Here is a 47,449-nt window from a genome sequence, read left to right as displayed (position 1 = left end):
CGTGAAGATTTCATGGCCGAACCGGGTCTGAACCGCGTGATCCGCGCGGGCCATGAGATGTTCAGCCTGCAAACCTACTTCACCGCGGGCGGAAAGAAGTGCGCGCGTGAACCAACCCTGTCGGTGCGACTGTGCCTCAGGCGGCTGGTAAGATCCACTCCGACTTCGAGAAAGGCTTCATTCGTGCGCAGACTATCGCGTTTGAAGACTTTATCACCTACAAGGGTGAGCAAGGTGCGAAAGAAGCAGGCAAGATGCGTGCGGAAGGGAAAGATTACATCGTTAAAGATGGCGACGTGATGAACTTCTTGTTTAACGTTTGATTTTTTTATTGCGTGGCTAAAACACATTGTTTAAGAGTTCTGTTTTCATGCTGGGTTCAAAAGGAATGATATCGGCAGTCACAAGCTTTAACGCCTGAAAAAGATCCTCGCCTAAGCGCTCTTCAAAAGAGTCAAGAATCTCATATTTAGCGAGAATGACACTGCCGTTTCTTGGGATCCGTCTTCCGGAGGCCAGGATAATTCCCCTTTACGCACACCTTTTTAAACCACTTGTTGGAATTATTTATATAGTATCTCTTTTGCCACCGGCTATTGTTATCATTTTTTGGGCTCATTTGATATTAATACGCAGGGCCTGATCGAGACAATGCGTTACGCTTCATATCATAGGAATAAAACCAATCATGCCAGCCATTTTGTTTTACTGGATAACTACAGACAACGACCACTTCATTTGACAGGTTGAATGTTAAGTAATAAAAAGTCGCGCCTTCAGGAGGTGCAGACCAAAATAGTTTTTCGCCATGAGCATTGAAGATGGTCAAAACGGTTGGTAATGATTTTGGTTCGCTTAATGCAAAGACTAACTGGCGTGTAGGATCGACCATAGCGATATCTAAGCGAGGTATGTTTAGACTTATATTTCTTGAACAGTGAATCCATTCGAGCGCGTTGTTTTCTCTAATGAATCTTAAGTAAGCAATCATACATGTCCTAACTGCATAAAATTATCAACCCTTCTAAATATAAATTATATAAGACCCATGTTGAATGATGCTTGATATAATCGAACAATTTATTACGGGAGTGATGATATTTTTATCCCATCCAAAGATTACTCTCAGGTTGTTACCGAAAACCCTAAAATTTGGAGCCTCATCCCAAAGGCATTTTAAATCACATTTAATATAGCAGAATACTAAACATCATTACTATTAAAAACACCTATTAAATAAGATTCATAACGAGCGGGTTGTATCTCTTTATAAGTAAAGATGACAAAAATATCATGGATTCCTTTTGAACATTTTTTTTCTGATATCCTTAGTGGGCTTTCTTTGTATCTATAGCCCGGGATTAAACCATCTGATAACTTTACGCCTCGCATCTTACTTACCATTTTTGTTTTTTTGCAGTCCTCAAGCTTATCAAAACTTTTAGAGTTATATAAACCGAAACGAACGACAGCATCACAACATGGACAGGATATTTCTTTTTCGTTCCTTAAGAAGTCATCTTCAAGCCCATCATGGATAAGTTCTTTTCTTTTCTGAAAATTAATTAAAGTCATATTTTCCTCAAAAAACCATTTTCAATTAGTGCTTCGATCGCTTCGGATGTTTCGTATTGGGTTCCTCTGCCCGGTTGCCCAAACCATGGTATAGCAGGACCACTATCTACCGGCAACGGTTTTAGAACTTCATAAACCGAATATGGTTTGTTTAAAGTATTTTGTTGGAGGGCTCTCCCCTCGAAAGATGATCCCGCAGGGGATATAAACGTACCACTATCGCGGAAACCATCTGCATCGGTCCAACCACCGTAGCGGTCAACTTTTGTACCAGGTTTTAGAGTCGTTTTCGTTGCAGTAATAAATCCACGATTAGGAGGCCAGGCACCATCGCCCATAAATTTCTCTAATGCCGCCCAGTCTTGTTTCTTCCATAACGCGTAGGCCTTAGATGCTTGTGTTCTCGAAGAGAACTGACGCTTATTAGATTTTTTCTGAAACTCATTCCAGTCATTTTTACAACGACTCAACCCCCACGGATCCACCCACCCCAGCGCATTTGGCGCATACTGGTAAAGGTTAATCCCTCCCGCCAGCCCTATCGGGTCCTGCTGCGTAAATCGTCCGCAGTCCGGGTCATAATACCGGAACAGATTGTAGTGCAGCCCTGTCTCACGGTCCAGGTATTGCCCCTGCATACGCAGGTTCTGGGAATATCCTGATACCTGCGTCTCGCTTTCCCGCAGCAGTTTGCCCCAGGCGCTGTTCACGCCTTCCCAGCGCACCTGCCCTTCGATATCCGTCATCCGCTCCGGCGTGCCGTTGGGCTGGCAGTGGAACCAGAAGATTTCCGGGGCATCAACGCCGTCAATACGCGCCAGCGGATCGTAGCTGTCCTGATCGCTGTAGACGTAGGTCAGCGGCACATCACCGTGCACTTCCTGCAACAGCCGGAACCCTTCCCATACAAACCGGGTGGTGACTGGCTTGCCGGTCGGCTGCCCAAACAGCATCTGGCGGCGCGTTTTGCTGATGCGGCGCCCGAGCGGGTCATAGCGGAAGCTGACCTGCGTCTGCGGCCTGTTGCGGTCCCGCGGCTGGCTGATGACCTCCGTCAGGTGGTGCTCGCCGTCATAGCGGTAGTGCCAGCGGGTCTGGCCGTTATCCTTCTCCACGGTACGACCGTGGATGTCATAGCGCCAGCGAATGCCGTTGAGCTGCGTCAGGCGGTTGTGCGTGACCTTCTCAGCAGACTCTTCAAGCGATAAAGGTTCTGTAGTGGTAGCGTTTTGGAACGCGGTTGAATCCGATATCGCTGAAATGAACGACGCCGATCGTGAAGATTTCATGGCCGAGCAGGATCTGAACCGCGTGATCCGCGCGGGCCATGAGATGCTCAGCCTGCAAACCTACTTCACCGCGGGCGTAAAAGAAGTGCGTGGACCATCCCTGTGGGTGTGGGTGCGACTGCGCCTCAGGCGGCCGATAAAATCCACACCGATTTCGAGATAGGCTTTATTCGTACACAGACTATCGTGTTTGAAGACTTTATCACCTACAAGGGAGAGCAAGGCGCGAAAGAAACAGGCAAGATGCGTGCGGAAGGCAAAGATTACATCGTTAAAGATGGCGATGTGATGAACTTCTTGTTTAACCTTTGAGTTGTTTTTAATGGGAAAAAAACCCGCTTGGGCGTGGATTTTTTTTTACATGGTAAAGAGAATGATGTCGGCAGTCGCAAATTTTAACGTCTGAAAAGGGTGCTGGTGTAAACGCTCTGCTGGTCAGGCAAGTCTCTCACCTTTAGCAGGTATACCCCCTTTGCGTACGCCAGTTTCAGGCACTCTTGTCGCTGTAATTTTAATGTTAAATGTGAATTTAGTACGAAGGTCCTGATCTAGACAACGCGTTACGCTTCATATCCCAAGAATAAAACCAATTATGCCAGCCATTTAGTATTACTGTAAAATTACATACATCAACCACTTCCTTTGACTGGTTTAATGTTAAGTAATAGAAAATAGCACCTTCAGGAGATGCAGACCAAAATAGTTTTTCACCCTGAGCGTTGAAGATGGTCAAAACGGTTGGTAACGGCTTTGTCTCGCTTAATACAAACACAAATTGGCGTATTGAATCGACCATTGCATTGTCTAAAAATGGTTTGCCGAAAATATATTTTATCATTTAGCGATCAAAACGCTTCTATGATCAGTTTCATTTTTTATCCAGAAAATTTCATCTTGAGGTAACGATCCATTACTGCAAAAATCAACAAGTTCACCTTGCCAACCATCAGGAACATATTCTTGATAATACATAGTCTCAACATATTCCGAATATAATCTTTTATTATCAAAGTCTATAAATAAATCCGGCATAAGTTCATATATATCCCACCAAATTGTTTTTTGCGAAAGCCTTTTATAAAACTTCTCAGCAATGTCATCCTTATCGTATGAATAGCCATCTTTAATTAAATCATCAATGAATATCTGCGCGTTTTCTTCATTTACAACTGGTATGTCATATCTTTCCTTATGGGTATTCTGTAGGTTTATTTTCACCCCACTTTTCACAAAATCCTCTACCCATTTTACTCTGTCTAAGACCCACATTTCCTTGAACGCAACGAACCAATAAAATCTTCCTTCATACTTAACTATCACAAGGAGTTCGTCATCTTTATTGATATTCATATAGTAACCTATCTTACATTCCCGGAGCCTGGAATCGCTACTTCTTCAAGCCATTCTGCCCATATTGATGGTAATTCATACGACCTACCTGGCGTAGTCGGATCCACGCGTAATGTTTGATTTTTTTATAGAGTAACGAACTTATCCCTTTTGCGCAGATAAAACTCTAGATATTTTTTAGGTCTATCCTGAAACGCACGCTCTTTGCCGTAGTTATAAGCATCGTTAAAATATTTATACGCTTCCTCGAATTGATTGTACTCCTAAAAGACCATGCCGTGATCGATTAAGGATGCCGTTACTATACCCGATCCACTGGTCCGCATTGTCGTCTTCCCCCATTTCTTTGCCTCAGCATAGTAGTGAGAACAAAATAAACACTATACATGCAGGCAGAAAACCGGTTTGGCTCCCATTCGAACTTTCGCTCAGGGAGAGCTTGCCAGTTTTTTTGGTATTGCTCTAAAGTCACGGCATATTTTTTATCATCGTGAAACTTCAACAAAGGAGATAATTTCAGATTCAATTTTAGGGTTTGCAAGGCCTTTCATGGAACAATGTTTCTTGATTGGGAATTCTGGCATTGTTCATACGCAAGCCTTGTTGGAGTCTGCTGCGCTACCCTATAATTCTCCATTTATACTAAATTTTAATCTTTCCATTCTATGTATATACCGCAATCAAAGGATCTTTCATTTGATTGCACTGTTAGCTCACCCCATTCAAAGTTCCATGTAACTCCATAAGGGGGGGGACTTATCTTTACCATTTTCTCTTTGGAAAGTTTATTTTGAATCCAGTCTGTCAGTCTTCTTTCTTCATCTTTAAGGTTTTTTAACGATGCTCTAAGTTCCCAATCTTTAAGTGTTTGATAGAAGTCCCCATCTTTACTTGTAAGAAAAAGAGATGAATTAAATGAAAAAACAGCTGGTCTAAACTCCACAATAAAGTTCTGCCCTTCCCATTCAATATCATCTTTCGCAAAATAAAATTTACCTATCCTAGTGAATTCAGAATGGGCTTTGTAAAATTCAGAAGAAGTAAAATTTTCAAAAGAACTAAGTTCAATCGAGTAGCCATCAATTTTAATGCTTCCATCTTTAAAATTTAATGTCATTTTTTTCATATATCTATCACCTTGCCAGGAATTAATTTACTACGTGCTTCTTCAGGTATATAGAATTGCATCCCTCCACCTTTTCCGTATTGCGGATTCGCATTAGCACGACCACTAGCAACAAATATATCCTCAGAAACATAATATGCCCTAACCTTTGTTCGCAATGGGAAATCTGGATTAAGTTTCACCTGTAACGCTTCATGATATCCTAATGAATCACCTTTATATTGCCTAACTGTAGGATGAGTTACGGTATATGAAGGTAACTGATCACCATTTGGATGTAATGCATAAAGGACTGTTCCTTTTTTAAGCGTTCTGTTCGAGTAACTATCGATTCCTTTATAGTCTTTATTATGAGGGCCTTGCCATTGAGTCGCTTCTTTAGAAGGATCCTTACATTTTCGGCTCAACCCCCACGGATCCACCCACCCCAGCGCGTTCGGCGCATACTGGTAAAGGTTTATCCCTCCCGCCAGCCCTATCGGGTCCTGCTGCGTAAACCTTCCGCAGTCCGGGTCATAATACCGGAACAGATTGTAGTGCAGCCCTGTCTCACGATCCAGGTATTGCCCCTGCATACGCAGGTTCTGAGAATATCCTGATACCTGCGTCTCGCTTTCCCGCAGCAGCTTGCCCCAGGCGCTGCTCACCCCTTCCCAGCGTACCTGCCCTTCGATATCCGTCATCCGCTCCGGCGTGCCGTTGGGCTGGCAGTGGAACCAGAAGATCTCCGGGGCATCAACGCCGTCAATACGTGCCAGCGGATCGTAGCTGTCCTGATCGCTATAGACGTAGGTCAGCGGCACATCCCCGTGCACCTCCTGCAACAGCCGGAACCCTTCCCAGACAAACCGGGTGGTGACTGGGTTACCGGTTGGCTGTCCGCCCACCATCTGGCGACGCGTTTTGCTGATGCGTCGTCCGAGTGGGTCATAGCGGAAGCTGACCTGCGTCTGCGGCCTGTTGCGGTCCCGCGGCTGGCTGATGACCTCCGTCAGGCGGTGCTCGCCGTCGTAGCGGTAGTGCCAGCGGGTCTGGCCGTTATCCTTCTCCACGGTGCGACCATGGATGTCATAGCGCCAGCGAATGCCATTCAGCTGCGTCAGGCGGTTGTGCGTGACCTTCTCAGCAGAGCCTTCGAGCGGGTTACCGGCTGCATCCCAGCGCCACTGCTCCTGGCCGGGCAGCGTGCCGTCCTGAACCAGCAGACGTCCGGCGCTGTCATACTGCCAGCGGTACCAGCTGAACGGGTTATCGTCACGCTCTTCGCGGACCAGGTTATTGCGATAGTCGTAATCCCAGCGGCGGGACCAGCGGCGCGGCGACGGGCGCTGGGCATTGCCGGTAAAGACGTCCCGGCGATGCAGTCGGCCAAGGCGGTCATATTCGCTGCGTGTGGTTAGCAGCCCCTGCGTACGGCTGGTTTCACGGTGAAGTTCGTCGCGGGTAAAGTCGGAGACCGAAAGCTTATCAAGCGCGATGCTGAGCAGATGCCCGCTGCCGTAGTAGAACTGTTTCAGCTCCCGGCCATCGGGCAGCGTGACGGAGGTGCGGTTACCCAGCGCGTCATACTCCCACGCCAGCTCCCCGTGTTCGCCCGTTTCGCGCGTGACGCGCCCGAGCGCGTCATACTCAAACACAAGCTCCTGCTCGGCCTCGGCGCTCCAGGCATCGGCTGAAAGCGCGGGATGCAGCCCAATCCGGCTCAGAAGGCCGGACGGGGTGTAGTGGTAGCGGGTCTGCCCCTCCGGCGTGGTGCGGGCGACCAGCTGGCCGCTCGCGCTCCAGGCGAAGGCATGGGTAATGGCCTCCGGATGTCCGGCGGCAAAGGTGCGCGCTATCGTACGCCCGCAGGCATCGTAGCGATACTGCGAGGCCACGCCATCCAGCCCCACCTCTTCCAGCAGCAGCGAGTCTGCGCCCCAGCGGAACTGATACGCTTCGCCGTTTTCGTTTTCCAGGGCAATCAGACGCCCGCGGCTGTCCCAGCGGCGGCGCACCTCTTCACCCTGCGTATTACGGGTGGCGGTTAAGCGCCCTGCCTCGTCGTATCTGAACTCGCTCTCTTTCCCGTCGGCGCCCGCATGCTTCACCGGCAGGCCACGTTCGTTCCATTTGAGCGACTCGGTCCAGCCTTCTGGTCGGTCGAGCTGCACCGGACGCCCCGCGGCGTCGTAGCGGTAACGCGTCTCTTCGCCGTCGGCGCTTATCTCAGCCACCAGCCAGCCCAGCGGATGATAACGGTATTGTGTCACTCGGCCCGAACAGTCCGTCGCACGCACCATCTGCCCGGCCTCGTTGTACTCCTGGTAACGGCTGTTCCCGGCGGCATCGACTTCTTCCACAACCTGACCAAACTCGTCCCGACGCAGCAGCGTGGTCTGCCCCATCGGATCCACCACGCGTTTCAGTCCGTGATGTTCGTCATACAGGAACCGGGTGGCGCTACCGTCGGCTTCGATGATGGACGCCGGAAGCGCACGGTGCTCCAGCCAGGTGGTGGTGCGGGTATTGCCGTCGGCGTCGATCTCCTGCACCCGGTTGCCCATCTCGTCATAGACGAAGGTAACGGCATTACCCAGCGGATCGATGCGACGCGTGAGGAGTTCGTTGTCATCCCACTCGTAGCGCCAGTTCTCACCGCGCTCGTCAACGTAGCGAACAATCAGGTTTTGCGCGTTCCAGTAATGCTTTCGCGTCTGACCGTCGTAGTGATCGACGGTCGTCAGCCCGGCGGCTAAATCGTAGCTAAAGCGACAGCCGTCGCCGGTGCTGGTGCGGTTTTCCACCACGCGCCAGTGGTCGAATTTTTGCCAGCGGTATTCGCTCTCCAGCCCGCCCGGCAGACGGTGCCAGACCATCAGGCCATCATCGTTATAACGGTATTCACGGGTAACCACGCCGGAGGCATCCGTTGCGCTGGCCAGCTGGCCGCGCGCGTCATACCCCCACTGCATCAGCGGCCATGTCTGGTTGCCGTCAAAATGGCTGGCAGCGGTAACGCGCTGCGGGAAACGTTCATCGTCATAGCGCAGGGTGACATCGATCGCCCGCGGCTCATCGTGCAGACCGACCAGCCGCCCGTGCTCATCCCATTCAGTCAGCAGCGCGTTGCCGTATTCGTCGCTGAGGGAGGCCAGGCGCAGGATGGAGGGGTTAGCGCGGGTCGGTTTATACAGACGCCACACCGCGCCGTCATCGTCGGCTATCGCCACGTCGCCGCTCTCATTGCGGCGGATGATAATGCCTTCGCTGATGCTGTAAAACGCGCGGTTGACCGGCGGCAGCTCGAAGCTCAGCTCGCGCCCGGTTTCATCGAACCAGGTGGCGTTGTTTTCTTCCAGCGTCAGATAGCTGTCAAAGGTGGTAGCCCAGCCCAGACCAAACAGCCCTTCGCGGGTGGTCAGGCTGTTGTAGCTGCGCTGCCAGCGCAGTGGAAAGCGCCCCGGCAGCGAGAAATCGAGTTCGTCGTCGTCATTCAGCACCTTCACGCCGGTAGCGGCATGAACCGGGTGCGAGGAGCCGAACACGGCGTTGACGGCCATATCAGCCAGCATCCCGCCACCGGCAGCAGCCAGCGCGCAGGGCATGTTTTTCAGGATCTTGCCTGGCCGCCCGCGCAGCAGGGAGAGCGCAATCATCCCCAGCGCCAGACCCGGCGTTTTGCCGCTTTTGATGTCGCGGACCGTGAGCGTGTCGCCGCCGATGATCACGTTCGGGGATACGTCGTCGGAAACGGTGCCCTCGCAGGTGGTGCGATCTTTTGCGCGCACCGCAGGCTGTCCGTTGATGAAGACGCTTTTCGAGCCTTCCGCCAGATACTGTGGCCCGGAGTGTTTATCACACGCCACCTTGTCTTCTTCCAGCGGCGAGGTCCCCGCGGCGGCAGAGGCGACGCTGGGCTGCCACATCTCGCTGCCGAACTGTCCGGCAGCGGAGAGCAGCATACCCGCATAGTCGGCAAAGCTGCCCGGCGACTGCGGCTCAGGGGACGGGGTATCGGCAGGCGTTAACGTCCCGGCGGCGCGTGCAGCGGGAAGTTTATTTGTCAGAACATTGCTCGAACCGGTGGTGATTTTGCCCGCGGGCGACGGCGGGAAAAGCGCGTTACCCAGCCCTTCAGCGGCGTTGCTGATATCGTCGGTGATCCCGGCGACGTTCGCCAGAACCCCGCCGATAATGCCGCTCAACAGACAGCTGGATCCAATTGCCGCCACGCCTGCTGCTGCGGCCCCGGCTCCCAGCAGTGGGGCCGCGACGGTCGCTGCCGCGCCCACCGCCGCGCCAATCACCGCATAGGCAGCGCCTTCCGCCACAATGCTGGTAATATCAGCAAAAATGCTGGAGTGAATAATCTCGTCGCCCTTACGGGCCGCGTTGTTATCGCTCATGCCTTACACATTCCGGTTGTCGTTTAGCGTCAGACTCTGCTTCAGTGCGCTCCAGCGCGCCTCGTCCTCTTCCGTAAAGGCTTTTAAGGCCGAGAGGGTAAAAATCATCAGTACCGGTTTGCCTGGCGTCTGCACGGCCAGCTGTTTTTGCCACAGGCGCTGGCCGTTACGGTCAAAGGTGGTCTCAACTTCAACCCCATCAATGTTGCCGGCAGACCCGGCTTTTACGTGCTGAAATTCGCTCTGGGCGATCTCACCCATCTGAGGACGCAGCACGTCCCACTGGCGGTGAAACTCTTGTTCGTAGTCGCTGCCATCCGGGATAACGCCGCGGCTGACCACCACGGACAGCCCGCTTTCGTCATCGCGAATGATGTTCATGCTGTTGTCCTGCCAGGCGGCAGGAAAAAGGGTAAAGGAACCTTCCTGGAGGGTGTATTTCATCGGTGAACTCGCGTCTAAAATTGCTAAAGGGTTTTACGTGCCGCCACGGACAACCCGGCGGCAGACAGAAAGCGGTTACTCTTCCGGGGGCGTAAATTTCTCCTGCACCGCCGCATCAATATCCCCTTTATGCCCTGACCCCGGCGCCGTTGTGCCCGGTTGGGTGCCCGACGTATTCAGGTGCAGCTTGCCGCCCGTGGTGATATAGCCGTCCCCTTCAACGAAGAAGTTGAACTCTTTGCCGATCAGGTTAATTTTGCCGTTAGCGTTAAGCTCAATAGCGCTCTCGCCCGAGACCAGCCGCAGCTTCGTCCCGGAAGCAATAACATACTGCTCTACCGCCGCATCCAGCTTGCCTTTACCCGTCAGGATCTCGGTTCCGCCTTTCACGGCCTGGATCTGATTAGCCTCCACGCGATGCAGCTCATTTTTCTTCACGTAATGGCTGCGCGCGCCGCCAACGCTGTGCGTTTCATCATTCTTGACGCTGGTGTCCATGTTGCGCTCAGCCTGGATCCACACCTGCTCTGCACCCGCCTTGTCCTCAAAGCGCAGGGCGTTGGCGTTGTCCACTGAACCGTCTTTCGTGCGGCTCATAAAGCCCATCTGCGTCGCGGCAGCCGGCAGCGCCCACGGCGGCATGCTTGCTTCGTTATAGACACGACCAGTGATAATCGGACGGTCCGGGTCGCCGTTGATAAAGTCCACCACCACCTCATCGCCGACGCGCGGGATTTGCACCCCGCCGTAGCCCTGGCCCGCCCAGGCGCTCGACACGCGCACCCAGCAGGAGCTGGTGTCATCGCCCTTCGCCAGACGGTCCCAGTGGAACTTCACCTTCACGCGGCCATATTTGTCCGTCCAGATACTCTCCCCCTGCGGTCCCACGACTTTCGCCGTCTGCGGGCCGTAGGTGCGCGGCCACGCCGTGCTCTGCGCCGGACGGTAGGACACCGACGCCGGGATAACGGTGAAATCGGTGCGGTGAATGGTTTCCCCCTCACCGCTCGCGTAGCGGTTCTCCTCGAAGTGGTAACCCGCCGCCGTCACCAGATACTCGCCGTTGTCACTGAAGAACGGCGCGTTGGTCAGGGTAAAGATGTGGCCCGGCGCAATGCCCGCCGCCGTGGCGGTGGCCTGAATCTGCTGATGCTCAACCTGCCAGCGCTCCTGACGGATGCGGGCGTAGAACTCCGCATGGCCTGTCTCCACAAAGCGGCCCGGCCAGTCGTACACGTCGATGCTGCCCGGTTTCGGTGACGCCGGGTTCTGCTGCGCCTGGAACAGCCACGCGTTCGGCTTGCGGAAGTCATAGTCGTCGAGGCTGTAAATTCCCGGCGTGACGCTGTCCTCCAGCGCCCACTGGCTGATGCCCTCTTCATCCGTACTGCCGCCGGACGGCGTCTGATGGTAAGGAATGACCTCATAGCCGCTGAACGGCTGGTGCTGTGTCGCGGCGTCGGTCAGTACCAGGGTATGCTTGTCGGCCTCGTGGCTGAAGTAGTACGCAATCCCCTCCAGCTCCATCAGGCGGCTGATGAAGTCCAGGCTCGATTCCTGATACTGCACGCAGTAGTCCCACACCCGGTAGCTGCCGGTAAGTTTGTCTTCGAGGTTAACCTGATGCTCACCCAGCAGGGTTTTGACAATCTGCGGTACCGTCTGGCCCTGGAAGATACGTAGGTTACGGTCGCGCTTCATCGGCCACAGGTCCGGCTCCACCGTCAGCTGGTACACCGCGTAGCGGGTGCCCGTCAGCTCCACGGCGCTCACCGCCACGCGCGTCACCTTGCCGTTGATATAGCGGGGGGTGAGCAGGTTCTGCGTGGGGATGGTCACCGTGACCGGCTGGCCCAGCAGCTTGCTGCGGTCAATGCGCGCGTCCGTACCAAGCAGGGTCAGCGTCAGCGCGAACGACTCGGACATCGCCTCACGGCCGGAGAGTTTCCAGAAGAGCAGCCCCTCAACCGGGAGCTGGACGGTAATTCGGTTGAGCATAATCTTTATTCCGTAATGGTTTATGCTGGGAACGTTTATGAACGTAAAGCTAATTTCGACGAGGTGGTTTTGGATTGATGCAATGCTGGGTTGATTTGTCTGGAGGTACGAACTTTCGTATTTATAAATCCAAAGAGTGCAGGCTTATGGAAACTCCGGAAAAAACCTTATCTCTGGCTTTTATGACAGTTGTGCAATCACTTAACCGGCGCAGGTGGCCACACGCCCCCTTTCTGAATAAGTTTCTCTTTTATTTCATTTAACTTCTCGTATTGCTCGCTGCCTCTATCAAGTCCACTCAGCGCGTCCGCAAGCGCATTGCTCATTGACCAGCCATTTTTAGCCTTAACTGACGGGTCCGCTCCACGATCGAGCAGTAACAAGACATGATCGTAAGCCTGGTTATCCAGCGCATCAAACACCAGCGTTTTACCCAGTGAATTGGTTGCATTGACGTCTGCTCCGCTATCGAGCATGGCTTCCAGCGTCTCTGTATTTTTCGCTTTTAGCGACTGGAAGATGATGGGTTCGTGGAAGACCTTATCTTTCACATTGGGCGAAAGGCCACCGTCCAGCATAGCGTTGATCCAGTCTGCGCTGTCCCCCTTCAGGGCAAATTCGGCAGGGCTGCTTTTTCCCTGCGGTCGAGGCTGGAGCGGATCTGCGCCGGCCTTAACAAGCAACGTAATCACCTTTAAATGGGGCGATGTTTTTTTATCATTAATCGCGTTGCCGATGGCCCAAAAAAGCAGGGTCATATCCTGCTTTCCCGGTTTATTAAGATCGCTGTCTGGTGCAAGCGTCTTCACCGCGTCGACATCACCTTCTTCAATCGCTTTCGCCAGTTCAAGCTGCTGACCGCTGAAGTAGTCCTGTGGATTAAGGTCCATATCCTGCTTACACCCCTGAATCATGAATAAAAAACATAACGCGACAAAAGCCATCAACCGTTTTTTCACAATCGACTCCCGATTATCGAAATATCCTCGTCCTTCTGTTGCTCTATGCAATCAATCGCCTGATTAATCCCGTGGCGGTCCAGCGCGCTTCCGGTTCCACCGGGAAGATCGTGGGGTATTCCGGCAGCATTAGGGCTCAGCGCAGAGATTTCCTCTTTGAGGATCCACGAAGGGACATGCCCTTTCATCGTTTTCAGATCCTCCCAGGGGTTAACTTCCTGAATCTTCGTCAGCAGTTCACCTTCAACCCGATACGCCTGGATATTATCCGTACTGCCTAATATCTTACCGCCGTATTTTTCTACGGTTCCGGCATTCAGGCCGGCGGCGTTGAACGTCCACCCCGCTTTCCCGCTGCCCATAGAGGTTGCAGAGGCGAGGCCACCGCCAAGGGAATGACCGGCAATATCAATATTCTGGCCTGACCTTGCCAGCTCCTTACCGATACTCACGGCCTTTTTATAATAATCTGAAGCCATACCCATGCCCTGTGAGAAGTTATTCGACCAGTCAGCCCCGTTTACCACCGGCGCCAGCTCCCCTTTGGTCAGTAAAGAGGAGACATTATCAGACAGAGAGGCGAAACCAGGCTCGCGCGATCCCCTGAATACCAGTGTGGGGTTCATATCTGTACCAAACACTTCCGGCTTCGGTTGATAGACGCGCGCCAGAAAATTGGGGGACGTATCATCGTCAAAGAGCATTGATTTGTTCAGCCCGAACTTTCCTAACAGCGCATCGTCATTACTGATATCCGTCCACCCCTCCGGCACGCCCGGTGTGGTTTCCAGCGGGTTCACGGTCTTATAAATATTTTCCGCAAGCTTCGCTTTTTCCACCGCGATATTATTCGCCGCCAGACGCTTCGCGGCGATCTGGGCATCCGGATAAAGGCTATTGCTCCCCTTCGCAATCAGATCTTTACGCGCCTGCCAGCGCTCTGCTTTGGTCATCTTCTGAAGCTGCCCGGCATAGGTTTTACCGTCCTTGCCCGGAGTAGGTTCATCCGGCACCTGTGCCGTTTTAGATTTCACCACCTGTTTTGGCAGTACCGTTGGCGCAGGGCGAGATCCGTACGTTCTCACCATGGTTTCGTAGCGGTCGACAATCGTACTCACCGGATACCAGCCCAGGCCGACCAGCGAGGCAGCCTGGAGTTGCCCTTTGGCATTGATGTAAAAAATTTCCGTTACTGATGACCAGTCACGAAAACTTTCGTCAATGGCAACCACTCTGCCCATCTCTAAATCTTGCGCGATCAGCGTGCGGGTATCGCGCCCGGACTGATAAGGATTCGCACCGGTGATCGTGCGCAGCAGATCGTAGCGCGTGAAGAGCGAGCGCAGCGAATGGTCGGGAACCGACATAATCCACTGTCCGGCAACGGACGGACGGATTATTTTCGCAAACAACGCTGGCGAGACGTTCTCGTGGAACAGATAGACAAACTTGATGTTATACATTCGCTCCGTCCTGTTACCCGCAGGCTTACGGATTCACCAGCCAGGTGCCTGGCTTCGCAATATCCAGCGTCTGGGTACGCGTTCTTCCATTGCCTTCCAGTTCAATGCGGGTCTCGCCCGCAGGCAATTTCAGCGATGCGTAACCGTTATTGCCCGGACGCAGCGCTTTAGACTCGCCGTTCACCTTCAGCGTCTCGCCATCAAGCATGCGGATGTAGACCAGCGCGACCGGGCTGGCGTCGACAGGCGGCGCACTCTGCTGCGCCGTAGAAGGTGACGCTACCGGCTCGCTCACGTCTGCGGTTGCCGGTCTGGTTTCCGCCTGGGCGGAGGTCTCAGTCGGAGGGCTCACGGCAGGCGTTTGCGCCGTCTGCTCTGGCGTTTCCTGACTGCCGCCGCCGAACAGCATCGCACCGGCAACCACCCCAACCAGCACGCCCGCGGCTACCAGCCCCGGAAGCTTGTAACGTCGCCAGTCCAGCGCGGAAGCAGATGTCTCCTCTTCCACCGGCACCAGCATCGTGCCGGTCTTCTTCGCGGTCAGCACCTCGTCGATACCGGCGACGGGCATCTCGATCAGCGCCGCAAACTCCTCAATGGATTGCGGACGGTCTTCCATATGCAGCGCCAGCGCCTTGTCGATGGCCTGTAGCAGCGGGATGGAATAGCCCTGCGGCATCAGCTCCACCAGCGGTTTGCAGGTGTCCTGAATCGAACGCACCACGCTGACCGGCGGCGGAGAGCCTACGATAAGGGTGCGCAATACGGCGCCGAGCGCGTAGATATCCGTCCACGGCCCCTGCTCGCTTTCATTGTCGTCGGTATACTGCTCGATAGGCGCGAAGCCCGGACGCAGCATGGTTTCCGTCTCATCCGAGAGATTACCGATGGTGCGGCGCGCCGATCCGAAATCGAGCAGCACCGGCAGGCCGTTATCCTGAATCTGGATGTTATCCAGCGAGATGTCGCGGTGCAGATACCCCTCGTCGTGGATCGTTTTGATGGCGCCGAAGAGCATTGGCAGCATGCGGCGGATCCACGCCTCGTTAATCAGCTCCGGTTTCTCTTCGCGCAGACGCGACAGCGTGGTACCGCTGTAAAACAGCGTTCCCATATAGGCCGTGTCGTTTTGCACCCAGAAACGCAGTACGTGCAGCAGGTTCGGGTGGTTAAAGCGCGCCAGCAGGCGGGCTTCCTGGATGAAGCTGTTCAGGCCGGCAGAAAACGCTTTGCCAAAGCGCTCGCTGCGCAGCACCAGCGTCATATCCTCGCCGCGCACGGCGAGGGAGGAAGGCATAAATTCTTTGATAGCGATAGTGCGTTCGAGCTGGTGATCCCAGGCGCGATAGACGATGCCGAATCCGCCGCCGCCAATCACCTCTTTTATCTCAAACTCATTGAAACGGTACCCGACCGGGAGCGCGTTTGGGACAGTCCGATTGTTATCATTATCCGTCATCTTTTACAGTTCTCTTGATGATTATTACGCGGCAAACTGACAGTGAAACTCGCCCTGCTCGCAGGTGACATGCAGACGTCGGTACTGCTCGTCGCTGCGGCTGGCGGTAAGTAAAATCTGGCTCATCTGAGGCAGCAACGTATTGGTCAGAATCGCATCCACCATACGCCCGCCCGACTCAACCTCGGTACAGCGCTGAACAATCTGTTCGACCACGCTGTCGTCAAATTCAGAAATAATGTTGTGATTCTCTTCCAGACGACGCTGAATGCGCCTGAGCTGAAGACGCACAATCTGCCCCAGCATCTCGTCGCTCAGCGGGTAATACGGCACCACCAGCAGGCGGCCCAGCAGCGCAGGCGGGAACACCTCCAGCAGCGGCTGGCGCAGGGCGCCGCTTAACGCGTCAGGCTCCGGCATCAGTTCCGGGTCGGCGCACATGGCTGCGATCAGGTCGGTGCCGACGTTAGAGGTCAGAATAATAATGGTGTTACGGAAATCAATGTGACGCCCTTCGCCGTCCTCCATCCAGCCCTTGTCGAAGACCTGGAAGAAGATCTCGTGCACGTCCGGGTGCGCTTTTTCAATTTCATCCAGCAGCACCACGCTGTAGGGACGGCGGCGCACGGCCTCGGTTAAGACGCCGCCTTCACCATAGCCCACATAGCCCGGAGGCGCACCTTTTAACGTCGAAACGGTGTGCGCTTCCTGGAATTCACTCATGTTGATGGTAATGACGTTCTGCTCGCCGCCGTAAAAGGACTCCGCCAGCGCCAGCGCGGTTTCGGTTTTACCCACGCCGGATGGCCCGCAGAGCATGAATACGCCGACCGGTTTGTTCGGATCGTCAAGCTTCGCCCGCGAGGTTTTTACCCGACGGGCAATCAGATCCAGACCGTGACGCTGACCAATAACCCGCTGGTTCAGCGTGTCGGCCAGATTCAGCACCGCGTCGATCTCATTTTTCACCATCCGGCCCAGCGGGATCCCGGTCCAGTCTGAGACCACCGCAGCCACCACGTTCTCATCCACCGCAGCAAACAGCAGCGGTTCGTCACCCTGTAGGGTCTTCAGCGCCTGCTGCTGTTCTGCCAGCTGGCCGCACAGTTCAGCCGTATCCTCATCACCCGCCGCAAACAGCGCGGCACGCAGACGGATAATCTCCTGCACCCGCGTGCGCTCTTCTTCCCAGCGACGAGCCAGGGCTTCGCGCTGGGTTTCGAACGCGTCACGTTCGGCGGTTAAGGCCGCCACACGCGCCGGATCGCCCGCCCCCACGCGCGCTTCGCGTTCAGCAATCTCCAGCTCCACGTCCAGGGCCGCCAGGTGACGCAGACAATCTTCCAGCTGGGCAGGCGGCGCGCTCTGGCTGACGGCCACGCGCGCGCAGGCGGTGTCCAGCAGCGCCACCGCTTTATCCGGCAGCTGACGCGCAGGAATATAGCGATGCGACAGTTTCACCGCCGCGCTGACCGCTTCGTCGAGAAGTAAAACCTGATGATGAGTTTCCAGCGGCGACACGGTGCTGCGCAACATCAGCACGGCTTTGGCTTCGTCCGGCTCGTGAACCTGTACGGTCTGGAAACGGCGGGTCAGCGCCGGATCTTTCTCAATGTATTTTTTGTATTCCGCCCAGGTGGTCGCGCCGATGGTGCGCAGTTGCCCGCGTGCCAGGGCAGGTTTGAGCAGGTTAGCGGCATCGCCGGTGCCCTGCTGACCGCCAGCGCCAATCAGGGTGTGGATCTCATCGATAAACAGAATAATTGGCGTGGCGCTGGACTGCACCTCGTTAATCAGCGCCTGGAGGCGCGCCTCAAATTCCCCTTTCATGCCCGCGCCGGCCTGAAGCATGCCGATATCCAGCAGCCACAGCTGAACGTTTTGCAGCGGCTCCGGCACGTCGCCGTCAGCGATACGCAGCGCCAGCCCTTCCACCACCGCCGTTTTCCCGACGCCGGCTTCCCCGGTCAGCAGGGGGTTGTTCTGGCGACGACGCATCAGAATATCAACCATCTGGCGGATCTCTTCATCGCGCCCCACCACCGGGTCGATTTTCCCTTCCCGGGCGCGCGCCGTCAGATCCTGACCATACTGCGACAGCGTGCCCTGCGCAGCCGGTACTGCCCCGGCAGGCGCGTCCGCAGCGGCGGCGGCCTGCTGGCTCTCTTTGCTGCTGGCGCAAATGGCGTCGAACTGCTCGATCAGCACCTCGACGTTAAGACGGGTGAACTGCGCCGAAATGCTTTTCAGCACATTAGCCAGATTCCACGTTTTCAGTATGCCGATCAGCAAATGGCCGCCGCGGATGCGGCTGACGCCAAACTTCAGCGAGCCGTAGACCCAGGCGCGCTCGACGGCGCTGTCGATATGCTCGGAAAGATCAGACACGGAACTCGCGCCACGCGGCAGGGCATCCAGCGCCGCCACGATATCGCGTGTCAGCTGCTGTTCATCAAGGGCGAAGTGACGGATGACCTGTTGCAGATCGCCATCCTGCTGCTGCATCAGCTGATGCAGCCAGTGCACCAGCTCAACGTACGGGTTGCCGCGCAGCTTACAGAAGGCAGTCGCGCTTTCCAGAGAGGTAAATAACAGCGTATCCAGTTTGCCGAAAAGCACGGCACGGCTAATTTCTGACATGTTAGTTTCCATTAACAATGATTCGGTATACGGAAGGATTATCGCTCTGCGCGGTACACCAGATCGCCACGCGGAACAGGCTGAGGCTGAAGGCCGAGCCAGGTGTTGTACCCTAATCGCCCGGCGCTACCGAGCGTAGCGCCCTGCACCGCATCGGCGCGCAGGATCACCCGTGTTTCCCATTCAAATTCCACCCCGGCGTACTGTCGCACCCAGTCGCGCAGCTCGGTCACCCACCCTTCGCCCGGCAGAAAACGGTTGTAGTCGTCTGCGCTCAACGGGCCAATCTCAAGCCGAAATTTATGCTGCACGTCGCGTACCGCAATGCCGAGAAAAGCGGACTCTCCCATGCGCGGCATACGCCGCCCCTCGCCCAGCTGTGCCTGCTCCCGCGTTGAGAGCGGCATCCACTGCGGGACGTTGGCCACCAGCCTGACCGGCACGTTGAAATAGTTGCGCAGGATTTTCTCCAGCCCTTCCGGGTCCCGCCCGTGTCGGGTCAGGTGCCCGGCGTGAGTAAAGCGGGCGTGCGCGCTCAGGCTGCCTTTCGACATCTGGGCAGGCTGCCCCATGCCAATCAGCGATGCCAGATACCCTTCGAAGCGCCTGTTGTCGTCGCGATCCTGTGAAACGGCAGGCTGCGCGTCCGCCCATGCGCGGTAGAACAGCAGCGTCAGGCGGTGGTGAAAGAGGTCGGCAAACGCGCTGAGGCTGTGATCCTGATGATGATGAATACGCTCGCGGGCATACTCAGTCATGTGCACCGGCAGCGGGCCGTTAGGACCAAACAGGCCGAAGCTCAGTATGGAAACGTCATGCAGTCCGTTCTCTTCCCGCTGCCGGACCTCAGCAACCGTTGACGGCGCAAAGCCCATTGAAGGCTGCTGACCAATACGCAGCGGCTCAAATTTAGGCAGCGGCGCGCGCCCCAGCGGGTAACGTTCACCGCCCTGGGCATCAATGCGTCTTAACAGCTGGAACAGATCATAGCGCCACGGCGTCTCGCGCACCCCGCGCCAGAACGCATCGGGCAGCGGCGTCAGGCGATGCACGCGCAGCGTTGCAGGGGCAACTTCACTCATACCAGCGCCCTTTTACCCATGCGCGGCGCCCAGTAGCCGATTTCACCACGCTGCTGGCTCTTGAGCGTGAACTCCGTAAAACTGTTGATGGAGACCAGGCGGGCAAAAAGGCGTTCCAGCACGCTGCCGAAAAGCCATGGGCTGGCGCCGGAAAAGGCGCGTTCGTCCACCGTCAGGGTGATGCCGATCCCGCGGGCGAACACCACCGGGCCGGGTTCAGGCACGCGGCGGTGCACCGGCTCCAGCACGCAGTGACGAACGCCATCCACCTGACGGGCAACCGGCGTCTCGGCCAGGTTGGCGTACAGCCCTAACAGCTGACGCAGCGCGGCAGCGCCCTCTTCGTTTTCGCTGTCCATCAGGCTGAGGTAGTTCATTTGCAGCTGGCTGATGAGCCGCCAGGTGCTGAACCCTTCCGCCAGCGCCGGACGCGGCGGCGTCGGGCCTTTACGCAGGGTTAACGCCTTCACCGGCATGGAGTCGGCCATAATAAACTGCCCAAGCTCCTGCTGGAGCATCAGCGGCAGGTCACGGCTGGTGCACAGCACCTCGGCGGAAATGTAGCGCAAATTCTCCTGCCACGGCGCGTGCTGCGCATCCACCAGCGAGACGAAGACCTCCGAGCCGATATAGCCCGTGCGGGTGCCATAGCGCAGCGCGTGTTCGGAGAGAACGCGCTGCTCACGGCGCAGGGAAAAATAGGCGCCGTAGTTGCCCGCGTCTCCGCTCCAGGTACTCCAGAACGGACGAAACGTCTGGTCGTCCCGCTGACCATCGGCGCTGGCATAGATTTTTTTCACGGCATAAATTTCATAATCCAGCGGGCGGATGTTATCCACCACCAGGTGGTATTCATGCTGGCTTTCGCTCAGCTTCTGCCGGGCCGCCACTTTCGGGAACAGGTTGATCACCGGCGTGCAGTGCAGCGCCAGGTGGCTGGCATCCACCACGCGCTCCAGCTGATCGTCGCTCTTGTCGAGCAGAATGAAGATATCAAACGCTTTTTCGTCTTCGCAGCGCTGGATCAGCTTGCCCAGCCCGCTCAGGCTGATGAAACGAAAACGCGCCGGGAACGCAAAGTACTCCTGCAACAGGCGATAGCCGTCGAAGTTGCGCAGATCGTCCGGGAGCAGCGCCTGGTCCGCATTAAAGCCTTCCTGACGCAGGGCGTCAGACGACAGCAGCTGGCGCTGGGGCTGCTTGCTGACCGTCTGGCAGACAATACCCGCGTGGTGCTCCATCACCAGCTCCAGCAGCTTCAGCGCCTCGATGTCCGGGCCGCTTAAGAAGAACTCCAGGCGGTCAAAGTCCAGGTGCCCGAGATGCTGCGGGCCATCGCAGGCAATGCGGATCCGTAAGGCGCTGCTGATCCCCCGCTGGCTCAGGCCGAGCTGGGCCAGCGGCAGATCGGCGGGAACGCCGCCCAGCTCGATCCGCTCAATTTTTAACGGCAGCAGGTTCACCTCGTGCGCCGTGGTATAGCTGCACGTAACGCCGGTCTTTTTCAGCGCCAGGCTGTCCATCATGGTGCCGCGCGGCACAATAAAGCCTTTGCTCAGGTCGCCGCGGCTGCTGTCGGGCTGAATTTCAGCGATCGCCATCGACGGCGTAGGCGCCAGATAATTTGGCGCAATCATCTCCAGCATACGCTGTGAAAAGCGCGGAAATTCGGCGTCCATTTTCATCTGCACGCGGGAGGTCAGGAAGGCAAAACCTTCCATCAGGCGCTCAATGTACGGGTCCGCCACTTCGATGCCGCGCATGCCGAGCCGCCCCGCCACTTTCGGGTAGCGCTCGGCGAACTCTGCGCCCATCTCGCGCAGATAGGCCAGTTCACGGTTGTAATATTCGAGCAGTTTGCTTTCCATAATTACCCCGCATCCTTCAGTTCAAAATGGCCGTTCTCAAGATCGACGTCGGTGCGAAAGAGAAATTCCAGCGGATACGGCACGCACCACAGGCGACCTTTGATTTCGATAGACAGAACGTTGTGCAGATCTAACGAGGAGGTATCGGACACGCAGCGAACCTGAAGCCCCTGCGGCAGGATCCGCGGTTCAAAGTTAATAATCGCTTCGGTGAGTTTGCGCTGAATGTCGTGCCATTCAATATCGGACATTCTTTTCCCCGCCAGCGGCGCCACGCCAAAATTCACGACGGAACGGCTCACCTGCGTCAGCCCGCTCAGATCGCTGGAGGCATCGTGGTTAATGGTGTTAAACAACCACTGTAAATCCCGCAGGACGTTACGACGCAGCGCGGCGTGGGTAATCAGATTGCTGTTGGCGGACTCGCGTTTTTTTTCCGGATCGTTATCCGTCAGGCGATCCAGCAGTGAGGGCTGCATTTTGTCGCGCGCCCCCACTTTCTCCTGCCTGCTGCGGGCCTGCCAGCCGCTGCGCAGCAGATCGCCTTCGCCAGCGGGATTACTCATCCGCACCATCCGAGGTAAATGTCACCAGGCTCAGGGTAAGCAGCGGGCTTTCGCTTTGCTCGCTCAGCCAGGCTTTCTGTCCCATGCCTTCATACAGGGCGCCGTCATCGTCCAGCGGGAGCCATTCGGTGGTGCGCCCCAGCTTAACGCTGTCTGGCACCCCGTCAGCAAACGGATAACGCGCCGGGATCTGACACACCTGCTCGGTGCCGTCCGTGAGGCGGACCAGCGCATGACGCCACACCAGATCGGTTACGCTGGCCGGAGCCTGAAAACGGATCGCGTCGATGGCGCAGAACGGCACCCAGAAATAACGGCCATTGACCAGGGTTTCACACACCGGCCCCAGACGGGCATCGCCGTCCATCAGCCATTCAAAGGTGTGGCTCTCTTCATTCTCCAGCGTGACCTGCCCGCGGCTTGCCGGGGCCTGTTCGAGTGCCGCCAGGCGCAGCGTTTGCGCTTGCCCTGCGCTTTCGGTCAGCGCCTGGGCTAACGTCGTCAGCCACGGCCACTGCGCCTCGGGCATTGCCGGTCGTACCTCTCCCGCGAACACGCGCGCACGCTGCTGTTCACCCTGAATGGCCTGCTCCAGCAGCGTTACGGTCGGTTTTGCCTGCGGCTTCAGCGCCAGCCAGCTTTTCAGCTGGGTCAGGGCGCGCGCCCAGTTGCCGCTGAGGATCAGAAACTGCACAAACGCAGCGCGCAGATCGGCATCCGCCGGACGGGCTTTGATATCGGCTTCCAGGCGAAGCAGCGCGTCGCTAATCGACTCGCCCGCCAGACGTTGATAAAGCGTATTCATAGCCCCTCCTTAATTCGCCGCGCGCCAGGCGCCCACTGCCGGATCGCGCAACTGCGGGCGCAGCGTGTCAATCAGAACAACGTTCAGCTCCGCGCCCGGTGCAACCCATGCGCTCCAGATTTTCTTCACCTCTGCGATACGCGCCTGGAGTCTGGCGTCGTCGCTGGCGATCTCACGGGTGATTTCCACCGCCACCGTGCCGTTGCTCTTCCAGCCGTTCAGGGTGCTGTCGTACGGCAGGATCATCCAGCTCTGGTCGCTGTTCTGGGTGCTGAAGACCATGCGCTCTTTGTTGACGGAGGTGATCAGCGCCTTTTCAGGATCGACCGCGTTGTTCAGCCCCATCACCGGGAAGCCGTGAATGTAGGTGACCGGAATCGCTTTCTGCGTCCCGTTACGGTTCTGCGTCACCACGGTGTGGCCGCTGAGCCAGCTGCCGTTGCCGCAGCGGGTGGTGTCGGAATCCGGAATAAACAGCGCTGGCGCGGAGGAACCGCCCTCCCAGAAGGTGCGCAGGTGGCAACCGTCCTGAAGGGTGAACTCCTGCCATGGCGTACGATCTGCCGCCACGGTGTGCGTCTCCGGATTCTGGTCAGGCGGCAGCAGCGCGCCTGAGGTGGTGGTCGTTGCCGCCGCCGTTTCCTGCTGCTTCACCACCAGCGCCCAGTCCTGCGCTTTAGCCGCTGTGCCCCGGGCAAGCGTCGTGCCTTCCGGATCGTTAAGCGTCCAGTTCAGGGTATTTAGCTTGCTGCACTGGTGCTCCAGCAGCGAGCCAAGGCGCGGCACGAAGTTTTCCAGCACCGAAACCTCTTTCTTGCCGTTCGCCACGATACGCAGCGCCACGTCCGCCTTACACCAGCTTTGCGGCGTATTGTCTTTAATGTTGTCGATCCAGATATCCAGCTTCTGCGCAGGAGACTGCACGATGCGGAAGTTTTCAGCCTGTGCGGTGGTCGCCACCGTCAGAAGAGCCAAACCCGATAGCCAAAGTTTCATATCAATCCTTGTGTGTCTAATCAGTTCCGCAGGGAAGAAATTGTGCTGCGTCAGAGAGCGTATGCAGCAAAGTGGTGTCCTGAGGGTTGCCCATCCACACCGCCACGGCGGTATAGTTATCCTGAGCATTGCCCTCCTGTTCGGCATTCTTTTGAATGATTTGGTTCATTAAGGTCAGCCACTCCTGTGGCGTATTGACCATGTGCAGCGACTGCTTCATCTGCTCTTCGCTGACGCCGTGCCAGAAACCGTCGGTGCAGAGCAGGAAGGCATCACCGTCCTCAACCTGCACGACATCGCTGTAGCTCGCTTCCGGTCCGCCATTCTCAATACCCAGCGCCAGATACAAAAGGTTGCTGTTGAGATCGTCAGTCTGATGCCCGGCATCTTTCATCTGCTGGACGAGGCTGTGATCGGTGGTGACATGCCACAGCCAGCCGCGGCGAAACAGGTACAGGCGGCTGTCTCCGGCGTGCGCCCAGTAAGCCAGACGGTAATCCCTGTCGATAAACAGGCTGACCAGCGTGGTGCCCATCCGGCGATAGTCCTGCACGGCCTGTTGTTCGCTGAGAATGGTGCGGTTCGCCGTTTGGACGTAGTCACGAATATGCTGCGCATTCAGGTGCTTGTCGCCATCAAAGCGGGAAATAATGCTGTTGCGGGCCAGCTCAGCGGCCACCTCGCCGCCCGGCAGGCCTGCGATGCCGTCACAGACGACAAAGCAGGCTGAACGTTCCCCGATGGTTTCTCCCGTCTGATCCTGGTTGCTGGCGCGCGTCCCCTGGCGGGAGAGAGAAGCCGTTGCGATATTCATTTTTCTTCCGATCCGCTTTGTGAGTCTTTGTACTGATTGACCTCCATGTCATAGGCATGGAGGAAGGCTTCGCCAAACAGGGTATGGAAGTCGTCCTCGATCTCGCCCGCCGTCTCGCCATAGCTGCGAACGAAATAATCCCACAGCGCGGCTTTACGGCTGCCCGGCAGCGCCAGGCGTGACGTCATCCCGTTCTGCTTCGCCTGCTCTTCCAGCTGTTCCGGGTTAAAGGATTGCAGCATGGCGGCGATAATGGCGCGGATACCAGAGATCATCCCTAGCTGGTGTGCCTGGAGATCGATCAGCGCATCACGCACCGATTTGGTCGGCGGCATAAAGCCCGGCATCGGCGTGCCGAACATCTGGATCAGCACCGTTTTCCCGGTCGGCAACAGTTTGAACGGGTTGTTCGCATCGTCGAGCACCATGGTCATATCGGCTTTCACCCCACGCTTGAGGATGGAGCGCGAGGAGAGCAGCGCCACGGTCCCCTGCGAGAACATGCCCAGGATCTGCCCCAGCTGACGCATATTTTCCCGGTCGAATTGCGGTACCGGCTGCATTTCGCTCAGGCCCATGCCCTCCAGCAGCGCCTCCAGCAGTTCGCCCTGAAGCACCTCGCCCCGCTCGCCGGTCTGCGCGGAGGCAGCAGGCGATGCAGCGTTTTTAACCGGATCGATACGCAGGCGGCCTTTAGGCGCCTGCGCGTTGCTGCGCGCCACGGCCTGCGGCGTTGGCATGGTGAAGCCAGCGTAATCGGGGCGCGCGGGCTCCTCTTCCGCGCGCGGCGCGTCCTGTGGTTCAGTCGGTTCCGGATCGAACAGCGGTGAGCTGGCCAGCGCATCCTCTTCCTGTGCGGCTTGCGCTTCAGGCTTTGGCTCCGGCTTATCGGCCACGATTTCATCCGGATGGGTTAACGGCGCGCCGCCCATCAGGCCGAGAGGGTCATCGTGACGCGCGGCAGGTGCGCTCGCCGACCCGCCAAACAGGGCTAACGGATCGAGTTCGTCCGACGCCTCTTCCTTTGGCTGGGCAGGTTTGCTTTCGTCCGGCTGTACCAGCGTTGAAGGGGTGACATCGTCAAAGATGCTCTCTTTTTTAAACAACGCTTCATCGCTAAACAGCGTGTCCGGATCAACGTTTTTACGTTCAAGCGACGGTTCGGCGTCGTTAAACATTGCCAACGGATCTTCGGCATTCCGCTCCGGGGCCGCAGGCTGAGAGAACGGATCGTGGGATGCGGCGGGCTGTGGTTTTGCCCGGTTGCTGGAGATGCTGTCGGAGATGGAAAACTCCTGCATCAGGCTGTCCCAGATTTCCGACGGCACGGCCGTAGGTTCAGCTTTTCCGCGAGGCGCGGCGCTGGCCGGTTTCGGTTGCGGCGCTGGTGCAGGTGTCGCCACTGGGCGCGCCTGCTGCATGCTGGCCGCCATGCGGCTTACGGGCTGGGTGTCATGAATGAGTTCGCTGACTTCAATGCGATAATCATCAATACCGAGAATATCCCCATCCTGAAGCTCAACCTGACGCCCACGCTCCAGCGGGATATCATTCAGTACCACGCGGGTAACGCTGCCGCGGTTCGTGACGCGGCATTCGCCACTGGCGTCGACGTGAACGATGGCCTGCAAACGCGAGATGGTGCGGTCATTGTCCGGCAGCACCAGATTGTTATCCGTACCGCGCCCAATGGTGCCGCCCGGGGCATAAAAATCACAGCTGCTTTGCGGCGGCTGATGACCGGGTTTCGTAGAAATAATCGTGAATCGCATGGCGTATTCCTGCTGGTATGATTAGCGCTCAAACGCTGCCGCTCTCGGGGGTGAAAACGGCGGGGTTTGGGGGTTAAGGGCTGATTAAAGCTATTTGACTACATTCAGGAAAATAATGCCGATAAGCAGCCATAGCGTAAAAAGTAAGGCCTGAGCTTTATAGCGTCGATGCAGTTTTAATATCCAGCCGATTCTCTCTTCCGGTAAAGCCTGAACGAATTTATAGGCATCGTCCTGAACATTTCTGTCTTTGGTAAATTTCATCTTCACGCCTTTGCGAAGACGAACAAACCAGATTATTTTTTGATAGTTCGCCAGCGAACCAAAAAATGATGCGTAATTTGTCACCAGATCGAGATCGTAGCCTTTTTGCCTATATTCTGAAAGAAGCTGATTATATTCGGCCTCGTGTTTTTTAAAATAACGGGAACTGATGAAGTCCATAATTACGACAAGTAAAAATAAAACAACAATCAGAAATAAAAGAATATTTTCTAAATTCACCATAGCTTATCCATGACATATTCAGTTGCTCCACCGGCAACTTCGCCACCAATGTATCCACCCGCAGCGGCGCCTACCACAGAACACGCGAGCAACCCTACACCACCTGTTGCTACGCCCAATGCAACACATACGCCAGCCCCAGCCATGGCGCCATATTTTCCGCCATAAATCCCGCCCGCAAGACTGGCGCCAAATTGACTGTACTTCTTAACGGCGACTTTGGAACAACTCTGCTCTCTACCTACTGTACAGGCATCGTAAACTTCATTGGTTGTGTTTGCGCCAGCGAAGCCGATAGCAAGCCATCCTCCCATTTTCAGAAAACGGGCAGCTTTTGAAGCATTGTCTACATATGTTGAATACCCTCGTATCGAGGCAACACCCGCAGTACTCCATTCGTGGACAATTGACCTGCTTGATAAACCTAAAGCGTGCTTGATTTCTTCATAAGGTTTCAGTTTCAGCGTTAGTCTGGACAGCTTATTTAATAAAACGTCCAGCTCAGAAAAAAGTTTTTGCCTTTCAACAAAAAACTGCAGCCCGATCAATGTGCCTTGCGTTCTGTATTGATTTTGATAAGCCAGTTCGATAGCTTTTAATTTCTTTTCTATTTCGCTAAAGTACCTTTCACCTGCATCAGCAACCACCCCGAGAGATTTATCCATAAAATTAGTTAATGCTGCGATGGTACTAAAATGCTTGTTAAAGAAATTAGCTTCATCTGTATTCAGTTCTGCCAATGCTCCATTAACCTTTTGCTTTGCATTTTGTAATTGTTTTAGCTGAACCGCATTTTCAGCACCCGGAGCATTAAGGATCAATATTTGCCCGGGTTTTAACCACCGTGTGTCCCTGTTCACTTGCATAAAATAACGTGCCGCTTCACTGTCTAGTTTATTGAACAGTAGTCTTGCCTGGAAATCTAACGTACCAGCCTGCTGAACAACACAATAACCAGGAGCAACCGTTGATTTTACGCTCATATTGACATCCCTTTGCAAACGAAATTAAGTCTCTGTAAATAATGACCGAGGAAAACTCCCCGGTCACGCGCGCAATTACGCTTCTTTGTTTTCTTTGATGTTCCAGCCAGCGCTGCTTTCAGCACCTTTACCACCGGCAGTGGTCTGCTCCCAGTACTGCTGTTTCACTTTCGCAGCCTGGAATGCATAGGTCACGCCAACGGTATCGCCGTTGTCTGCACCCGTGTACTGAACGGAAGTCACGAGAACGTCTTCCAGGGTAATGCGGGTGTATTCAACCTGCTGACCACCCGCTTTGCAGACGGACAGTTCAACTTTGGTCAGGTGTTTACCGCTTGCGCAGTGTTTCAGGATTGCTGTAGTGGATTTGTCGATCAGAGCGTTAACGTGCAGATCGTTAAAGTTCACTTTACCGGCACCGCCGCCACCGCCAACGCTCATATTACCTGGCTGGGACGCGCCCCAGGAGAAGGAGGTAATATCAGTCCAGCCGGTGTGGTTAGAATCTTTAGATTCGCCCGTAACACCCTCGACCTTCAGAAACATATCAATAGCCATAATATCTACTCTTCGTGGATGAACAATATTGCTTTCGAAAAAGCCCTTATATGGCAAACAGGAAAGCATGGGGCTGAATAAAACCGTCCATATTTTACCTCTGCCTCATATCAAACGACCCGTGTCATTTGACAGTCTTACATTCCCCCTGAACGAAAGGAAAGAATGTGAAGTCTTATACTATTGTGGATTATCCTGAATCCAGGTGCGGTCAGGATCGCCAATGATGAGCTGCGGAACCAGTTTATTCAGTTCGTCGCTATGATAAAGACGTAGACAATTTAAGGTTACGCCTTTTACATCAGGTTTGCGCTCCGAGTGGAAACCATTAATTTGGTTTTTATACTTCCCAATAATGGCGTTAACTTTGTCAGTACCGTTTTCAGCATCAAACGGTATCCATTCAATAAATGCACTCGCACTGCGGGCCGCATCAGCAGAAAATTGACTGCCTTTATCTGCCACCTGCGCAAGGCAGCGCGCCAGGACAAAATCTTTTACCACCTGCCGGTATGTTTGCTGCTGATAAAAATCAACGTAAGGGTTGTCACCGCGAGCAGAAAAAGATAAGCAAGTGAGCAAAAGAAATACGGTCTTTAGACACCTGAATATAATTATTTTAATTCCCAAAACCAGATTTCCTGACAGTACGGAAAGCAATCGGAGTTACATATAAACGAATTATTACTCAGAGGCTCGATAAGGTCGATATGACCACCGCCATACCCATCAATTTTATTGAAGAAAACAACACCTTTTCGGCCCAACATTGAGCGTGCACCAGCCTCGCGGTCTTTAAAGATTTCTGCCTTGCCAAACACATGGGATTTATAAAGCTGATCGGCAAGTAATTTTGCGCCAGGCTCGATTGTTTTTCCCTTATAGGGACCGGTCTTTATGGGTAAACGCCCTGTAAATTCAACATTGCATTTTAACAATGCCAGGCTCATTCTTACCGCACAGGTATTTTCGTATGCCGGTTGTTGCTTGATAATCGTCGAATAATCGTAGCCAATTTCTGAAAAAACCTGTTCACCCGAGGCAAAACCCGCGCGTGTGTGATTTGAAGAGTAATGCTGACGTTTAAGTTGTTCGTATAATGGTCTCATTTGTCACTCTCCTTTTTTGCACGGGCGTAATTCTTTCATGCCGTCAATGATGATTTTTGAAGCGCGCTCCTCGCCTTGCTGTTTCGATAAGTTCGCAAAACGAGAATAGAGAAACTCATGTATTGTATTTGGCAAAAAAGGCCTGCCCTTGCACCATGCAGTGCCCTCAGACGCGTCGACTACGCCGAGAAGATACATATTTGCCTTAATGCGTTCACGTTCATTCGTTTTCGACAGCCAGGCTTTAGCAAAACGCTCTGCACTCAGATCTAAATCGTACCCTGTTAACAGCGTCGGATCGCGTTGGAAGTTTGATGTGTCATCCTGAGGCAATGCTTCCGCTTGAGGGTATTTGTAATTTCCAGCGTCCGCGCTTGCGAGAGTAGAAACTGCCAGCAAACTGGTCGCGATCAAAAGTATATGTTTCACCGTCTATCCTTATTCACTGACAGAAATAAGCTAAGCTCTTCCGCTCAGATGGCCGGCCCCTTCGGGCCGGCAATCGTCATTACGCGTCCTTCGTCTTCAGCGACGGCAGTTTAGATACCAGACGCAGGGAAACGGTCAGACCTTCCAGCTGGTAGTGCGGACGCAGGAAGAACTTCGCGGCGTAGTAGCCCGGGTTGTCTTCGATTTCCTGCACCTGCACTTCCGCCGCCGCCAGTGGTTTGCGGGACTTAGTTTCCTGGGAGGAGTTAGCCGGGTCGCCGTCCACGTAGTTCATCACCCAGTCGTTCAGCCAGCGTTCCATCTCTTCGCGCTCGCGGAAGGAGCCGATTTTGTCGCGCACGATGCACTTCAGGTAGTGAGCAAAACGGCAGCAGGCGAACAGGTACGGCAGACGGGAGGCCAGGCGCGCGTTAGCGGTGGCATCCGGGTCGTGGTACTCGGCCGGTTTTTGCAGGGACTGCGCGCCGATGAAGGCGGCGAAGTCGGAGTTTTTGCGGTGAACCAGCGGCATAAAGCCGTTTTTCGCCAGTTCCGCTTCACGACGGTCGCTGATGGCGATCTCGGTCGGGCACTTCATGTCCACGCCTCCGTCATCGCTTGGGAAGGTGTGGCACGGCAGGTTTTCCACCGCCCCGCCGGATTCCACGCCGCGAATCGAGGTGCACCAGCCGTACTCTTTGAAGGAGCGGTTGATGTTGGCCGCCATCGCATAGGCAGCGTTTGCCCACGAGTAGCTGTTGTGGTTCGCCCCGTCGGTCTGCTCTTCAAAATCGAAGCTGTCGACCGGGTTGGTGCGAATGCCGTACGGCAGACGCGACAGGAACCGCGGCATCACCAGACCCAGATAGCGGGCATCTTCTGATTCACGCAGTGAACGCCAGGCAGCGTATTCGGTGTTCTGGAAGATTTTAGTCAGGTCGCGCGGGTTAGCCAGCTCCTGCCAGGACTCCATCTGCATCACGCCCGGCGCGGTGCCGGTGATGAACGGACAGTGGGCCGCAGAGCCGATGCGCGCCATCTCGCCCAGCAGCTCAACGTCCTGCGGGCTGTGGTCGAAGTAGTAGTCGCCCACGATGCAGCCAAACGGCTCGCCACCGAACTGGCCGTACTCCTGCTCGTAGATTTTTTTGAAGATCGGGCTCTGGTCCCAGCCCACGCCCTTGTAGCGCTTCAGGGTGCGGCCCAGCTCCTGCTTGGAGATGCTCATAAAACGGATCTTCAGCATCTCGTCGGTTTCGGTATTGTTCACCAGGTAGCTCAGCCCGCGCCAGGCGCTCTCCAGCTTCTGGAACTCCTCGTGGTGAATAATCTGGTTCACCTGCTGTGAAAGCTGCTCGTCAATACCGGCAATCAGGTTCTGAATGGTGCGGTAGGTATCGTTTGAGAAGGTCACGGTGTTTTCCAGCGCCTGCTGCGCCAGGGTTTTAACCGCGCTTTCTACGGCAGAGCGCGCCTGATCGGTTTTCGGGCGGAACTCTTTATTCAGCAGCGCGCTGAACTCGTCCTGGCTGAACGCCTGGCCCGCCTGCTGATCGTGTTGTTGAGTCTGGTTGCTCATCGATTATTCCTCGCTACCTTTCGCACTTTCGTCATTTTTTGGCAACTGGCTCAGGGATTTGAGCAGCGTCGGATCCTGGAGAATTTTCGCGATCAGCTCTTCCGCACCGTTTTTACCGTCCATGTAGGTCAGCAGGTTGGAGAGCTGGGTACGGGCTTCCAGCAGCTTGTTCAGCGGCTCTACTTTGCGGGCCACCGCGTCCGGCAGGAAGTCGTCCATGCTGTCGAAGGTTAGATCGACATTGAGCTTACCTTCGCCGGTCAGGGTGTTATCCACCTGGAACGCCACGCGCGGCTTCAGCGCCTTCATGCGTTCGTCGAAGTTGTCGATGTCGATTTCCAGGAACTTACGCTCGTCGACGGCTGGCAGATTTTCCACCGGCTTGCCAACCAGATCGGCCATAACGCCCATCACAAACGGCAGCTGAATTTTGCGTTCTGCGCCGTAGATCTCTACGTCGTACTCGATCTGCACGCGGGGAGCACGGTTGCGTGCGATGAATTTCTGTCCACTGTTACTCATTGCCATGATGTTCTCCATCAAAGATGCGCGGTGAAGGTGAAAAGGCAGACTCCATGCCTGTCGTCATAATGCCAGGACGCGTCATTCGCGGCGTCCAAAGATGTTTTCCAGTTGGTTAACGCCGTCTGGCGCCAGGTCGCGAATAATGTCCATAAAGTTGAGTTCAGACAGCCGCTGCACCCGTTCAATCATCAGCGGTGCGGGATGGCTGGGTTCGTACTGCGCAAAATACTGTTTCGCTTTTTCCAGCATCAGCTGGGCGTCGGCGCGGCTGGTCACCTGCACGCTGCGCCAGTCCGTCACCTGCTGAACGGGCGACGCGGCCACCGGCTGCGGCTCGGCGTGCTGTTCAGCCTGCGCGTCACGGTTCGGCAGCAGCTTGCTGATATCGGTCACCTGACAGGCGCTGGAAACCAGTCCGACGGTTTTCAACAGCTGTTCCATCTCCGGTACGCCACTTTCCCCGAGATAGCCGGTAAGCAGTTCGCGGATGGCCAGCAGGCGTTCGTTGATCACGATTACCGCTTCGGTGCCGGGCTGATCGCCCCGGGCCAGCTCATCGATCAGTCGTGGACGACCGCCCGGATAATCCGGACACTCGGTTTTACTGCCGTCAAGCAGCGCCTGGGCGTCACGGAGCGAAATCTCATCGCCGTTTGAGCGGAGCAGTGAGGCGTTACGCACCGCGACCGTCAGGTCAGATTTATCACTCAGCCCGGCGAGGGCGTTGATGCGGTAGAACGGATCGGTTTCGCCATACTCTTCCAGAAGCGGGTAAAGTTGCTCCCAGTAACGGGACAGGGCTTCCTGCACCAGCACTAGCCCGTCGGCGTAACCTGCCAGCCCGCGACGACGCGTCCAGGCATGGGTTAACGCCAGCATGACGCGAAGATCTTTGGTGCGACCCAGCAGGCTGGTGGCGAGTTTTTCCACCGTGTTCCAGTCGGCAGGCTCTGCCGGAATGATGGTGTCGCCAAACTGCTGCTCGGCTTTACCCTGACTGGCCTGACCCATGGCCTGGAAATCAGCGTCGTACTCCAGGTTTTCACCGCAGGGGTTATCGGGGCTTATCGGCGCGAGAAATTCATCGATATTCATAAGATCCCTGCTTATTCAAACATAGGCGGGTAAAGACCGTGGCGGCCCGGACGGGCGCCGCCTGCCGGATCGAACAGCAGCGTAAAGAGCTGCCCGGTGAAGTTTCCACTGTGGACGTGGGTGTACAGCGGATAGCCGTCGCAGCGGTTTGTCCACCAGTAGCTGGTCTGGCGCAGCGGATCAAAACACTCCGCCGCCTGCGGCCAGCCCAGCGTGCTCTGACCATCGTCGTCATAGCCAATCACGTCGAGAATGTCGGAACGCTTTTGCGGCTCAACCGGCTGGGGCGCCGGGATGGTCATCAGCATTTCATCCAGCTGGGTGGCAGAATAGCTGTTACGCACCGCGTGCAGCCCCAGACGGCCAAGCTGCTGGTACCAGCTTTCAGCCTGCCCGAGCAGGCGGGATGACCATTCGGCGGGGGTGAAGCTCAGTTGCAGGCATACCGGATAGTGGCGGCCTACGCTGTCACGGCCTGGCAGCAGGCAGCCCATCTGAATCATCTGGCTACCGAGCATCGGCGGGACGACAAAGTTCCACACCGGGGCTTTTGAAAACGGGCGCTCGCCGCTGCGCTGCTCTTCCTGTTGCCAGGACAGCAGGCCGACCTGGAACCAGTGCGACCACTGGCGTTGCAGGGTATCCGGAAAGCGACGCTGCAAAAAATCTCCGGCGCTGGGTAATTTGCCATACCAGCTATAACGGTTCATCGCAGGGGTATTCGTCATACGGCTGTCCTTGCGGTTATGGGCATGTGAAACGGGGAAGCTGGAACGGGTTGCGGATGCTGTTCGGGGCAAACTCCAGCGTGACCTGATGTCCGTCGACGTTGAAGGTCGCCTGACGGCTCAGGCTACCCGCGCCAGGGCTGGTGCGCGCCTTGTCGAAAAAGCGGTTGAGCGCCCAGGAACCGTTAGTTACCAGCGTTGCGGTGCTGCCATTGGTCAGACCGAGCTGCATACGCACCTGGTTCGTCCCGCCCGGCCCCGGCCAGTTCATGATCTGCACCGCCTGCGGACCGTGGCTGTAGCGCAGCAGCTGGCCGTCCACGTCCAGCGTCAGGTTCAGAATGGTGTTGTCCATCCGCACGGTGCGCACCGTGACCTTAAAGGATGGCGTGGTCGCGCCGTTGGCAAAGAAGGCATCGCGGACAGACTGCGCCTGCTGGAACGGACGCAACAGCCCTTCGCTGCCCGACAGCGTTTTACCGTCGATGCCCGGCATAAAGCGCCAGTTCGCCTGGGTGGTGTCCACCTTGTTGGTCAGGTTGTCGCGGAAAAAGGTGTCCATCAGTCCGGTGCCCGGCGCGAACATGCGGGCGAGATCGTCCGGCGTCACCTCGGTGCTGGCGCTGCGCACCAGTGGATAACGCCCGGCAATCGCCTGACGGCAGAACCCACCCACTTCCACGTTAATGCGCTTACGCACGTTCTCCAGATCGCGACGCTGGGTATCGCTGCTGGCGCCGACGGCCATATTGCTGAACATGGTTTGCAGCCCGCCCGGCAGACGTCCCGCGCTGGCTTGCAGGCGGCTGATTGCATCGCCGCCCGGCGCGGGCATACCGCTGTTTGCCGCATCCTGAACGGCGGTCAGGTAGCGATAAAGCTCGTCAACCTGCTTAAGAAAATCGTCAAAGACGATGGTCTTGCCACCCTTCTCCAGCGGCTGCGCCAGCTCAATCATCGGCGCATAGTGGTCGGTCACCAGTTGCTCAGGCGCCTGCGTCACGACCGCGCCCTGCGTCGGGGCATTGTCACCGTTGCTGAACAGCGCTTCCAGCGTGCGGGTGGCGCGGTTGCTTTGGTCTTCCGCTTTCTGCGCATCTTCCGGCGCAGGCGCAGTGCGCGACAGGGTCAGCACCTTGCTCAGGTTAAGCACCAGACGGCGCAGCGGCGAGTTGGTGCCTGAAAGCAGGCGCGCGGTGTTAATACGCTGGGAAAGATCGGCGCTGTTGTTGAGCTGAATGTCAGCGAGAAAGCGATCCCAGTTGACGATAAAGTCGCGCATGTAGAGCTGGCGCACGGCGTTGTCGATCTGCTGTTTATCTTCCTGGGCGGTGGTCGCTCCCAGTACCCAGGCGTCGTCCTCGTGCAGGGCGGTGGTCACGCTGTCGATCTGGTCGTTGAAGCTCTTCCAGTAGCCGTCCGGCGTATACAGACCCGGTACGCCTTCACTCACCGGCTTGCCGCTTTTACGGGAAAACACCAGCTCGCTCTGCGGGCCGCCGAGATCTGAAAGCGAAACCGGCTTCAGGTTTTCATCATGCTCCAGCAGACGTTTCAGGCGGCCATATACGCGTGTTGAGAGCGGCTGCTGGTTGATAAGCGCCCTTTCACGTGCCACCAGATCCTCATCCTGCGCATACGGTGAAGCCTGAATTTTTGGCTCCAGCAGCTGGGTCAGGTGCCATTCCAGCTCCTGAAGCTGCGCCTGCGTCACGTTCTGCGGCAGGTTGCGTTGCAGGTTGAGCATCACCCACGAGTGCAGGAATTTGCCGTCATAGTGCTTCGGCTGGTAGAGCATCTGATAGGCTTTCAGCGCCTCATAGCTGTACTCCACATCGCTGCCGTTGTCGTTGCGCAGCCAGGTGGTAATGTGCATCGCCACGGCGGGCAGCAGCATCTGATCCAGCGCCTTCTGGTACAGAGACTGCGAGGCATCGCTGACGTCATCCCCGCGATAAAGCCCCATGCGGCGGGAAACCGGCGGGTCGTTAACGTCGAAGGCATTGCTTTTCGGCAGATCCACCAGGCTGTTAAGCAGCGGCAGAAGCGCAAACAGATCGCGCTGGGGCTGGTTTTGCAGCGCCTTGCTCTGCTGCTCCAGCATCGGCACTTTTGCATCCACCTCTTCCAGATAGGCTTTATTTTTGGCGTAGCTGGTCAGCCACAGGCCACCCAGGATCACCAGCAGGGCCAGCAGCGCCGCGTAGCCGGACCACATCACGGCGCGGTTGCGCAGTTCCCACCAGCGGTTTTCCCCGGCGATGCCTGCTTCCTGGAAAATCACGTTTTGCAGCAGGTTTTTAATGAAGAAGCTTTGGCCCTTCGCGCCTGGGATCGGCGCCTCTTTGCTCACCGAATCCCAGCGCGTGCTTTCCCCCCCTTCAGGTAAGGAGAGCGCGCGATTCAGCTCGCCCATCACGCGGTCAAACGGCATCCCTTCCTGAGTGCCGCTGGCAAAGTAGATGCCACGCGGAGAGAATTCGGTTTCGAAGTTTGAGCGAGCAAAGACCGAGCTCAGGTAGTCAGCCAGCAGCGGACGCAGCGCGGCGAACTCCTGCGGGAAGAGATAGGCTTCCGCACGGGTTTTGGCGTCATGCTCTTTGAGCATGGTTTCCGGAAGGCCAGCATCCAGACGCTGTTGCAGCAGGGAAAATTCCTGCTGGAAGTTGCCCATCAGGTCGTAATCTGCGTGTTTGGTCTGCTCCCACGGCAGCGTAAAGCCCCAGATCTGGTCGCGCTGGGCTTTGTCGTAATCCGCAAACCAGGCGCGGAAGCCTTTAAGCAGGTCCGCTTTGGTCACCATCACATACACCGGGAAGCGAATACCCAGCTGTTCATGCAGCTCGGAGAGACGCTGGCGCAGGTTGACCGCCTGCTGGCGCGAGGCCTCAGCGGACTGCGAAAGCAGGTCGGAAATGCTGATGGTGATAATCACGCCGTTGATGGGCTGGCGACGGCGGTATTTACGCAGCAGGTTGATAAATTCCAGCCACTCTCCGGCGTCCTGAACCTGCTCGCTCTCCTGAGTGGTGTAGCGCCCCGCGGTATCCAGCAGAACTGCCTCGTTGGTAAACCACCAGTCACAGTTGCGCGTTCCGCCAATGCCGCGCAGCGCGGTTTTACCGAAGCGATCCGCCAGCGGGAATTGCAGCCCGGAGTTGGCCAGCGCGGTGGTTTTACCTGAACCTGGCGCGCCAATAATGACGTACCACGGCAGCTGATAGAGGTACTGTGTGCTGAAGCGCTGCGTCCACTGCGCGCCATGTCCCGCTTTGCTGAAGTGGGCTTTTTTCAGCATCTGGGCGGCTTCATCGAAACGCCCGGCAAGGATCTGCTCCTCGCTGTTCAGACGTTTCTGCGGATCGGCCGCCTCAGGGCTGGTGGTATTTTCGTTGAGCTTGTCCATCAGCTTACGGTTCAGCCAGGCGTTATACAGCCGCGGCAGAATGTGGCTCTGGGCCCAAATCAGGTAGACCACCGCAATGCTGATGACGCGGTTCTGCTCTGATTCAAGGGGCCGGGTATCCACGATGGACAACAGCGGGCCAATCATCCAGATGACCGCCGCGAGCGCCGTTACGCCCAGGAAGCTCCACAGAATGCGATTGGTCAGTATAGAAAGTAGAGTTGTCAGCATCCTTAGTTTCCTTGCGGCAATCCGTTCAGCTCGGCCTGGGTATTGTCAGGCGATACCAGCAGCGTAATTTCCACGCGGCGGTTACGGGCGCGATTTTCAGGCGTGGTGTTAGGCGCTACCGGGTTGATCTCACCCCGCCCTTCGGCTTTGACACGCTCAGGCTGTGAGAGGCTACCCTGGAGCTGTTTTTGCACCGAACGGGCGCGCTCAAGCGAGAGTTCATAGTTGGAGGCGAAGCGTGCGCTGCGGATCGGCACGTTGTCGCTGTACCCCACCACCAGAATTTTGCCGCTGACGTTATTCATCGCCTGGGCGATGCGGTCGATGACCGGCTCATAGCGATCGCGCACCACCGTTGAGGCCGAGGCAAAGAGTCCGTCCCCTTTCAGGATCACCACGCTGCGATCCGCCTCATCCTTAACGGCCACCAGACCGGCATCAATTTCTGGTTTCAGGAAGCCGCGCAGGTTCAGCACCGCCGGCAGCTGACGCGCAGGCTGCTGGATGGTGGTTTCCGGCAGTTGGGACTGGTAAATTTTCGCCAGCACCGGGCTAGTGTTATCACCCAGACGCCAGTTCAGCACGATATAGAACAGGCAGGCGATAAAGCCGACCAGCGCCACGCACGCCCAGAGTGGGATCATCGGCCGCCAGAGCTTGCGCAGTACGGGGCGATCTTCCGGGTGCGGCGAGAGCGGCGGCGGGTAGCTGCCGCGCACGCCACGGATCATCTGCCACAGGCGCTGTTTGATGGTTTCAAGCTGGGTCCGGCCATTGTCCAGCACGCGGTAGCGGCCTTCAAAGCCGAGCAGCAGACAGTAGTTGATCATCTCCAGCAGCAGAATGTGTTCGCGCGGATTCTGCGACAGACGCGCCAGCAGCTGGAAAAACTTCTCACCGCCCCAGGTTTCGTTATGAAACGTCACCAGCAGACCATTGCTTGACCAGACGCCGCTGCTTCCCCACGGGGTCAGCGCGGCGGCTTCGTCCAGCGCCGTGCAGAGGCAGTAGCGCGCGCCGACAATCACTTCATACGGTAAGCCCGCCTGCTGGCATCGCACTTCGAAACGGCGAATTTCGTCAATCAGGCGCTGGCGCAGCCCGACCTGATCGTCGTGGGAAACCGAATGACGGATTTGCGGAATCGCATTGAGCAGCGGATTGGCGGCCGCCACCAGCTGATTGTTCCCACTGGCTCCGGTAAACACGGCATCACTGCCGGTATCCTGTCGTTCCTGCATATTAAGCGCTCGCTTTATTATTCTGTCGGGCTACGGATGGCCCAGAACTCCATATCGAGACCCGGGAATTCCCCTGCGAGATGCAGCGCGAATGCCCCGGACTTGTCCATCTCGTGCCACAGTTCGCTGCCCCTCTCGAGCTCGAAATAGCTGTAGCCTGCATGCCACGGGATCTGCGGCGGCGCGACGGGCATTGCCCGAAGCATGATGCCCGGCAGCTGGAGCTGGACCAGATCGCGAATTTTCGACACTGGCGCAACCTTCATTTGGGCAGGGAAATGGGTTTGCAGGTGTTCGCCGGGGACATTGGCTTTTACCGCCAGCACGAAGCCAAATTCGCGGACCATGCTGGTCTCCGGCACGGTGGCGATGTTCAGCCCGTGGGAGCGTTCGTGCAGCGGCAGCTGGATGGCATGATCTTCCATGACCAGCGACAGCCCCTGACGCAGCATCAGCATCAGTTTGCTGAAGCAAACGGCGAGATCGTCATGGTCGTATACCGGCAGTATGCTCTCTGCGGTACGCTGCGGCGTCCAGGTGGCGAGCTCCGTGGCGAACGGCAGCCAGCTGCGCCAGAGCGCTTCCGGGTGAAGCAGCGGCAGCGTTTTTAAATGTGAGACGTCGCCAAGGTGGCGGTTGATCAGCGAGAGAAGCGTGAACTCAACCATCTCGGACGTATTGAAACGCCCCGGCTGGCGCAGTCGACCGCCGATCTGCTGGCTACGCTGCACCAGCAAGCCGTGCAGGTCATTGATCATGCCGTACAGCTGCGGGCTGTTATTGGCGTTCAGCATTGGCGGGATGTAGCTGTTATCCAGCCGCACGTGGTTATCGTTGCGCTTTTCGGTGACGTACGCCACGCCGATGGCGGTCCATTCTGCCGTCAGATCTTTCTCCAGCATCAGGGTCAGACGCAGGCGGCCAAACTGGACCGTCGCCTCCCCGACCGACATGGCGTTGTCGTCTTCCACCTCTTGTTCAAAGGTAATAAAACGCGCCAGAGAAGACTGCTCCTCGCTGAAAATCACCTCTTCACGGCCACCGCGACGAACCGGCAGCGCAAGCACCACCTTTTCATTGGTCAGATTATCGGGGATTTTTAGCGGAGCCGGACCGTTGCGGTCGCTGCGAACCTGGAAAAAGGTGCCGTCAGGCAGCAAACCGCTACAGTAGCTCAGGGCAATACAGCCCTGGCGAAGCATCGCTTCATCCAGCTCAAGGTCGAGAAAGCCCCAAAGATACGATCGCTGCAAGGCCCCCCACTCACGAACGTGGTTGAGGAGGTAACTTTCTGTCCGCTGAAAATGGTGGGGACGCAGGAACATGCCCTCGGTCCAGACGACCTTTTCTGCTTTCGTCATGATGATCTCTTTCCTGTTATGAAGGGCGTTACTGGCTGATGACCCGGATACCATTTACGTCAAGAAAGACGCTGGCCTGGAGTTCATCTGCGGACCATTTCCAGAACTGGTAAATCGCGTTTTCGCCGGGAACAGGCAAAGGAAGTGAGACGCGCCATTTTTTGCCGTCCAGCGCCTGGTATTCCGCCATCACGCCGATATAGCGCGCTTCCGGTGAGCTTTGTCCGCTCAGGGTTTTCGAAAGCTGGCCCGGCATCAGGAAGAACACATCGCTGTTCAGCAGATTCGCGCCAAGCGTGGCTGACGCGTTGTTCTGTAAGGAGTAGAAGTCACTGGACATGAAATCCGCATCGGATTTCAGCAGCAACACTCTGACCTTAAGCGGTGCAGAATCATTGATTTGAGGATGAGCCTGAAACTGAAGATTGTAGCGGGAGGGGTCGCTGTGTGAAGACGACGTACAACCACCGATCAGCGCGAGAATCAACGCAAAAAAAGGGAACCACATCCGATGAAAATTTTTATTATTCATAAAAATATGCTCGTGAAACCCATTTAGTTCAGGATCCAGGTACCGTTCGCGCTGTCTTTGCAGGCTTTGCTGTTGCCATCGACATCAACACAGGTGGTTTTCTTACGCGCTTTCGGGCGCAGTGCCTGTTTACGCACGGTGGCTTCGTACTGGTCAGCCTTGATCACGGCACGCATCGGCACGTAACCAATCAGCTGTTCACTCCCTTCATCGGCCAGCGCCATCCAGAAATGTTCAACCTGCCCCAGCACAACGTAAGTTTTGCCGGTCTCAAGCGTACGGATCACTTTTCCGCCGTAGTCAGGACGGCTCATCAGGGATGCCGGGTACATGGCACGGTAAGGTTCATTCACCTGAGTGAACTCCGCCGGAGGGGTAACAGCGTGACGGTGCGTCAGCGTGATGCCATTCACCTGGCTGGTCACAATCGTATCATCGGTGATCGCTGGTTTCTGCGGCGCCTTACAGCCCGCCACCGCCATAACAAACAAAAGTGATAACAATACGCGCAGTTTCATATGCTTTTCCGTAGCGATATTTAGAGGATGAAGAGAGGGGATAAAATTTGACTTAGGTGCTATTGTTAAAATAGTCGGAATATTTTCAGCAGGTAACTATTTTAAGGCATAGCTACCGCACGAACCCGACAGAAATGGGCCCAGCATGCTCCTGACATATTTTGACAAACGGTAGACAAGTTTACATGAGCTTGTCATCAATTCAATATTTCCCACCTGCTTAATGGCGTTTAATGATACGCCCAATGCATTATAGGATTAATCTCATAAAAAATGCGCACTTAGGTAAAATCGTCTTTTTCTTAGACAGATTTCAAGCATAACTCTATGAAAATTAATGGCTAAACAGGAAAAAGAGAACCACTATCATTAACGTAACCCCTTATTATCTCCACTACCATAATTAGTAGAATTTCATTTTTTCTGTGCGCTGCGGGATATATCTGGGATATTTTCATTGTTGCATTCAGAAGATAACTTTTATTGTGCACGAGCGTCCCGCATAAACAAATGGCGGCTAAGAAAATGGCAGAAATTTAATTTCGCGATCCGAAATAACCTGAGCAAAATTCCCCTTTGGGGTTATTTTTTGCACCTAAACAATTAAGCCCGGCTACATCTTTTTGCTCTCTCATCGTTCAGCGCGCTCCCTTGCAGCCCATAAACTGGGGGGGGTCAGCGGCGCTGACAGTGAACCTCACGCAAGAAGTTTTACCGTTACTACATATTTATTTTACTTCTTCCCAACATCTGCCGTTCTACTCTTTCACCCGGCACGCCTCATTTGTCTCTTCTACAATGTTCGCCTGCCGCTTGACTTATTTTGTGATAAAGGTACTTTTCAGGACATGAAGAAGATCCTGATTATCGTTCCTGATGGTGGCATGTTGTTTGAGGCCGCCGGTATCGCCGACATTCTGATGCAGGCCAACCGTCTGCACCCGGACGGCCTTGCGCAGCCCCGCTACCGCATCATTATCGCCACCACCCAGCCTCATCTGGTGATCCATGGCCAGTCCGGTTTGAACCTGCTGGCGGACTATCGCCTGCCGGAGCTGGATCCGCGCGAGCCGCTGGACACGATCATCATTACCGGCCGCGGCATGAATGAGCTGGAGAGCACCGCCGTGGTGGACTGGCTGCACCTGGCCGCGCCGCATGCGCGACGCGTCGCCTCTGTCTGCGGCGGGGCCCTGCTGCTGGCACAGGCCGGACTGCTCGATGGGCGCCGGGCAACGACCCACTGGCGGCTTCTGGAAACCCTGAAAACCCGCTATCCTGCGGTCAACGTTGAGGGCGGCCCGCTCTATGTTCAGGATGGCCCCGTCTGGACGTCCGGCGGCGTCAGCTCCGGGTTTGACCTGACGCTGGCGCTGGTGGAGGATGATTACGGCTTCACCCTCGCCCGCAATGTGGCGCAGGATATGGTGATGTACCTGCGTCGGCCTGGCGGCCAGCTACAGTTCAGCCGCTATAATCTGGAGCAGTCTGGCGCGACCGGACCAGTCAGCGAACTGCAAAGCTGGATCCTGCAAAACCTCACCGCAGATTTGTGCGTCGAAAGGCTGGCCGAACGGGTCGCCATGAGCCCGCGCAATTTCACCCGCGTGTTCACGCGTGACGTGGGCGTGCCTCCGGCCCGTTATGTCACCGAAGCGCGTCTGGCCGCCGCCCGACAGCTTCTGGAGCAGACCCAGGATCCGCTTGAGGTCATTGCCGAAAAAAGCGGGTTTGGTACCAGCATCAACCTGCGCCGCGTTTTTGAAAAGCAGCTTCATCTCACGCCGGGCGAATACCGTCAGCGCTTCCACTGCCGCAGAATGGCGTAATATGATCCTTTTTTGTCATTTACGCCATCTGACCTGACGCCTACAGTAACTCCAGACAACACAGATAAGGAGTGCATCATGGTTAAGGTCGGTATTAACGGTTTCGGCCGTATCGGACGTAATGTCCTGCGCGCGGCGCTGGGCAACCCGGATCTCCAGATTGTGGCCATTAACGATCTGACGGACAGTAAAACCCTCGCCCATCTGCTGAAATATGACTCTCTGCTCGGCACGCTGCCGGTGCCTGTGGAAGCGGCGGACGGCGCGCTACAGGTTGACGGGAAACGCATCACAGTATTCAGTGAACGCGACCCGGCAAACATTGCGTGGAAAGACGCAGGCGTTGAGGTGGTAATTGAAGCAACCGGCTTCTTCACCGAACGTGAAAAAGCGGCGGTGCATATCACGAGCGGCGGCGCAAAACGCGTCATTATTTCCGCCCCGGCTAAAAATGATGATCTGACGGTGGTGATGGGCGTGAACCACACGCTGTACGATCCGGCCCAGCATTTTGTGGTCAGCAACGGGAGTTGCACCACTAATGGTCTGGCGCCAGCGGCGCAGGTGCTGCACCAGCAGTTTGGCATTGAGCACGGGCTGATGAACACCACGCATGCCTACACCAACAGCCAGGCGCTGCATGACCAGCCGGAAAAAGATCTGCGCGGCGCGCGCGCGGCAGCATTATCGATTGTGCCTTACTCCAGCGGCGCGGCAAAAGCGCTCGGGAAAGTGATCCCCGAGCTTGACGGTAAACTCACCGGGTATTCCCTGCGCGTGCCGGTTCCGGTGGTGTCGATTGTCGATCTGACGGTGACGCTGAGCCGCAACGTGACCGCCGAAGAGGTGAATGACGCGTTCCGTCAGGCTGCCACCAGCGGGCCGTTGAAAGGCATCCTGGGCTACAGCGATGAACCGCTGGTCTCCCGTGATTATCAGGGCGACCCGCGCTCATCCATCATCGACGGGCTTTCAACGCTGGTGATTGGCGGGAATATGGTGAAAATCCTGTCGTGGTATGACAACGAATGGGGCTTCTCGAACCGTCTGGTGGATCTGGCGGTGCTGATGGATAAGAAAGGGTTGTAGCCGATCGTATTGCCGGGTGACGCTTGCGCATACCCGGCCTGCAAAATGGCCCCTCTGCCTGCTAACAGGGGGGCATCATGACACTCTTCAGAAATAATATTTAAACCGCACACGACCGCCATAACGATCGTCGTTCTTATCGCTTCCCTTTTTCGGCGACGCGTTCACCCACGAAGCGTAGGCGCCCAGGTAAATGTTAAAGTTCTTCATCTTCATTACGTTGGGAATAAGGTATGACGCATGGACAGTGTGAATATCATACTCACCCGGATCGGTGATCCAGCAATCATTCTCACACTCTGCGTCAAAGGTTGAAGTGTTAAATTCGTCGATTTCGTTATGCGCATAAATATAGCCCAGGTCATGGTGAATCCGTAACCGGTGCGGTCAGACTGATCGACCCAACGACCCGCGTCATCCCGATAGCCATAAGCATTGTTGACCAGATTGGTTTCCATGGCGACGGCCGTTGAGAACGGGCCTTCCTGCCACGAAATAACTGGCCGGACATAGGCGACGTTCTTATCATTTTCCAGTTCCGCGCCATGGTAGCGCTGGTCGACGTACAGATCGCTGCCGTCTTTGAACAGCGTATTCAGCTCGAAATACCAGTTATCCAGCGTTTTACTCATCAGGAAGTTACCGCCGCTGTCGGTACGGCCACGCCCCTCTTTCAGCATATAAATGTAACCATAGCCGTCGCTATAAAGATCGTCCGCTGTATTGCCTGAGTATTCAACAAAGGTATCCTGGTTGAGCGGGAACATATCGTAGACTTCAAAACCTCCAACTTTAATTTCCCAGTCGTTTTCTGCGCCAAAGAAATATACCGCATCATCAAGGTACATTTGCCCTGCCAAATCGCCCAGTGGTTGTACAGAAAATCCGGCAAAATGGCCGTTATCCATTTTTCGGTAACCCTCAAACCCCAGCAAAATACGACCATTAATATCCCACCGTTCTTTATCTCCCGGCGCCCAGTCGCTATTAGCACTTTACTTAACAGAAGTCAGACTGCCGGTTTTGCTGGTAGCATCCATATTAAATTCCACATCGCCATAAAATTTTATATCTCCAAAGCCCGAAAGCGTCAGCTTCGGTGGTGCGTCTTTATTGACGGGCTTTTCTGACTGGACGACCACGGGAGCAGCCTGCTGACTGGCCGCCTGCTGTTGTTTCAACGCCTCGATTTGCGCCTCCAGTTGCGCCAGTTTTTCATCTACGCTCGTCGCGCTTTGTGCCGCAAAAAGAGAGCCAGAACAGAGTGCCCCCACGAGGACAACCATTTTTTTAATTGCATAGAATCCATCCTGAAATAAAAGTGAATACCCGAAGTGATGGGCCACTCTATTTCGTCTAAATGTTTTTCGGCAGGCTATTATGTTTTTTTGTTATGTCGGTTATGTTTTTTACTTTGTGTGACCTTCACGGAAAGTTATTCGCGGAATGTAATAAAGAAACACAACCCCATTCACAGAATTAAAAAAGGTTGCAACCCATAAATCTGGTCAATATTCATAGTGTGCCCTGACAGGATATTTAATTAAAATCATTCCCCAAAAAACATTCCCCGAGTAAATAGTTTTCGGCGCGCTTCTCACGTCCGGGCGCGGCGGTAAATTGTCTGGTAATGCGCAAAATGGGATATCTAACACGCGAAGCGGGCAATATTCGTCTAAGGTTTTCAGGTGATTGACGACAGCGGTGACGCTGCCCAGCGACGAATGGAGATGAACCGATGATAAAAACTCGAATGCTACGCCCTGGCTTGTTACACCTTACGTTGGCAGGCGCCCTACTCGGTGTTACCGCATTTGGTTATGCTGAAGACCAGCCAACGAGCCAGCAAAGCTCACCTGATATTCTCCTTGGCCCCCTCTTTAATGAAGTACAGAGCGCCAAACTGTTCCCGGATCAGAAAACCTTCGCGGATGCCGTTCCCAAAAGCGACCCGCTAACCATCCTGGCGGATTACCGGATGCAGCATACCCAGTCCGGTTTTGACCTGCGCCACTTCGTAGAGATGAACTTTATCCTGCCGAAGGAAGGTGAGAAATACGTTCCCCCTGAAGGCCAGAGCCTGCGCGAACACATTGACGATCTGTGGCCTGTACTGACCCGCACCACTGACAAAGCGAACAAATGGGACTCCCTCCTGCCCCTGCCAAAGCCCTATGTCGTGCCGGGAGGACGCTTCCGCGAAGTCTATTACTGGGACAGCTATTTCACCATGCTGGGGCTGGCCGAGAGCGGCCACTGGGATAAGATCGGCGACATGGTGGACAACTTCGCTTACGAGCTTGATACCTGGGGCCATATCCCTAACGGTAACCGCAGCTACTACCTGAGCCGCTCTCAGCCGCCTTTCTTCTCGCTGATGGTGGAATTGCTGGCCACGCATGACAGCGACGCGTTGAAGAAATACCGTCCGCAGATGGAGAAAGAGTACGCTTACTGGATGGAGGGGGCTGATGGGCTCCAGCCTGGTCAGGCGAACAAACGCGTGGTGAAGCTGGATGACGGCTCGATCCTCAACCGCTACTGGGACGATCGGGACACGCCGCGCCCTGAGTCGTGGCTGGATGACGTGACCACCGCCAAAAATAACCCTAACCGTCCGGCCACCGAAATTTACCGCGATCTGCGCTCTGCCGCGGCCTCGGGCTGGGATTTCAGCTCCCGCTGGATGGACGATCCACAGAAGCTGGGTACCATCCGCACCACCAGCATCGTGCCGGTGGATCTGAATGCGCTGATGTTTAAGATGGAAAAACTGCTGGCCCGCGCCAGTCAGGAAGACGGCGATAACGCCAGTGCAAGTAAATATGACGCGCTGGCCTCCGCACGTCAGAAAGCCATGGAAAGCCACCTGTGGAACGATAAAGAGGGCTGGTATGCGGATTACGATCTGAAAACCGGGAAGGTGCGTAATCAGCTGACGGCCGCAGCCCTCTTCCCGCTGTATGTGAAGGCCGCATCACAGGATCGCGCCGATAAAGTGGCCGCAGCCGCGTCGTCACGCCTGCTGAAACCGGGTGGTATTTCTACCACCACCATCAACAGCGGGCAGCAGTGGGATGCGCCGAACGGCTGGGCGCCGTTGCAGTGGGTAGCGGTGGAAGGGTTGCAGAACTA

General features: G+C 55.8%; 36 protein-coding genes and 4 pseudogenes (1 of these 40 only partly in view). 5 read left to right on the top strand and 35 right to left on the bottom strand.

The window, feature by feature from the left end; genetic code table 11:
• Positions 1-323 (top strand): annotated as a pseudogene (locus IPZ49_RS19465) (DUF933 domain-containing protein); the annotation flags it as partial.
• Positions 324-625: 302 nt separating this feature from the next.
• Here the strand turns inward: IPZ49_RS19465 and IPZ49_RS19460 are convergent.
• The 3 genes and pseudogenes from IPZ49_RS19460 to IPZ49_RS19450 form a co-directional block, all read right to left on the bottom strand.
• On the bottom strand, positions 626-991 hold the full coding sequence (locus IPZ49_RS19460) for a hypothetical protein (protein WP_071992880.1): 366 nt from the start codon (positions 989-991) through the stop codon (positions 626-628).
• Positions 992-1,203: 212 nt separating this feature from the next.
• Positions 1,204-1,575 (bottom strand): hypothetical protein, encoded by a 372-nt coding sequence (locus IPZ49_RS19455; protein WP_006810924.1) that lies wholly within the window; start codon positions 1,573-1,575, stop codon positions 1,204-1,206.
• Positions 1,572-2,777, bottom strand: a pseudogene (locus tag IPZ49_RS19450) (glycohydrolase toxin TNT-related protein); the annotation flags it as partial. The pseudogene IPZ49_RS19450 and the gene IPZ49_RS19455, both read right to left, overlap by 4 nt.
• Here IPZ49_RS19450 and IPZ49_RS19445 point away from each other — a divergent pair.
• Positions 2,773-3,176: pseudogene (locus IPZ49_RS19445) on the top strand (DUF933 domain-containing protein); the annotation flags it as partial. The pseudogenes IPZ49_RS19450 and IPZ49_RS19445 overlap by 5 nt on opposite strands.
• Before the next feature lie 522 nt (positions 3,177-3,698).
• Here IPZ49_RS19445 and IPZ49_RS19440 read toward each other — a convergent pair.
• The 31 genes from IPZ49_RS19440 to IPZ49_RS19290 all read right to left on the bottom strand — a co-directional run bounded on the left by IPZ49_RS19440 (position 3,699) and on the right by IPZ49_RS19290 (position 41,396).
• Positions 3,699-4,214, bottom strand: a complete 516-nt coding sequence (locus IPZ49_RS19440) for a hypothetical protein (protein WP_058688658.1) — start codon at positions 4,212-4,214, stop codon at positions 3,699-3,701.
• 649 nt (positions 4,215-4,863) lie between these two features.
• Positions 4,864-5,340, bottom strand: coding sequence for a hypothetical protein (locus IPZ49_RS19435; RefSeq protein ID WP_058688657.1), 477 nt, complete (start codon positions 5,338-5,340; stop codon positions 4,864-4,866).
• The gene (locus tag IPZ49_RS19430) at positions 5,337-9,728 is read right to left on the bottom strand and encodes an RHS repeat-associated core domain-containing protein (protein WP_063932748.1); all 4,392 of its coding nucleotides are present in this window, start codon (positions 9,726-9,728) and stop codon (positions 5,337-5,339) included. Before IPZ49_RS19430 ends, IPZ49_RS19435 begins: the two co-directional genes overlap by 4 nt.
• Positions 9,729-9,731: 3 nt before the next feature.
• Positions 9,732-10,172 (bottom strand): DcrB-related protein, encoded by a 441-nt coding sequence (locus tag IPZ49_RS19425; protein WP_017384279.1) that lies wholly within the window; start codon positions 10,170-10,172, stop codon positions 9,732-9,734.
• Between the two features lie 75 nt (positions 10,173-10,247).
• Entirely contained in the window at positions 10,248-12,170 is a 1,923-nt protein-coding gene (locus IPZ49_RS19420; RefSeq protein WP_017693289.1) for a type VI secretion system Vgr family protein, read from the bottom strand.
• A gap of 197 nt (positions 12,171-12,367) precedes the next feature.
• On the bottom strand, positions 12,368-13,114 hold the full coding sequence (locus tag IPZ49_RS19415; protein WP_032667010.1) for an ankyrin repeat domain-containing protein: 747 nt from the start codon (positions 13,112-13,114) through the stop codon (positions 12,368-12,370).
• A gap of 11 nt (positions 13,115-13,125) precedes the next feature.
• Entirely contained in the window at positions 13,126-14,592 is a 1,467-nt protein-coding gene (locus IPZ49_RS19410) for a hypothetical protein (protein ID WP_045907250.1), read from the bottom strand.
• 25 nt (positions 14,593-14,617) lie between these two features.
• Complete coding sequence (locus tag IPZ49_RS19405; protein ID WP_058688655.1) at positions 14,618-16,051, bottom strand: serine/threonine-protein kinase; 1,434 nt, start codon at positions 16,049-16,051, stop codon at positions 14,618-14,620.
• Positions 16,052-16,075: 24 nt separating this feature from the next.
• Complete coding sequence (gene tssH / locus IPZ49_RS19400) at positions 16,076-18,691, bottom strand: type VI secretion system ATPase TssH (RefSeq protein WP_063932747.1); 2,616 nt, start codon at positions 18,689-18,691, stop codon at positions 16,076-16,078.
• 38 nt (positions 18,692-18,729) lie between these two features.
• The gene (gene tssG, locus IPZ49_RS19395) at positions 18,730-19,773 is read right to left on the bottom strand and encodes a type VI secretion system baseplate subunit TssG (protein WP_032648553.1); all 1,044 of its coding nucleotides are present in this window, start codon (positions 19,771-19,773) and stop codon (positions 18,730-18,732) included.
• Positions 19,770-21,641 (bottom strand): type VI secretion system baseplate subunit TssF, encoded by a 1,872-nt coding sequence (gene tssF, locus IPZ49_RS19390; protein WP_023296775.1) that lies wholly within the window; start codon positions 21,639-21,641, stop codon positions 19,770-19,772. The genes tssG and tssF overlap by 4 nt, the downstream gene beginning before the upstream one ends.
• A gap of 2 nt (positions 21,642-21,643) precedes the next feature.
• Positions 21,644-22,207: a type VI secretion system baseplate subunit TssE gene (gene tssE, locus IPZ49_RS19385; RefSeq protein WP_015570336.1), complete on the bottom strand. Its 564-nt coding sequence runs from the start codon at positions 22,205-22,207 to the stop codon at positions 21,644-21,646.
• On the bottom strand, positions 22,200-23,012 hold the full coding sequence (locus tag IPZ49_RS19380; protein ID WP_049133441.1) for a type VI secretion system accessory protein TagJ: 813 nt from the start codon (positions 23,010-23,012) through the stop codon (positions 22,200-22,202). Before IPZ49_RS19380 ends, tssE begins: the two co-directional genes overlap by 8 nt.
• Positions 23,013-23,021: 9 nt before the next feature.
• Positions 23,022-24,008 (bottom strand): hypothetical protein, encoded by a 987-nt coding sequence (locus tag IPZ49_RS19375; RefSeq protein ID WP_047063191.1) that lies wholly within the window; start codon positions 24,006-24,008, stop codon positions 23,022-23,024.
• Positions 24,009-24,024: 16 nt separating this feature from the next.
• Positions 24,025-24,822 (bottom strand): PP2C family serine/threonine-protein phosphatase, encoded by a 798-nt coding sequence (locus tag IPZ49_RS19370; RefSeq protein ID WP_003859969.1) that lies wholly within the window; start codon positions 24,820-24,822, stop codon positions 24,025-24,027.
• Positions 24,819-26,594 (bottom strand): type VI secretion system-associated FHA domain protein TagH, encoded by a 1,776-nt coding sequence (gene tagH, locus IPZ49_RS19365; RefSeq protein WP_017384296.1) that lies wholly within the window; start codon positions 26,592-26,594, stop codon positions 24,819-24,821. Before tagH ends, IPZ49_RS19370 begins: the two co-directional genes overlap by 4 nt.
• Before the next feature lie 90 nt (positions 26,595-26,684).
• The gene (locus tag IPZ49_RS19360; RefSeq protein WP_015570334.1) at positions 26,685-27,101 is read right to left on the bottom strand and encodes a hypothetical protein; all 417 of its coding nucleotides are present in this window, start codon (positions 27,099-27,101) and stop codon (positions 26,685-26,687) included.
• The gene (locus tag IPZ49_RS19355; RefSeq protein ID WP_058688653.1) at positions 27,095-28,084 is read right to left on the bottom strand and encodes a hypothetical protein; all 990 of its coding nucleotides are present in this window, start codon (positions 28,082-28,084) and stop codon (positions 27,095-27,097) included. The genes IPZ49_RS19360 and IPZ49_RS19355 overlap by 7 nt, the downstream gene beginning before the upstream one ends.
• 75 nt (positions 28,085-28,159) lie before the next feature.
• Positions 28,160-28,642 carry a type VI secretion system tube protein Hcp gene (locus IPZ49_RS19350; protein ID WP_014884229.1) on the bottom strand — a complete coding sequence of 161 codons (483 nt, stop codon included), beginning with the start codon at positions 28,640-28,642 and terminating at the stop codon, positions 28,160-28,162.
• A gap of 180 nt (positions 28,643-28,822) precedes the next feature.
• Positions 28,823-29,272 carry a T6SS amidase immunity protein Tai4 family protein gene (locus IPZ49_RS19345; protein WP_022651413.1) on the bottom strand — a complete coding sequence of 150 codons (450 nt, stop codon included), beginning with the start codon at positions 29,270-29,272 and terminating at the stop codon, positions 28,823-28,825.
• Positions 29,257-29,751, bottom strand: a complete 495-nt coding sequence (locus tag IPZ49_RS19340) for a T6SS effector amidase Tae4 family protein (protein WP_022648411.1) — start codon at positions 29,749-29,751, stop codon at positions 29,257-29,259. The genes IPZ49_RS19345 and IPZ49_RS19340 overlap by 16 nt, the downstream gene beginning before the upstream one ends.
• Before the next feature lie 3 nt (positions 29,752-29,754).
• Positions 29,755-30,180: a Rap1a/Tai family immunity protein gene (locus IPZ49_RS19335; protein ID WP_032670776.1), complete on the bottom strand. Its 426-nt coding sequence runs from the start codon at positions 30,178-30,180 to the stop codon at positions 29,755-29,757.
• A gap of 79 nt (positions 30,181-30,259) precedes the next feature.
• The gene (tssC, locus tag IPZ49_RS19330) at positions 30,260-31,759 is read right to left on the bottom strand and encodes a type VI secretion system contractile sheath large subunit (protein WP_006810956.1); all 1,500 of its coding nucleotides are present in this window, start codon (positions 31,757-31,759) and stop codon (positions 30,260-30,262) included.
• Positions 31,760-31,762: 3 nt separating this feature from the next.
• Positions 31,763-32,287, bottom strand: coding sequence for a type VI secretion system contractile sheath small subunit (gene tssB / locus IPZ49_RS19325; RefSeq protein ID WP_008502644.1), 525 nt, complete (start codon positions 32,285-32,287; stop codon positions 31,763-31,765).
• A gap of 75 nt (positions 32,288-32,362) precedes the next feature.
• Entirely contained in the window at positions 32,363-33,379 is a 1,017-nt protein-coding gene (gene tssA / locus IPZ49_RS19320) for a type VI secretion system protein TssA (protein ID WP_017693278.1), read from the bottom strand.
• An 11-nt stretch (positions 33,380-33,390) separates the two neighbouring features.
• Positions 33,391-34,107, bottom strand: coding sequence for a type VI secretion system-associated protein TagF (gene tagF / locus IPZ49_RS19315; RefSeq protein ID WP_032671638.1), 717 nt, complete (start codon positions 34,105-34,107; stop codon positions 33,391-33,393).
• Between the two features lie 16 nt (positions 34,108-34,123).
• A complete protein-coding gene (gene tssM / locus IPZ49_RS19310; protein ID WP_058688652.1) occupies positions 34,124-37,744 on the bottom strand; it encodes a type VI secretion system membrane subunit TssM in 3,621 nt (1,206 codons plus the stop codon).
• A gap of 2 nt (positions 37,745-37,746) precedes the next feature.
• Positions 37,747-38,985, bottom strand: a complete 1,239-nt coding sequence (locus IPZ49_RS19305; RefSeq protein WP_003859963.1) for a DotU family type VI secretion system protein — start codon at positions 38,983-38,985, stop codon at positions 37,747-37,749.
• Between the two features lie 17 nt (positions 38,986-39,002).
• Positions 39,003-40,346 carry a type VI secretion system baseplate subunit TssK gene (gene tssK / locus IPZ49_RS19300; protein ID WP_015570328.1) on the bottom strand — a complete coding sequence of 448 codons (1,344 nt, stop codon included), beginning with the start codon at positions 40,344-40,346 and terminating at the stop codon, positions 39,003-39,005.
• A 28-nt stretch (positions 40,347-40,374) separates the two neighbouring features.
• Positions 40,375-40,878: a type VI secretion system lipoprotein TssJ gene (tssJ, locus tag IPZ49_RS19295; RefSeq protein WP_022648418.1), complete on the bottom strand. Its 504-nt coding sequence runs from the start codon at positions 40,876-40,878 to the stop codon at positions 40,375-40,377.
• A gap of 23 nt (positions 40,879-40,901) precedes the next feature.
• Positions 40,902-41,396: a hypothetical protein gene (locus tag IPZ49_RS19290; protein WP_006810964.1), complete on the bottom strand. Its 495-nt coding sequence runs from the start codon at positions 41,394-41,396 to the stop codon at positions 40,902-40,904.
• Between the two features lie 848 nt (positions 41,397-42,244).
• Between IPZ49_RS19290 and IPZ49_RS19285 the strand changes: the two genes are divergently transcribed.
• Both IPZ49_RS19285 and gap read left to right on the top strand, forming a co-directional pair.
• The gene (locus tag IPZ49_RS19285) at positions 42,245-43,225 is read left to right on the top strand and encodes a GlxA family transcriptional regulator (protein ID WP_015570326.1); all 981 of its coding nucleotides are present in this window, start codon (positions 42,245-42,247) and stop codon (positions 43,223-43,225) included.
• 78 nt (positions 43,226-43,303) lie between these two features.
• Positions 43,304-44,314 carry a type I glyceraldehyde-3-phosphate dehydrogenase gene (gap, locus tag IPZ49_RS19280; RefSeq protein ID WP_058688651.1) on the top strand — a complete coding sequence of 337 codons (1,011 nt, stop codon included), beginning with the start codon at positions 43,304-43,306 and terminating at the stop codon, positions 44,312-44,314.
• A gap of 87 nt (positions 44,315-44,401) precedes the next feature.
• Here gap and IPZ49_RS19275 read toward each other — a convergent pair.
• Positions 44,402-45,600, bottom strand: a pseudogene (locus IPZ49_RS19275) (carbohydrate porin).
• A 452-nt stretch (positions 45,601-46,052) separates the two neighbouring features.
• On the opposite strand from IPZ49_RS19275, the gene IPZ49_RS19270 reads away from it, so the two are divergent.
• A protein-coding gene (locus IPZ49_RS19270) for an alpha,alpha-trehalase (RefSeq protein WP_032619545.1) crosses the window boundary here: on the top strand, positions 46,053-47,449 show its 5' portion. Its footprint extends 286 nt past the window's final position; the window shows 1,397 of its 1,683 coding nt (coding positions 1-1,397); it begins with the start codon at positions 46,053-46,055; its stop codon lies beyond the right edge, outside the window.

Origin of the sequence: Enterobacter cloacae complex sp. S2, from assembly GCF_015159675.1 — a bacterium.
In the GTDB taxonomy this organism is placed as follows: Bacteria; Pseudomonadota; Gammaproteobacteria; order Enterobacterales; family Enterobacteriaceae; genus Enterobacter; species Enterobacter intestinihominis.
The sequence above is the reverse complement of the archived record's forward strand: the minus strand, read 5'-3'. Positions and strand labels throughout refer to the sequence as shown.

What these genes read in the sequence shown, in the direction of transcription:
- IPZ49_RS19350 (WP_014884229.1), bottom strand. Translation starts at nt 28,642, where the DNA reads ATGGCTATTGATATGTTTCTGAAGGTCGAGGGTGTTACGGGCGAATCT.
- tssG (WP_032648553.1), bottom strand. Translation starts at nt 19,773, where the DNA reads ATGAGTGAAGTTGCCCCTGCAACGCTGCGCGTGCATCGCCTGACGCCG.
- tssC (WP_006810956.1), bottom strand. Translation starts at nt 31,759, where the DNA reads ATGAGCAACCAGACTCAACAACACGATCAGCAGGCGGGCCAGGCGTTC.
- IPZ49_RS19340 (WP_022648411.1), bottom strand. Translation starts at nt 29,751, where the DNA reads ATGAGACCATTATACGAACAACTTAAACGTCAGCATTACTCTTCAAAT.
- gap (WP_058688651.1), top strand. Translation starts at nt 43,304, where the DNA reads ATGGTTAAGGTCGGTATTAACGGTTTCGGCCGTATCGGACGTAATGTC.
- IPZ49_RS19430 (WP_063932748.1), bottom strand. Translation starts at nt 9,728, where the DNA reads ATGAGCGATAACAACGCGGCCCGTAAGGGCGACGAGATTATTCACTCC.
- tssA (WP_017693278.1), bottom strand. Translation starts at nt 33,379, where the DNA reads ATGAATATCGATGAATTTCTCGCGCCGATAAGCCCCGATAACCCCTGC.
- IPZ49_RS19355 (WP_058688653.1), bottom strand. Translation starts at nt 28,084, where the DNA reads ATGAGCGTAAAATCAACGGTTGCTCCTGGTTATTGTGTTGTTCAGCAG.
- IPZ49_RS19435 (WP_058688657.1), bottom strand. Translation starts at nt 5,340, where the DNA reads ATGAAAAAAATGACATTAAATTTTAAAGATGGAAGCATTAAAATTGAT.
- IPZ49_RS19380 (WP_049133441.1), bottom strand. Translation starts at nt 23,012, where the DNA reads ATGAATACGCTTTATCAACGTCTGGCGGGCGAGTCGATTAGCGACGCG.
- IPZ49_RS19405 (WP_058688655.1), bottom strand. Translation starts at nt 16,051, where the DNA reads ATGACGGATAATGATAACAATCGGACTGTCCCAAACGCGCTCCCGGTC.
- IPZ49_RS19420 (WP_017693289.1), bottom strand. Translation starts at nt 12,170, where the DNA reads ATGCTCAACCGAATTACCGTCCAGCTCCCGGTTGAGGGGCTGCTCTTC.
- IPZ49_RS19415 (WP_032667010.1), bottom strand. Translation starts at nt 13,114, where the DNA reads ATGGCTTTTGTCGCGTTATGTTTTTTATTCATGATTCAGGGGTGTAAG.
- IPZ49_RS19290 (WP_006810964.1), bottom strand. Translation starts at nt 41,396, where the DNA reads ATGAAACTGCGCGTATTGTTATCACTTTTGTTTGTTATGGCGGTGGCG.
- IPZ49_RS19460 (WP_071992880.1), bottom strand. Translation starts at nt 991, where the DNA reads ATGATTGCTTACTTAAGATTCATTAGAGAAAACAACGCGCTCGAATGG.
- tssE (WP_015570336.1), bottom strand. Translation starts at nt 22,207, where the DNA reads ATGAGTAATCCCGCTGGCGAAGGCGATCTGCTGCGCAGCGGCTGGCAG.
- tssH (WP_063932747.1), bottom strand. Translation starts at nt 18,691, where the DNA reads ATGTCAGAAATTAGCCGTGCCGTGCTTTTCGGCAAACTGGATACGCTG.
- IPZ49_RS19440 (WP_058688658.1), bottom strand. Translation starts at nt 4,214, where the DNA reads ATGAATATCAATAAAGATGACGAACTCCTTGTGATAGTTAAGTATGAA.
- tssF (WP_023296775.1), bottom strand. Translation starts at nt 21,641, where the DNA reads ATGGAAAGCAAACTGCTCGAATATTACAACCGTGAACTGGCCTATCTG.
- IPZ49_RS19425 (WP_017384279.1), bottom strand. Translation starts at nt 10,172, where the DNA reads ATGAAATACACCCTCCAGGAAGGTTCCTTTACCCTTTTTCCTGCCGCC.
- tssB (WP_008502644.1), bottom strand. Translation starts at nt 32,287, where the DNA reads ATGGCAATGAGTAACAGTGGACAGAAATTCATCGCACGCAACCGTGCT.
- IPZ49_RS19305 (WP_003859963.1), bottom strand. Translation starts at nt 38,985, where the DNA reads ATGCAGGAACGACAGGATACCGGCAGTGATGCCGTGTTTACCGGAGCC.
- tssJ (WP_022648418.1), bottom strand. Translation starts at nt 40,878, where the DNA reads ATGAATAATAAAAATTTTCATCGGATGTGGTTCCCTTTTTTTGCGTTG.
- IPZ49_RS19455 (WP_006810924.1), bottom strand. Translation starts at nt 1,575, where the DNA reads ATGACTTTAATTAATTTTCAGAAAAGAAAAGAACTTATCCATGATGGG.
- IPZ49_RS19375 (WP_047063191.1), bottom strand. Translation starts at nt 24,008, where the DNA reads ATGAAACTTTGGCTATCGGGTTTGGCTCTTCTGACGGTGGCGACCACC.
- tssM (WP_058688652.1), bottom strand. Translation starts at nt 37,744, where the DNA reads ATGCTGACAACTCTACTTTCTATACTGACCAATCGCATTCTGTGGAGC.
- IPZ49_RS19360 (WP_015570334.1), bottom strand. Translation starts at nt 27,101, where the DNA reads ATGGTGAATTTAGAAAATATTCTTTTATTTCTGATTGTTGTTTTATTT.
- IPZ49_RS19285 (WP_015570326.1), top strand. Translation starts at nt 42,245, where the DNA reads ATGAAGAAGATCCTGATTATCGTTCCTGATGGTGGCATGTTGTTTGAG.
- tagF (WP_032671638.1), bottom strand. Translation starts at nt 34,107, where the DNA reads ATGACGAATACCCCTGCGATGAACCGTTATAGCTGGTATGGCAAATTA.
- tagH (WP_017384296.1), bottom strand. Translation starts at nt 26,594, where the DNA reads ATGCGATTCACGATTATTTCTACGAAACCCGGTCATCAGCCGCCGCAA.
- IPZ49_RS19370 (WP_003859969.1), bottom strand. Translation starts at nt 24,822, where the DNA reads ATGAATATCGCAACGGCTTCTCTCTCCCGCCAGGGGACGCGCGCCAGC.
- tssK (WP_015570328.1), bottom strand. Translation starts at nt 40,346, where the DNA reads ATGACGAAAGCAGAAAAGGTCGTCTGGACCGAGGGCATGTTCCTGCGT.
- IPZ49_RS19410 (WP_045907250.1), bottom strand. Translation starts at nt 14,592, where the DNA reads ATGTATAACATCAAGTTTGTCTATCTGTTCCACGAGAACGTCTCGCCA.